Origin of the sequence: Actinoplanes sp. NPDC051343 (genome assembly GCF_044455125.1) — a bacterium.
GTDB lineage: Bacteria > Actinomycetota > Actinomycetes > Mycobacteriales > Micromonosporaceae > Actinoplanes.
Genome location: NZ_JBITEL010000004.1, coordinates 342050 through 398434, shown reverse-complemented (window position 1 = coordinate 398434; position 56385 = coordinate 342050). Strand labels below are relative to the sequence as shown.

The window sequence follows — 56385 nt, the reverse complement described above, 5'->3', positions numbered from 1 at the left end:
GGATGGCGACCGACGCCAGCACCACCGCGGCCTGGGCAAAGGTCACCAGGATGCCCCACAGGTAGAAGTTTTCCGCCTTGCCACTGCGCCAGGCCCAGATCGCACCGATCGCGATGCCGAACAGCCCGTTGACCGCGTGCCGGATGGGCTGCTTGCGGGTCAGGCGGTAGGCGCTGATGGCCAGCGCGGTGAGGACCGAGCCGGCGATGGCCCAGTACAGCGCGGGGCGCTTGTCGAGCCCGATCACGGCGTCGCCCAGCACGACGTTGAAGAGCACGAAGGCGAGGACCGGCAGGCTCGACTCGATCAGCCCGCGTACGCCGCCCAGCTGCTCGGCGATCTGCTCGCTGAGGGGAGGAAACTCTTCTTCCTCGTCCTCTTCGGCGTTCTTTTCCAGCTGGGCCTTCTCAAGCGGTCCCGGGCCGTCGTGGAGTTCCATCTCCTCGACGATCACCTCGGCCGCGAGCTCCTCGAGCTCCTCGACCTCCCCGGCAAGCCGTTCCTCGACGGTTTCGTGCGCGACGTGGCGCGGCTCGCTGCCGGGTGTCACCGGGGCGCCTCCAGCTCGTAGTACGGGTTGTAGATCACCTTGCGGTCGTCGCGAATCGCGATGCGGCCCTTTGCGGTGAGCTGACGTCCGGGTTCGATGCCGGCGATCGACCGGCGGCCCAGGAAGACCAGCGTGACCACGTCGCTACCGTCCCAGAGGTCGGCCTCCAGGGTCGGCAGGTTCGTCCGAGGAGTGTACGCCACGGTGCGCAGTCGCCCCGACACCGAAACGACCTGACCCCGCGTGCAGGCGGTGGCGGGCATGGCGCCGCACTTGGCGCTCTCGCGCTGGAGGTGCTGCGCGTCGAGCTCGGAGTCGGTCGCGGTCAGCCGGTCGAAGAATTTGCGCAGTCCGGTGCGTTCCTCGGTCGTCATGACCTCACGTAACCCTTCTCATCAACGCCCCGACGATGGACGGCACAGTTTGCGCAGATGCCGTCCATCCACGGTACGCCGGAGAGACCCGAGGTGACCTCCGTCACGCGAGCTTAGTTCAGGTTCTGCCCGTTGGTGGCCGTCGATCCGTCCGGCGGCCCGGCCTGCTGCTCGCCCTGCTCGACCTGCTCGGTCATCTCCTTGGGCAGCCGCAGCGGCAGCGCCTCGCGCACCGGGCGGGCCTCGTCGTCGCGCACCACCACCAGGCCGCTCAGCACCTCACCGAGCGCGCCCTCGCTGGACCGGTCGGCCGCGGCCCGGCCCTGGAACAGCGCCCGGACCATCCAGCGCGGCCCGTCCACGCCGACGAAGCGCAGGTCGGCCGGCCCGTCGGGGGTGTTGACGCGGGCGGTCAGCTCGATGCCGTACGGCCCCTGGCTCTCCTGCGCGGTGACCCCGTCGGCGACCATCGCCTCGGCGATCTCGTCGCGCACCTCGTTCCAGATGCCCTCGCTCCTGGGCGCCGCGAAGACGCCCAGCTGGAGTGCGCTCTCGCCGTCGACCAGCACGACCTGCTCGACCACTCCGTCCGGGTTGGCCTGCACGCGCACCTCGACGCCCTCGATCGCCGGGATCAGCAGGCTGCCCAGGTCGAGCCGCTGCACGTCGGAGGGGGCGTGGCGCTGATCGTAGGGGCCGTGCTCGGGCGCGGGCGGCTCGTCGTCGGCCGCGAGGCTGTGCCTCAGCGCCTCGGAGGGCGGCGCGTCGGTCGGACGCACATGCTTCGGGCCGCCGCGCTTACGGGAGAACATCGTTGCCCAACCTTTCGTTTCTCAGGACTGCGTGTGCGCGTGCGCCTGCGTGGGCAGGGCGTGGTGCCCGCCGGTCGACCCGTGGCCGCCGGCACCGCGGACGGTGTCGTCGAGCTCCTCGACCACCTGGAAGACCGCGCGCTCGACCCGCTGGACGACGAGCTGGGCGATGCGATCCCCCCGGGAAATCTTGACCGTGTTGACCCGATCGTGGTTGACCAGGATGACGAGGATCTCGCCGCGGTAGCCGGCGTCGACCGTACCGGGCGCGTTGAGCACCGTCACACCGAGCCGGGCGGCCAGGCCGGACCGCGGGTGCACCAGGCCGACGTAACCGTCCGGAATGGCCAGCGCGACCCCGGTGCGGACCGCCGCGCGAGCGCCCGGGGGCAGTTCGACGTCTTCGGCCGCGACCAGGTCGGCGCCGGCGTCGCCCGGGTGGGCGTAGGACGGCAGCGGCAGGTCGGGGTCGAGCCGGCGCAGCGGGATGCTGAGTTCGCTCATGCGGGGCGGGTCCTCACTCGTACGGCGAATGGGCGGCGGGCGGCCGGCGGGCAGGCCGGGCTTACCCTGCCATCCTGCCGCGCTCGGTCGCGGAGGCGCGCCGTACCCTTCCAGGGTGACACCCGCGCCCGCCGCCCGCACCACCGCGGCCCCGCCATATCGTGAACGGCTGCGGTTGTCCTGGTGGACATGGCTGCCCGCACTGCTGGTCGACGCCATCGTGGCGATCGAGTTCACATTGGGCTTCGAGAGCATTCCGACCTGGCTGCCGTTCGCCGTCGTGATCCCGCTGACCGTGGCCGGGCTGATCTGGGTGAGCCGCATCACCGTCACCGTGACGGGGGACGAACTGCTGGTCGACGACGCGCGGCTGCCCGTGTCAGTGATCGCCGACGTGGTCGCCCTCGATGCGGGCGGCAAGCGGGAGGCCCTGGGCATCGGGTCGCACCCGCTCGCGTTCGTGATCCAGCGCCCGTGGATCGGGCCCGCCGTGCAGGTGCTGCTCGACGACCCGGACGACCCGACGCCGTACTGGCTGATCAGCACCCGTCACCCGGTCGAGCTGGCGACCGCCCTGCTCGCGGCTAGTTCGGAAGAGCGCGACGCTTCGTCTTCGTGAGATCGTCGCGGATGTGCTCGCCCAGGTTGCGGGTGGCCCGCCGGTTGAGATAGCCGGCGACCGCGGCACCCGTGAGCAGTGGGCCCATCGTCGTCAGATTGCGCCCGAAACGACGCAGCAGCATGCCTTGGAGTTCCTTGCGGGCGGCCGTGCCGAGCACGGTGGCCACGCCGACCCCGGGCACCAGCGGGTTGACCCCACGCTGACCGGACCAGGCCTGGATGAGGGCGGCCGCGCGCTGGCCGGCGGTACCGGCCACCGGGCGCCCGTACACCTCGTGCAGTTCGCCGATCAGCTTCATCTCGACCGCGACCACCCCGATCGTCTCGGCGGCCAGCAGGATCGGCGCGGAGAGCAGGGTGGGTGTCGCGACCCACTCGACCGAGGCCACGCCGCCTCCGGCGGCGCCGATCCCGGCGGTGGTGCGGGTGGCGTTACGGATCAGGCGCTCGGCGAGCTCGTCGTCGTCGAGGCCGGGGAAATGCCGGAGCAGGGTCTCGCGGTCGCGCACCGGCACGTGCGGAGCGACGTCACCGACCACGTCGGCCATCCAGCGCATGGCGGCCCGGGGGCGGAACATCGGGGCGAAACCGCGACGGCGTACGTCGGTAACCAGGCGGGCGAGCAACTTGCGGCGACCGGCGGGCTCGATGTCGTCGGCGGTCAGCGCCGCAACGGTCCTGCCGAGCTCGTCGTCGGCTTCGTGCGGGTTCGGCGGTTCAGGGATGGCGGCGGTGAGCTCATCTCCGGCGGATGACTCGTCCGGCGGCATGGCGGTGCCGCTCGGTGTCGGTTGTTCCGGGTGGCTCATCGTCGTCCTCCCGTCGTCGCCCTTGCGGGTGGGTTGTCCAGTCCGGTCATCGCTCTGATGCCCGGTTCCGCCCCCCTGTCAAACACGGGGAACGGTTGGACGCCCGACCGTTATCGGCACGGCCGGGTGGTGACGCGTTGCCGCGATGCGCCGGTCAGGCGCACTCGCGGCAAATCAGGTCCCCGTTGCGTTCCGCGGCCAGCTGGCTGCGGTGATGCACCAGGAAACACCGGGCGCAGCGGAACTCGTCGGACTGCATGGGCAGCACCTTGACGGTCAGTTCCTCGTCGGCCAGATCGGCGCCGGGCAGCTCGAAGCTCTCCGCCACCTCGACCTCGTCGACGTCAACTGCACCCGACTGCGAGTCGGCTCGGCGGGCCTTGAGCTCCTCGAGGCTGTCCTCGCCGAGGTCGACCTCATCGCGACGCGGGGCGTCGTAGTCGGTGGCCATCGGTTTTCACTCTCCTGTATCGATGTGTCACTTGGCGTTAGTAACGCCGGTGACGAGGTTTCGGTTCCCGGTTCCGCTGGACGATTTCTGACAGTCAAGCTGCCCCCGGCGAGCGCGGAACCTTACCGCTGTTGTGGCAGGGTTGTACGCGATCAGGCCGCCCATTGTTCCCGATGTGACCGAGGCGACATCAAAGTAGGGGCCCAAGCCACTCGATCATCGTCGGCGCGCCGGAACTATTCCCTGTTTCCGCGTGCCTGGCGCACAGACGCTAACCTCTCGACAGGTCCCCGCCGGTGTTACCCGGCAAGTTCGTCGCACCCACCCCTGGAGCCAGCCCCATGAGTTTTGCCCGCGTCCGAGCACTCGTCGTCGTAGGCGTGCTCGTGGTGGCCGCGGTCGTCCTCGTCATCGTGGCACTGACCAAGGACACGCAAGGCGATCCCGTGGGAGACAGCTGCCCGGCCGGCGCGCCGCGGGTCGACGTCGAACTGCCCGACGACCCGGCCGAGGTCACCGTCAAGATCTACAACGGCACCTCGACCCAGGGCCTGGCCGACAGCGTGACCACCGAGTTCAAGAACCGGCGGTTCACGACCCAGAAGCCGGCCGAGAACAAGACCCGATACTCGGGCATCGCCGACATCAAGTACGGGCCTGACGCGGTCGGCAAGGCTCAGCTGCTCCGGGCATATTTCCTCGATCAGTCGAAGATGGAATTCGACGCGAAGCGCAAGGGCGCCACGATCGACATCGTGATCGGCAAGAACTTCCGCCAGCTCGCCACCAGCACCGAGGTCAACCAGTCGCTGGCCGCGGTGGGCGAGCCGACCGTGCCGCCGGGCGCCTGCGCCAAGCCGATCACCAAGAAGAAGGACGCCAACTCCTAGGGCCGTGCCCTAGGGGCCGCTGTCGGCGTCCAGGTCGACCAGCAGGTCGTGCAGGGGACCGAAGATCGCCGGCGGGGCGGCCACGACCATGTCGAGGCCGGGCGGCGCACCCCGCAGGCCGGAGACGACCGCCCCGGCCTCGGTGGCGATCAGCCCACCGGCCGCGTGGTCCCACGGATTGAGACCCTTCTCGAAATAGGCGTCGAGGGTGCCCTCGGCGACCGCACACAGGTCGAGGGCCGCCGCGCCGAACCGCCGGATGTCACGCACACGGGTGATCAACTCGGCCACGACCGCGCCCTGATGGGCCCGCCGCTTGGCGTCGTAGCCGAAGCCGGTGCCGACCAGCGACTGGTCGAGCCGGGTGCGGACGGACGGGTGCAGCCGCCGATCGCCGCGCCACGCGCCACCGCCCCGGGTGGCCGTCCACTCGTCGCCGGTGGCCGCGTTGATCACCACTCCGGCCACCGCCTCGCCGTCGACCTCGGCCGCCAGCGAGACGGCGTACTGCGGGAGCCCGTAGAGGTAGTTGACCGTGCCGTCGATCGGGTCGAGCACCCAGCGCACCGCGCCCTGATCGGACGGCGCCGAATCCCCGTACTCCTCGCCCAGCACGCCGTCGCCCGGCCGGACGGCCCGCAGCGCCTCGATGACCTGCCGCTCGACGGCCCGGTCGGCAGCTGTTACCACATCGGTATCCGTGCTCTTGGTCTCGACGTCGGTGATGGCCTCGGCCCGCATGCGCCGAGCGGTCGCCGCCGCCTCCCGGGACACCCGCACCGCGAGCGCCAGCAGGTCGCCGGGCGCCGATGCCGTCCGAATCTCGTTCACGTGTCAGCCCTTTCCGCCGCTACCATTCTTCCGCCAATCTCCCGCCAAGCGTCTCCGGTTCTCCCGCCAGGCGTCTTCGGCGAGGTCCGAGGCCCATCGCGGCGTGCTGCGGCGGGAGGATCTCGCTGGACGGCGCTACAATTCACCCCTGCCCACGCTTCACGGACACCAGCTACTCCGCCCGTCCGTGTCCCGCGGGTCCCCACACACACCGGCCAGCCTCCTCGCCGTGCGCTGCGCTGGGCTCATCGGCCGTGCACAAACCTCGCCTCCGGAAGGTCATTCGTGACAGAAGCCCACCACAACGGTGCCGACGTTCGCTCCCTCACCGAGGCCCTGATCGCCCATGCGCAGGGTGCGGGCGGGCAGCTGACATCCGCCGAGGTCGCGCACACGCTCGAGTCCGCCCAGGTGAACCCGGGTCAGGCCAAGAAGATCCTCCGCGGGCTCGTGGACGCCGGCGTCACCGTCGTCGTCGACGGTTCGGCGAGCACGCGGCGCAAGGTCGCCGCGGCCCGCGCCGCTACGCCCGCGTCCAAGGCCACGACCGCCAAGGCGGCGCCGGCCAAGAAGGCCGCGCCGGTCCAGAAACAGGCCGAGGCCGGACCGGCCAAGGCGGTGCCCGCCGCGGCCGACGCCGGTGATGCCGCCGGACCGGCCAAGAAGACCGCCGCCCGCAAGGTCACTCCCGCCAAGGCCGCCCCGGGCAAGAAGGCCGCCCCGGGCAAGGCCACGCCGGGCAAGGCCACCGCGCCCGGCGAAGAGGGCGCCGCCCAGGGCGAAGAGATCGATCCCGAGGAACTCGCTGCCGAGATCGAGGACGTGGTGGTCGAGGAGCCGCCCGCCATGGTCGCGGCGGCCGCCTCCGACGCCGCCAGCTCGGCCACCGAGGGCGACTTCGAGTGGGACGACGAGGAGTCCGAGGCGCTCAAGCAGGCCCGGCGCGACGCCGAGCTGACCGCCTCCGCCGACTCGGTCCGGGCCTACCTCAAGCAGATCGGCAAGGTTCCGCTGCTCAACGCGGAGCAGGAGGTCGAGCTCGCCAAGCGGATCGAGGCCGGGCTCTACGCCGCCGAGCGGCTGCGCGCCTGCGAAGAGGGCGAGGAGAAGCTCGAGCGCAACTTCGAGCGCGACCTCCGCTGGATCGGCCGCGACGGCGAGCGGGCCAAGAACCACCTGCTCGAGGCCAACCTGCGTCTGGTGGTGTCGCTGGCCAAGCGTTACACCGGCCGCGGCATGGCCTTCCTCGACCTCATCCAAGAGGGCAACCTCGGCCTCATCCGCGCGGTCGAGAAGTTCGACTACACCAAGGGCTACAAGTTCTCCACCTACGCCACCTGGTGGATCCGACAGGCCATCACCCGCGCCATGGCCGACCAGGCCCGCACCATCCGCATCCCGGTGCACATGGTCGAGGTCATCAACAAGCTCGGGCGCATACAGCGCGAGCTGCTCCAGGACCTGGGCCGCGAGCCCACCCCGGAGGAACTGGCCAAGGAAATGGACATCACCCCGGAAAAGGTGCTGGAGATCCAGCAGTACGCTCGCGAGCCGATCTCGCTCGACCAGACGATCGGCGACGAGGGCGACAGCCAGCTGGGCGACTTCATCGAGGACTCCGAGGCGGTCGTCGCGGTCGACGCGGTCTCCTTCTCGCTGCTCCAGGACCAGCTTCAGCAGGTACTGCAGACGCTGTCCGAGCGGGAGGCGGGCGTGGTGCGGCTGCGCTTCGGCCTCACCGACGGCCAGCCGCGCACGCTGGACGAGATCGGCCAGGTCTACGGGGTCACCCGTGAGCGGATCCGGCAGATCGAGTCCAAGACGATGTCGAAGCTGCGGCACCCGTCCCGCTCCCAGGTGCTGCGCGACTACCTGGACTAGGACGAACGGGCAACTTTGCGTGTCGGAATGGTCACCACCCGTACATCAACGGGTGGTGATCAGACCGTTGTGCATAAGTGATCGTTGACGTGGCACCCTTGGATCACGGCACACTGGTCCGACCACGTGTGACCTCGGTCCCCCCGGGGCACAGTGGGAAGGCTGCAACGATGCAGGGTGTTGCACGATGTGTGGTAGGTAGCCGAGGAACATGTTCATCGGTGACGAACAGAGGAGGAAGGCGATGACCCCGACCCTCACGCCGCCGGCGGGTAGTGTGGCCGGCCCAGCAGCCGATGAACGGTGCGACCGCTGCAATGCAGCCGGAAAGCTCCGTTTGACCCTGGCTGGTGGCAGTGAACTGGTGTTCTGCGGACACCACGCCAACCGGTACGCCGAAGACCTGGTCAAGATCACGGTGCAGTACGTGGCCGACCCGGAGTTCACGTGGCGCGGCGCGGACATGATGTCTAACTCCAACTAGCAACCCCGAAACACAAAGCTTGACCAGGGGCGCCCACGGTGTGGGGCGCCCCTTTTGCGTCTCACGGCACTGCCGGGCGGCCCGCCACGGTCGAGCTGAGCCGTACGGGCGGCGTCCCCCAGGGGTCGGGCCGCCGCGCCCCCTCTGACCCGCCAGCGGACCGCTCAGAGGGTCTGGATGGTGGCGATCCGCTCCTCGAGCTGTTCGATCGTCGCCTGGGCGCTCGGCGGGCCGCCGCAGAGCCGCCGCAACTCGGCGTGGATTTTGCCGTGCGGCAGGTTGGTGCGGTGGTGGTGGGCCGCAACCAGGGTGTTGAGCTGTCGGCGGAGGCTGTTGCGGCGCTCCCCCGCACTCATCGACACCGGCTCCGGGCGCGGGGCCGGAATGTCGGGCTCGGTGGCCTTGCGCCGCTTCTGGGCCGCCATCTGGTCGGCCTGCCGCTTGTTGAGCACGACCGCCACCTGGTCGGCGCTGAGCAGGCCCGGAATGCCGAGGTATTCCTCCTCCTCGGCGGTGCCGGTGAGGGCGCCGGTGCCGAACGAGGTGCCGTCGAAGATGACCTGGTCGAGCTCGGCGGTCGCGGAGAGCGCCTCGAACTGCTTCTCGAGCTCGCCCTCCGCCTTCTCCTCACGCTGCGCCCGCTCGAGCAGGTCGTCGTCGAGCCCGTCCTTGTCCTTCGGGGCGCCCAGCACGTGGTCGCGCTGGGCCTCCATCTCGCTGGCCAGCCCGAGCAGGTGCGGGACGCTGGGCAGGAAGACGGTCGCCGTCTCGCCGGGGCGCCGGGCCCGCACGAAACGGCCGATCGCCTGGGCGAAATAGAGCGGAGTCGAGGCGCTGGTCGCGTAGACGCCCACCGCGAGCCGCGGGATGTCGACACCCTCCGACACCATCCGCACCGCGACCATCCAGCGCTGCTGGGAGTTGGCGAACGACGCGATCCGGCCCGAGGCGCCCTCGTCGTCGGAGAGCACGATCACGGCCGGCTCGCCGGTGATTTCGTGGAGGAGCTTCGCGTACGCCCGGGCCGTCTGCTGGTCGCTGGCGATGACCAGGCCGCCGGCGTCGGTCATGCCGTGCTCGCGCAGCCGGGAGAGGCGTGCGTCGGCGGCCCGCATCACCTGGGGCATCCAGTCGCCACGATGGTCGAGGGCGGTGCGCCAGGCCTGGGCGACCAGATCCTTGGTCATCGGCTCGCCGAGGCGGGCGGCCAGTTCGTCGCCCGCGTTGGTGCGCCAGCGGGTCTCGCCCGAGTAGGCCATGAAGAGGACCGGGCGGACGACGCCGTCGCGCAGGGCTTCCGCATAGCCGTACGCGGAATCGGACCTCGAGCGCTGCAGGCCGTCGTCGCCGCGCTCGTAGAGAACGAACGGGATGGGGTTTTCGTCGGAGCGGAACGGCGTGCCGGTGAGCATCAGCCGCCGGGTCGCCGGTTCGAACGCCGATTTGACCCCGTCACCCCAGGTGCGGGAGTCGCCGGCGTGGTGGATCTCGTCGAGGATCACGAAGGTCGAGCGGGTCATCGTGCGCCGGCGGTGCACGGCCGGGGCCATGCCGACCTGCGCGTACGTCAGGACGGCGCCGTGGAAGTCGCGGGACGAGTGGACGTCGGAGTTGCGGAAGGTGTGGTCGAGCTCGATGCCGACCCGGGCGGCGGCCTGCGCCCACTGGGTCTTGAGGTGCTCGGTCGGGCAGACCACGGTGACCGCCTCGACCGTGCCGTCGGCCAGCAACTCGGCCGCGATGCGCAGGGCGAACGTGGTCTTGCCGGCGCCCGGCGTGGCGACCGCCATGAAGTCCTCGCTGCGGCGGCGCAGGTAGTGCACCAGAGCCTTGCGCTGCCAGTCCCGCAGGGGCGGGAAGGTCTCCAGATCGGGCTTTCGCGGGCTCAAGGTCGCGCAGTTCCTTCCCTCGGCTCCCGGACGTCTCGGCTCCCGGACGACGAACCAGCATAGCCAGGACGGCGACCGGCGAACCTCACGGCACAGCGACCGGGGCGGACCATCTGCGGTAGAGGGCGAGAAGGCGTACACCGGTCATGAGCAGGGCGGCAATGACCAGCGGGAACGGTCCGGACAGGCCGAGACCGTGAAAGATCGTGATAAGGATCGCGCCGCCGAGGGACACCATGGCATAGATGTCGCGCTGCAGAACGACAGGTATCTCGCCGGTCAGCAGGTCGCGCGCCAGACCCCCGCCGATCGCGGTCAGCATGCCGATCAGGCAGGCGCCGACCGGCGGCACCCCGGCCGCCAGTGCCTTGAGGGTGCCGGTGGCGGTGAACAGGCCCAGGCCGGCCGCGTCGAGCAGCAGGACGGTACGCCGGAGGCGGTTGAGCTGGGGGTGCAGCCAGAAGACGGCGATCGAGGCCAGGACCGCGGTCACGGGGTACCGCCAGTCGGCGAAGGCGAGCGGGGGAACCGCGCCGATCACGAGGTCACGGACTATTCCGCCGCCGAGCGCCGCGACGAAGCCGACGAAGGCGACGCCGAACAGGTCGAGGCGCTTGGCGATGGCGGCGGACGCGCCGGAGGCCGCGAACACGGCGACGCCGACGAGGTCGGCCGCGAGCAGGCCGTAACCGCTCGTCACGCGGGGCGTCCGGGTGAGGTCAGTTCTGGAAGGATTCGTAGATCTCTTTGCACTGCGGGCACACCGGCGAGCCCGGCTTGGGCGTCTTGGTCACGGGGAACTTCTCGCCGCACAACGCGATGACGTAGGTGCCCATGACCGCACTCTCGGCGATCTTGTCCTTACGCACGTAGTGGAACATCTCGGGCCCGGTGTCGGCGTCCTGGGTCTCCGGACGCTCGAGGATCTCCGTGCTCACGGTCATCTGCCCTTCATATGAATTCCGGCGTCATCTTCAACCGCCGGCCCCCGTTCCGTGCGGTGCAGAATCAATCTCCAACCACCGAGTCTGACACCTCACGCCTGGTCGGTCCAACGACAACGCGACCTTCGAGCGCCGTACGGTAGCTGGCGTGACTGACTTCGCTATTCGATCCGGCGAGCACGTGACCCGTGCCCGCCGCGACGCCCGACCGCTGGTCGCGCTGGAGAGCACGATCATCTCGCACGGACTGCCGCACCCGGACAACCTCCGGGTGGCCCGCGAGATCGAGCAGACCGTGCGCGACAACGGCGCGGTGCCGGCCACTATCGGCATGATCGGCGGCGAGCTGATCGTCGGGCTCGACGACGACCAGATCCAGCACCTCGCGCTGGCCGACGGCGTGGCCAAGCTGTCCGTACGGGATCTGGCCGTCGCCGCCGCAAGGCGGTCCGACGGCGCCACCACCGTGGCCGCGACCAGTTCGGTCGCCGCGGCGGCCGAGATCGGCGTCTTCGCCACCGGCGGCCTGGGCGGGGTGCACCGCGAGGCGAATGCCACGTTCGACGAGTCGGCCGACCTGACCACGCTGGCCCGCACCCCGATCGTCGTGGTGTGCGCCGGGGTGAAGTCGATCCTCGACGTCGGCGCGACCCTGGAGCGGCTGGAGACCCTGGGCGTCGCGGTCGCGGGCTACCGCACCACGAGGTTCCCCGGCTTCTTCATCACCGACGGCGGCTTCGACGTCGACTGGCAACTCGACTCGCCGGCCCAGGTCGCCGACGTCCTCCGGGCGCGCGCCGACCAGGGCGTGAGCACGGGCGCGCTGATCCTGGCCAACCCGCTGCCGGCCGACCAGCAGCTCGACCCCGCGCTGCACGACCGCACGCTCGCCGAGGGCTTCGAGCTCCTGGCCAAAAACAGGATCACCGGCAAGGCGGTCACCCCGTTCCTGCTCTCCCACTTCCACGAGAGCACCCACGGGCAGAGCCTCGAGGTCAACGTGCGCATCATTCTGCGCAACGCGGCACTCGCGGCCCAGATCGCGGCGTCCGGCTCCGCGGCCCCGGCGACGCTGGGCTTCGCCGCCCCCGCGTGAGCGTCATCGTCGTCGGTGACCTGGTCACCGACGTGCTGGTGGCCCACGACGGCCCGATCCAGCCCGGCTCGGACACCGACGCGGCGATCACGGTCGGCGGGGGCGGCCAGGCCGCCAACACGGCCGCCTGGCTGGCCCACGCCGGTCACCCGGTCACCCTGGTCGCGGCGGTCGGCGACGACACCGCGGGCCAGGAACGGGTCGCCGAGCTGACGGCAGCCGGGGTGCGCTGCGCGGTGCGGGCCCACCGGGGCACGGCAACGGGCAGCGTGGTGGTGCTGGCCGGCCCGCACGAACGCACGATGATCACCGATCGGGGCGCGGCGCTCCTGCTCGACCCGGTCGACGTCACCTCGGCGGTTTCTTCGGCCGGCGCCTCCCACCTGCACCTGTCCGGCTATCCGCTGCTGCACGAGGGCTCGCGGCCGGGCGGCGCGGCGGCCTTGGCGGCCGCCGCGGGCCACGGCCTGACGACCAGCGTCGACGCGGCCTCGGCGGCTCCGCTACGGCTGGTCGGTGGGGAGCGCTTCCTTGCTTGGGTACGCGACGCCGACGTGCTCCTGTGCAACGCCGACGAGGCCGACGTGCTGGCCGGCCCGGGTTCCCCGGCCGCGCAGGCGGCGCGTCTGACGGCGCACGTACGCAACGTCGTCGTCAAACAGGGTGCGGCCGGAGCCACGTGGGCAGCCCGGGACGGCTCGGTGTGGTCGTGGGCCGGTCACCGCGTACCCGTCCTGGATGCCACCGGCGCGGGTGACGCTTTCGCCGCCGGCCTGCTCAAAGCCTGGTCTTCCGGCGCCTCGCCGGAGGCCGCCCTGGCGGCCGGCTGTGCCCTCGGCGCCGAGGCGGTCGCAAAGATCGGCGCCCGGCCCTAGGCCTGCCGGTGTTCCGGTGCCGGTTCGGGCCGGGTGGGTGTCTCCCAGCGCTCGCCCTCGCCGACCACGTCGGAGTCGATCGTGAGGTATTCGACCTCCTCCGCCGAGTGTTCGGCCAGGGCCGGCTGGGGGCGCTCCGGCCGCTCGGAGGCGGCGCGTTCGGCCTTGGAGCGGGGCGGCCGGTCGTTAGCGATGAGCACGGCGGCCCAGGGCAGGAAAACCATGCCGGCGGCGCAGAGGACCAGCCAGACGGGCAGCAGTGGTGGGCGGATGCTGATCAGGATCGCGCCGATGATCAGGCAGACGGCGCGCATGCCCATCATCGTCACGTAACGGATCTGGCGGCTGCGGAACTGAGCGTCCTGGCTGCGGGCGGCGTCCGTGATGAGGACGGGCCGCTCCGGCTGCTTCTTCACGATGGGTCTCCGATCGATACCCCATCCTTGCACCGCCCGCGCCCCGACGACCACCGCACACGCCCCGACGACCGCCGAGGGCGCCCGGGGCGGTGAGGTCTACGGTCAGGCCTTTGCGGCGCGCGCCTCGGCCTTGACCTGCTTCTTGTAGGCGCGCACCTTGGTCAGCGACTCGTCGTCGACGATGTCGGCCACCGACTTGTAGGCATCGGCTTCCCCGTACCCTCCGGCCGCCTCCCGCCAGCCGGGCGGGGTCACGCCGCACTGCTTGCCGAGAAGCGCGACCAGGATCTGGGCCTTCTGCTGGCCGAAGCCGGGCAGCGCGTGGATGCGCCGGAACAGCTCGGCGCCGTCGGCCGCGTCCCGCCACAGAGCCGCGGCGTCACCGCCGTACTGGTCGACCAGCACGCGGCAGACCTCCTGGCACCGGGCGGCCATGGCCTTGGGAAATCGGTGCAGGGCCGGCGGCTGGGCGAAGATCGCGACCAGCGCCTCGGGGTCGAAGTCGGCCAGCTCGGCCGCGGTCGGCTCGTGCCCGAGCCGCTGCGCCAGCACCCACGGCGAGGTGAACGCCTTCTCCATGGTGATCTGCTGGTCGAGCGTGAGCCCCAGGAGCACCGCCAGCGGGTCGCGGTCGAGCAGCGCGTTGGCCTCGGCGTCGATGGGCAGCGAGAACGTCATGGCGACATCTTGCTACACGACGTCGCTCAAGTGGCGGTCGAGCAGCGACGACAGCTGCAGGTCGGCGCCCGCCATGGTGGAGCCGGCGGTCATCGGGTTGGGGACGGCAACGCAGTAGAGGCCGGCCCCCTTGGCCGCGGTGATGCCGTTCGGGGAGTCCTCGACCGCCAGGGCGTCGGCCGGATTCACGCCGAGGTCGTCCAGGGCGAGCCGGTAGAGCGCCGGATCGGGCTTGCTGCGGGCGACCCGCTCGCGGGTCGCCACGGCGGCGAAGCGGCCGGCCAGGCCCAGCTGGTCGAGGAACCGGAACACCCAGGTGGACGACGAGCTGGACGCCAGCCCGACCTTCAAGCCCAGGTCGCGGGCCTCGTCCAGCCACTCCAGTACGCCCGGGCGCGGCCTTTCGGCGGCGATCAGGCGGTCGAAGCGCTCGCGCTGGACGGCCTCCAGCGCGGCCCGGTCGAGGGGCCGGCCCACGAGTTCGGCGAGGTGCGCCGACGGGCTCCAAATCGCGTCGGTCGTGCCGATCACCTGCGAGTAGACGGCCCGGTCGAGCTCGGCGCCGTAGGTCGCGTAGACCTCCTGCCAGGCGACGAACTCGGGCGTCTCGGTGTCGAGGATGGTGCCGTCGAAGTCGAAGACGATCGCAGTCCGCACCCGACCATCATGCCGCCTCGTATTCGACGTCCGTCTGCTCCTGGACGACCTCGTCGTGGATGAAGATGCCGCCGCGGAACAGCGAGACCACCGCGCCGGCCAGGGCGAGCACGGTAGCCAGGGTGAAGACGACGGCGAGGCCACTGTGGAACGGCCCGGTCAGCAGCTGGGGCAGGAAGGTCTTGCCGGTCAGCGTGCCGACGGTGGCCGCCGGCAGGTGCACGCCGGCGGCGTTGAGCACGGAGGCGATCGGGTTGCTGCCGAGGAAGGCGGCGAACATCAGGCTGACCGGGGGCACCGCGGTCACCGCGGCGATCGCTTGATCCGGTACGTGCTGGGCCGCCAGACCACTGTGCAGCGCGCCAGGCAGTGAGCTGGATAGCCCGGCCACGAGCAGCGAGAAGAAGACGCCGATCGACAGCACCATGCCGCCGTTCTGGAACGTGGCCCGGATGCCCGAGGCGACGCCGCGCTGGTCGGCCGGCACCGCGTTCATGACCGCGGTCGTGTTGGGGGCCGAGAACAGGCCCGAGCCGACGCCGTTGACGAACAGCAGCACGGCGAAGACCGGGTAGCTGAAGTCGATCGGGATCAGCAGCAGGCCGACGAATGACGCCGCCATGATCACGAGGCCGCCGGTGGCGAACAGCTTGGCGCCGTACCGGTCGGAGAGGAAGCCGGAGACCGGGCCGGCGACCACGAAGCCGACGGTGAGCGGGAGCAGGTAGATGCCGGCCCAGAGCGGCGTCGACTCGAACGAGTAGCCGTGCAGTGGCAGCCAGATGCCCTGCAGCCAGATGATCAGCATGAACTGGAGGCCGCCGCGGGCGACCGCGTTGAGGAGGGCGGCCACGTTGCCGGCCCACACCGCCTGGATCTTGAACAGGCTGAGGCGGAACATCGGCTGCTCGACCCGGGTCTCGAGGACGGCGAAGGCGGCCAGGAGCACCGCGCCGCCGATCAGCCCGGCGAGAACCATCGGATTGGTCCAGCCTTCGGTGTGCCCGCCGTACGGCTGGATCCCGTACGTGATCGCCGCCAGGAGGGCGGTGAGCCCGACCGCCAAGGTCAGGTTGCCCCACCAGTCGACCTTGACCCCGGACCGCCGGGAGGCGGTCTCCTGCAGGTTCCGGTACGCCCAGAACGTGCCGATCGCGCCGACGATCACGCTGACCCAGAAGATGGCCCGCCAGTTCCAGGCCGACAGCACGCCGCCGAGCACCAGCCCGATGAAGCTTCCGGCCAGGCCGGCGACCTGGTTGACGCCGAGCGCGGTGCCGCGCTGCCGGGCCGGGAACGCGTCGGTGAGGATCGCTGTCGAGTTCGCCATGATCATCGCGCCGCCGACGCCCTGCGCGATCCGGAACGCGATCAGCCAGATCGCTCCCCCGGCGCCGCCGAACGGGACCAGGGCGAGCGCGATCGAGGCCACGGTGAAGACGGCGAACCCGGAGTTGTAGATCTTCACCCGGCCGAACATGTCGCCGAGCCGGCCCAGCGTCACCACCAGCACCGCGGTGACCAGCATGTAGCCCATCAGCATCCAGAGCAGGTAGCTGACGTTGCCGGGGGCGAGCGGGTCGAGCTCGAGCCCGTCGAAGATCGCCGGTAAGGAGATGATCAGGATGGAGGCGTTCACCGTCGCCATCAGCATGCCCAGGGTGGTGTTGGTGAGCACCGACCACTTGTAGGGGATCCGTCCGCCGCCGGCCATTACCGCGCTCCCTCCGAGTGTTTCATTAGCCATGCTAACTACTTTCGGATGCGGGCCGCACGTGTTCAGCGCCACCAGGCGGGGATAACGTCTGCAACGACCGTTGACGAGGATGAAGGTGGAGAGATGAGCGACTCCGAAGAGAGCATCGAGCGGGAGATCTTCGGCGACGACTACGGGCCGGGTGTCCTCGACGAGCCTTCGACGTACCGTCCGGAGAAGGGCGACGACGCGCCGGGCCTGTCGAGCACGCTGGAAGCGGGTTCCGACATCGACCAGTTGCAGGACGGCGGGCCGCACCCGGAGCACGGCGTGATGACGACCACCGGCGGGAACGCCGGGCCGAACAGCTTCCGCGCCCACCCGCGTACGGGCCCGGGCGTGGCCAACACGACGACCGGTGACGCCACCACGGGCGCCATGGACAGCCCGCCGGACGGCTCGCTGGAATAGTTACGGCGGCGGCCGTGGTGACGCCGTCGCCACGGCCGTCCGCTACCGTCGGCCCGATGATGCCCTTCGCCGCCGGCCGGGAAGCCGACGTGTTCGCGCTCGACGACGGGCGGGTCCTGCGCCGCTACCGGGACGGCAGCGACGCGACCCGCGAGGCCGCCGTGATGGCGTACGTGCACGACCGCGGCTATCCGGTGCCGGTGACCTACTCGGCCGAAGGTCCCGAGATCGTGATGGAGCGGCTCGACGGGCCGACCATGGCGCAGGCGCTGATCGCCCGCACGTTCTCGATCGACGAGGCCGCGACCACGCTGGCCGATCTGCTGCGCCGGCTGCACGAGATCCCCGGCCGGTCCGGCTCCGAGACGATCGGGCATTACGACCTGCACCCGGAAAACGTGCTGCTCACCTCCCGCGGCCCGGTCGTCATCGACTGGCGGAACGCCGGGGACGGGCCGCCCGATCTGGACACCGCTCTGTGCGCGCTCATCCTGGCCCAGGTCGCCATCGGGTCGATCGAACACGAGATGCGCGACCAAGCCGGTGAGATGCTCGACCTTTTCCTGGCCGCCGCGCCCGGTGACCCGTTGAGCAAGCTCGACCGCGCGGTCGAGATCCGCAGTGGACAGTGGACGATGTCGGCCGACGAGGTGGCCGCGCTCGGCACCGCGGCGGCCAGGGTGAGACTCGGCGCAGCCGCCGCGAGAAATAGCGGTGAGCACTGATGCGTGCACTGGTGCAGACAGTCAGCCGGGCCGCCGTCACCGTCGACGACGAGGTGGTCGGCAAGATTGAGGACGGGCTGCTGGTGCTGCTGGGCGTCACCCACGACGACACCCCGGCGAAGGCGGCCGAACTCGCGCGCAAGACGTACGAGCTGCGCATCCTCGACGGGGAGACGTCCGCCGCCGACCGCGGGGCGCCGCTGCTGGTGGTCAGCCAGTTCACGCTGTACGGCGACGCCCGCAAGGGGCGCCGGCCCAGTTGGAGCGCGGCCGCACCGGCCGAGGTGGCGGAACCGTTGGTCACCGCGTACGTCGAAAGCCTGCGCGCCCGCGGCGCGCACGTCGAGACCGGTCGCTTCCGAGCGCACATGCTGGTCGACAGCGTGAACGTCGGCCCGCAAACCCTGATGCTCGAGCTCTAATCAGCGGGCGCGCCGGAGCCAGCCGTCGAGCTCCGTCGGCCAGTCGACCTCGTCGATCGTCTTGTAGTCGACGTCGAAGCGGCCGAAACCCTCCGGCCGGCGACGGCTGCGGCGCTCGACCTCGAGCACCACCTGCAGGCGCTCCGGCGTGGGCACGAACGTCAGTTCGAGCTCGTTGATCGCGCTCGCGTAGGCGGCCGGCGGGTAGAACTCGATCTCTTGATAGAACGGCAACCGCTGCTCGACCCCGTAGACCCGGCCGCGCTCGACGTCGGCCCGGCTGAACCGGAAGCCCAGCCGCAGCAGCGCCTCGAGGATGCGTTCCTGCGCCGGCAGCGGATGCACCATCACGGTGTCCAGATCGGACTTGTCGACCGCGCGTGCCACCTCGAGCTCGGTCGTGAGACCCATCGACATGCCGTTGAGGCGTTGCCCGTAGAGCTCTGTGATCGGCGTCTCCCAGGGCACCTCGAAACGGAAGGGCACCTCGTGGTGACGGCCGGGGACCAATCGGAACGAACCGGTCAGGCGCTGGCGGTGGAACTCTTGATCGCCCTCGCTGTTCTCCTCGGACATCCGGGTGATCAGTCCGATCGCGACGTACTCCACGTCCACGGCGTGGTCACCCCCGGTGACCTGCACCGTTCCCTCCAGCACGCCACCGGGCCGGCAGTGCGGATCGGCCAGTTGCGTCTCGACGTCCGGACCACCCACGCCGAAGGCTCGCAACATTTTTCGGAAAACCACGAACCGAATCCCTCCGCCGCGACGTGTGGATGACATTACGGCACCCAGTTCTTGACAAACCGGGCACATGTCGGCTTGGCGACGTCAGGGTTCTCCCTGATTCATGCCACCTGGACGCTTGCCTCACTTCGGCTTAACGCGCTCCGGGCCAAGCTATCGATCACCGGCACGAAGCGGGCTGGGCGCACGAGACGGTTTATCAGCGGGGAGGGGACTGAAAGATGGTCCTGCAGATGAAGGCGACGGAGAGCATGACGGCGAGCAACCCCACCGAGGACAGCATCGCAGACGGTGTCGAGCTCCTGACCGATCTGGATGCCACAGACGAGCGCGGGGTCTCCGCCGACCTCGTCCGGGCCTACTTGAACGGCATTGGTCGCACTCGCCTGCTGACCGCTGTCGAGGAGGTCCAGCTCTCCAAGCGCATCGAGGCCGGCCTCTACGCGGAGGAAAAGCTGCCCGAGGCGGGTGACGATCTGGCCCCGCTCCTGCACATCATCATCGCGGAGGGGCGAGCCGCCAAAAACCACCTGCTCGAGGCCAACCTGCGGCTGGTCGTCAGCATCGCGAAGCGTTACACCGGCCGCGGCATGGCCTTCCTCGACCTCATCCAAGAGGGCAACCTCGGCCTCATCCGCGCGGTCGAGAAGTTCGACTACACCAAGGGCTACAAGTTCTCCACCTACGCCACCTGGTGGATCCGACAGGCCATCACCCGCGCCATGGCCGACCAGGCCCGCACCATCCGCATCCCGGTGCACATGGTCGAGCAGGTCAACCGCATGGTCCGCAGCCGGCGCGACCTGGCCACCTCGCTCGGACGCGAGCCCAGCATCGCCGAGATCGCCCAGGCCCTCGGGGTCCCCGAGTTCCAGGTCATCGAGCTCATCTCCTACGACCGCGAGCCGGTCAGCCTCGACCAGGCCGTCGGCGAAGACGGCGAGAGCGCGCTCGGCGACTTCGTGGCCGCGGCCGGCCCCAACCAGCCCGGCGGCGGAGCCTCCCAGGGCGAGCTGCGCAGCGAGGTCGAGATCGTGCTGTCGACCCTGTCCGAGCGGGAGTCGGCGGTCATCCGCCTCCGCTTCGGCCTCGACGACGGCCGCCAGCGCACCCTCGACGAGGTGGGTCGCGAGTTCGGTCTCAGCCGCGAGCGCATCCGCCAGATCGAAAAGGTGACGATGTCCAAGCTGCGCGACCCGCAGCGCTCCTCCCGGCTCGAGGCCTACGCCGGCTGACGTTTCGCTCTCACCGACCGCCCCGCCCACCGATCACGGTGGGCGGGGCGGTCGCGTTTCTTGCGCCTTCTCCCGTACGCCGGTGCATCTCACGTCGTTGACTCTGATCGTGCCGCCGGTCGCCGCCTACGGGCTGATGCACCAGGCGGCCGGCGAGAAGCGCTACCACTCGCCGGCCAGGGAACCGACGTTCCGGCAGGACACCACGGTCACGGCCAAGACGGTGAAGGCCGGCGACTATCGGGCGGCCGACGGGGACGTCGTGGTTCTACGGCCGCCGGCCGGCTGGGGGCCGGCTGACGTCGCCGCGCGAAACGCGATTGCGTCCACGGTGGACCGGGCCCCGAACATCGGCGACATGACGTCAAACCGGCCCGTCGCGCTGCTCACCGGAGTCGGGCGGACGGCCGGGATCGCTCGCGGCTCGGCACGCCGCAGGACACCGCTGACCTGGTCGAGTTCCTCGGCTCGCCGTAGGGAGGCTGGGTCAACGGACAGCTACTGCTCGGCGACGGCGGTTTTGCCCAGCCGGCGGGGACCCGAGTCGGGGCGGGGCTTCACGTCGCCGATCTCGGTTGCCGCGTGGAGCACCGAGATGCCGTCGGGGCGGGCCAGCACCGGGTTGAGCGAGAGTGACCGCAGACGCGGATGGTCGTCGGCGAGACGGCCCACGCGCAGCAGCAGGTCGGTCAGGGCGGCGCGGTCGACCGGGGCCGAGCCACGATAGCCGTGCAGCAGCGGGGCCGCGCGCGGCTCGTCGACCAGCATCTCGGCCGCCCGGTCGGTGAGCGGAGCGGCCCGCCAGGCCAGGTCGCCGAGCAGTTCGGACGCGACGCCGCCGAGCCCGAAGCCGACGATCGGGCCGAAGGCCGGGTCTTCCATCACCTCGATCGTGCAGGCCACACCGGGCGGCACCATCGTCTGCACCAGCACGTCGGGTCCGAAGGCGGTCGCCAGCTCGCGGTACGCCGCCCGCAGGTCGTCCTCGTCGGCGAGGGCCAGGCGGACGGCGCCCAGGTCGATGCGGTGGCGGAGGGCGCCGCCGGCCGCCTTCAGCGCGACCGGGTAGCCCAGGGTCCCGGCGGCCGCGATCGCCGACTCGACGGTGGTGGCCAGGGTCGACGGGACGACGTCGATGCCGTACGCGGCGAGCAGCTCCGAGGGCGGCCCGTCGAGGTCGACGGCCGACGGGTCCACATCGGGCAGTGCGGGCAGCACGCCGGGCGGTCGCCGCAGCCACTCCGCATAGGTCGCGACCCGGCCCAGTGCCCGCACCGCCTCCTCGACCGACGGGTAGGACGGGACGCCCGGCGGCAGGTTGCCGAGCAGGAACGTGGCGACCGTCGGCTTCTCGCCGGCCAGCGCGACGCTCGCCAGCGCGGTCGCGAAGTCGGCGTCCTCGTCGGGCAGCTGGCCGGGCAGGGGCGGGGCGAAGACGACGACGAGCGCGTCGGCCCGGGAGTCGACCGCGGCATCGGCCAGCGCGTCGGCGAAGTCGTGGGCGCCCGCCTGCGGGCTGATGTCGTGCGGATAGCCATCGGCCACGATCAGCCCGGCGGCCCGGCTCGCGGCCACCGCCAACTGCGACAACGCGGACGAGTTGCCGACCACGGCGACCCGCCGGCCGGGCGGCAGCGGCTGGTGGGCGAGCAACAGGCCGACGTCGAACATCTCGCGGACGGTGTCGACCCGGATGACGCCGGAGCGGGCGAACAGCGCGGTCACCGCGTGGGCGTCCGGGCCGGGCAGGTCGCCGGCGAGGCCGCGGGGGCGGGTCGCCGAAGCGACCGCGACCACCGGCTTGACCCGGCTCATGCGGCGGGCCAGCCGGGCGAACTTGCGCGGGTTGCCGAACGTCTCCAGATAGAGCATGACGACGTCGGTGCCCGGGTCGTCCTGCCAGTACTGCAGAAGGTCGTTGCCGGAGACGTCGGCCCGGTTGCCGGCCGAGACGAAACTCGACAGGCCCAGGCCGCGGCGGTCGGCCTCGGCCAGCAGGGCGACACCGAGCGCGCCGCTCTGGCTGAAGAACCCCACCCGTCCGGCGGCCGGCAGCCGCGGGGCGAGCGTGGCGTTCAGGCGTACGCCCGGATCGGCATTGGCCACCCCCATGCTGTTGGGACCCACCACGCGCAGGCCCGCGGCGTGCGCCGCGTCGATCAGCGAACGCTGATCGGCGGCGCCGTCCGCGCCGGTCTCGGCGAAACCGGCCGAGACCACCACGATGCCGCCGGCCCCGCTCGCCGCCGCGTCGCGGACGGCATCGCCGACTCCGCCCGGCGGCACGGCGATCACGGCCAGGTCGATCGCGACACCAGCGAGCGACGCTGAGGTGTACGCCGGGAGGCCCGCCACCCGCGACGCCCGCCGGTGCACGGGCACGATCGCGCCCTGGTAACCGCCGTCGCGCAGGTGACCGAGCATTGCCGCGCCGATGCCCTGACCGCTCGCGCTGGCGCCGTAGACCGCGACGCCGCGCGGAGCCAGCAGCCGGGCGATCGACCGGGCCTCGGTGCGCTGCTCGCGGGACTCCTGCACCTCACGCGACTTCTCGGTCGGCGCGATCGGGAAGCCCAGGTGGACCACGCCGTCGGCGTACTTGCGCTGGACCTGATAGCCGAAGTCGCTGAAGACGCGCAGCATGCCGCCGTTCTCGGGAAGCACCTCGGCGACGAACCGGGTGATGCCGTGGTCGCGGGCGGCGTCGGCCAGGTATTCGAGCAGCACCGAGCCGATGCCCCGGCCCTGGTGCGCGTCCTCGACGACGAAGGCGACCTCGGCCTCCGGGGAGTCGGGGCCGAGCCGCTCGTACCGTCCGACGGCCATGATGCGGTCGCCGCTGACGACGACGAAGGCCTCGCGGTCGCGGTGGTCGACGTTGACGAAGCGCTGCAGGTCGCGCTCGGGGATGCGCGGGTACGGCGAGAAGTAGCGCAGGTAGCGGGTGCGGTCGCTCATGCGGGAGTGGAACTCCACGATGGCGGCGGCGTCGTCCGGGCGGATCTGGCGCAGGTGAACGGCGGTGCCGTCGGAGAGCAGAACGTCGGCGTTTCGCTCCACTGTTTGCTCCTAGTCGCGCGGGTCGTGCGGGTCGAGGCCGTGCAACGGGAAGACGGCCAGGCGGGTGGCGAGGATCGCGCGGTCGACCGGGTCGGCAGCGGTGCCCGGCTCCCAGCGTTCCACGACCGGGTCGACGCCGTCGGTCATCGTGGCCGGAACCTCGGCCCGGGGCCGCAGGTCGGCGGCGAGCCGGCGCCATGCCTCCGGCGTCTCGGTGGCCGGGTCGAGCGGGTCGCCGGTGACCGCGGCCACCAGGTGGGTCCAGGCCCGGGGCACCACCTCGACGACCGCGTAGCCTCCGCCGCCGGTCGCCACCCACCGGCCCTCGCACAACTCGTCGGCCAGGTCACGCATGGCCAGGTAGGCGGCGCGCTGGCCGTCGACCGAGAGCCGCAGGTCGGCCAGCGGGTCGAGGCGGTGGCCGTCGGCACCGCACTGGCTGATCAGGATCTCGGGGCGGAACGCCCGCAGCACCGACGGGACCACCGCGTGGAACGCCTTCAGCCAGCCGGCGTCGGTCGTACCCGGCGGAAGCGGAATGTTGACCGCGGTGCCCTCGGCGCCCGGCCCGCCCACCTCGTCGGCGAAACCCGACACGTTGGGGAACAGCGCCAGCGGCGTCTCGTGCAGGCTGACCGTGAGCACCCGCGGATCGTGATAGAACGCGGCCTGTACGCCGTCGCCGTGGTGCACGTCGACGTCCACATAGGCAACGCGCTGGGCGCCCTGCTCGAGCAGCCGCGCGATGGCGACCGCCGGATCGTTGTAGACGCAGAAGCCGGCCGCCCGGGCGGGCATCGCGTGGTGGAGCCCGCCGGCCACGTTGACTGCGCGGGTCGCCCGGCCCTGCCAGACCGCGTCGGCCGCGGCGATGGTGGCGCCGCACACCCGCGCCGACGCCTCGTGCATGTCCTCGAAGACCGGGTTGTCGGGGGTGTTGAGGCCCCAGCCGGAGAAGAACGGGTCGCTCGGGGCGAGGCGTACGGCGTCGAGGTAGTCGGCCCGGTGCACGCGGAGCAGGTCGGCCTCGGTGGCGGGCTCGGGAACGATCGTCTGCACCCCGGGACGGTCGAGAAGGCCCAGGTCACGGACGAGCGCCATGGTCAACTCGATGCGTACCGGGTCCATCGGGTGGTCGCCCATGTCGTAGTCGAGCAGGGCCCTGTCCCAGACCACGGCGGTCGTCGGCTGCACCATGACCGCCATGCTGCCACGGTCGGGGGTGCACACCGTTGCTGCGGGCATGGGAAGACGCCGTCGGGTAAGGTCGTTGCACCACCTGTCGGGGCGGAAGTCAACCCCCGGTAACGAGGTAATATCGCTGCTGGGAGGGCCGCATTGTGAACGACCTGGTCGACACTACCGAAATGTATTTGAGGACCATCCTCGAGCTTGAAGAGGAAGGCGTCCCGCCGCTGCGTGCGCGCATCGCCGAGCGGCTTCACCAGAGCGGTCCCACGGTCAGCCAGACGGTCGCGCGCATGGAGCGCGACGGCTTGTTGAGCGTCGAGGGCGACCGGCACCTCGTGCTCACCGGGGAGGGCCGGGTCACCGCGGTCGCCGTGATGCGCAAGCACCGGCTGGCCGAGCTTCTGCTGGTCAACGTCATCGGCATGCCCTACGAGGAGGCCCACGAAGAGGCCTGCCGGTGGGAGCACGTGATGAGCGACCAGGTGGAGAAGAAGGTCTACGAGCTGCTCAACAAGCCGACGAGGTCGCCCTACGGCAACCCGATCCCGGGGCTGGACGTGCTCGACGAGACGGCCGACGAGCACTTGAACGGGGTGACCGGCGAGCGCAACCTGGCGTTCCCGGGCCTGTCCGGCAGCGTCGTGGTGCGCCGCATCTGCGAGAGCGTGCAGACCAACGCCGACGTGCTGCGCCAGCTGCACGCGGCCGGCATCGACCCGGGCACGACGGTGACGGTGGCCCAGGAGCGCGACGGCGTGACCATCGACCGCTCCGGCGACAAGATCCGCCTCCCCCGCGAGGTAGCGTCCAGGGTCTTCGTAGCCTACTGAGTTTGCTGGCTTCGCTTCGCTCCGCGGGCGATTGCCTGGGATCCGGTGTCATCGGAGATGATTTTCTGCCGCCCGCAAAAACCACGGGCGGCAGAAAATCAGCTGCGATAACACCGGCGGCAATCGCCAGACGGGGCAGTGAGCACTAATCAGTGGTATCCATGGCCTTCGCTAAGTCCAGCAGCTTGGCGTTCATGGTGGTTACGTCGTTGGCGGTCGCGGCCTTGGCGAAAGTGAATTTCAGGGTCTGCAGCTGGTTGGCCTCGCTCAACCAGCTGATCTCGACGCTCGGGCCGTGGACACCGGACGCGGCCGAGTCGAGCCGGTAGCCGGCCTTGCCCAGCCCCTTGAGGGTGGCGGCCTTGTTCGGCTTGAGGTCGGACAGGAACAGCTTGGAGTCGGCCGTCGTGCTCTCGACCACCGACAGCATCAGGTCGGGGTAGTCGCCTTCGATGGTCTGCACCACGCAGGTCGACGTGTCGTCGACCTGGTCGGCGGCGGCCACGTTGAAGGTGACGCCGATCTTCTCCTTGATGAACGCGTAGTCCCAGAGGATGCAGGCGCCGCCGGCCGAGGCGGCCGGCTGCTCGACCAGTTTGACCGGAGGCAGGGCCGCCGGTTCGGCCCCGGCGTCCCGCTTGCTGTTGCAGCCCGTGAGGGCAAGCAGGGCGGCGACGCCGACCGCGGCGGCGGAACGCGAACGCACTGTTGATCCCTCCCCGAGATATTCGGGGCACACCGTACTTTGTGCGGCGGGCAGCGCGAAAGGGCCACGTCCGGCACCAAAGGCGTACGCTGCGTGACCATCGCCACCAACTTGACGCCGCATGTCAAGTACCGGGAAGATGGCGGTCGTGGACGATGCCCTGGTCGAGCAGATCGCCCGGCTGCTCGACGTGCGACTGCTCGATCCGCTCGAAGTTCTCCTCGAGGGCGACGACGCGGTCGACGCGGTGCGCCAACTGGTGCGGCTGCGGGCCCGCCGGTGGGCCGACACGATGCGTACGGGCAGCGACACCGCCGCGGTCATGATGGCGGCCCGGCTGATCGCCACCCTCTACCCCGGCGACCGCGGGTTCGACCCGCCCGACGACTGGTGGGCGACCCCGCTCGGCCAGGTCGTCGCGCACCGGGCCGGGCATCCATGGGCCGAGTCGGTCACCTACGCGACCGCCGGGGCCATGCTCGGCATCACACGCCAGGGCGTACACGATCTGGTGCGGCGGGGCCGCCTGCCGCGACATCCGGACGGCGGCGTGCCGTCGTCCGCCATCCGGGACCGCCTGCGGTCCCGCCCGGATTCTCAGGAGCAGACGTGATCAACGACCGCCTGATCGACGCGGGCGAACTGCCGCTCGCGGTCCGTGACTTCGGCGGCGACCAGCCGCCCCTGCTGTTGCTGCACGGCGCCGGCGGCAACCTCGCACACATGACGACGCTGGCCCGCGCGCTCCGGGCCAAGCACCGGGTGATCACGGTCGACCTGCGCGGCCACGGACGCTCCGGCGACGGGCCCTGGACCTGGGACGCCGCGCTGGGCGACCTGGCCGCGGTCTGCGTACAGATGGAACTGGACCGCCCGGCCGTGGTCGGCCACTCGCTCGGCGGCATGCTGGCCGCCCTCTGGGGCCAGCGCCACCCCGAGGCCTCGGGCGTGGTGAGCCTCGACGGCAACCCGCCGCCGAGCCGGGTCGAGCACCTGCCGGGCATGCAACCGCCGGCCGCGGCGGCCGATCTGGCCCGCCTGCGGAAGGTCTTCGACGAGATGCAGGCCGGGATGGGCCGGCCGATCCCGGCCGACCATCTGGCCGACCTGGTCGAGGCCCAGCGGAAGGCGGCCCGCGACATGGGCGCGAACGAGAAGGTGTGGCTGGAGGGCTTCCGGCGCAACCTGGTGCACGAGAGCGGCGAGACCTCGACCCGCCCGTCGGCCGCGGCCGCGGCCCAGATGCGCGAGCTGATGAACGAACTCGACCTGAGCCCGGTCTACGCCGCCACGACCTGCCCCGAGCTGGTCGTGCTGCCGACCCGCGCCCTGCCCGAGCAGGAGCCGTTCGCCGACCTCTACGCGGCGCACCGGCGGTTCCTCGTCGAGCAGGCGGCCGCAATTGGACATCTGCGCTACATCTCGCTGGCCGACGCCTCGCACGCGATGGTGGTCGAACAGCCGGGGCTGCTCGCCGACCTGATCAGCGACTTCCTGACCACCTCAGCACGGTGACGGGCAGACCGCCGAAGACCTTCCTGGGCGTTCCACCGGTGGCCGGGAGCGCATAGAGAAACCGTCGGCCCGCTGCGCCAGCAGACGCTTGCCGTCCGGCGAGGCGAAACCGCCGGTGAACGGCCGGCCCGGCAACTTGCCCAGCGACCGGAACTGCGCCAGCTCCTGATTCGGCCGCCCGATCAGCACGCCGATCTCGGCCCGCTTGCCGTCGCGGACGCAGGCCAGCTCATCCCCGCCGAAGGGGCCGCCGCCGCAGACGAAGTGGTCAGCGCGGCTGAAGACGTCGGCGCTGGTCACCACCGCGCCGTTCGTCGTCGCCGTGGCGTCGATGGCGACATCCCAGTCGGCCGGAGAGTAGACGCGCAGCTCGGTGCGGTCGCCGACCTCGGCGGTGGCGACCAGCCCGGGCTGCTCCCAGGTCGGCTTGGCGGCGGCCGTCCGGTGGTCACAAGCGGAGATCAAGAGCAGCCCGGCGGGTGGCCAGGGCGGCGGTCAGCTTACGCATTCAGACGTACGCCGGGAGCCGGTCGAGGCAGCTCTGCCAGCCCTGGCGGTACATCTCAGCCGTCTCGGCGTCGAGCCGATCGTGAACGACGGTGAGGTCGGTGCCACCGTCCGTCGCGACAAGGTCGATCGTGACCCGGCTGTCGCGGTCGTCGCCCTGCCAGCGCCACGACTGCACGATGCGTCGGGGCGGCTCGAGTTCGGTGTAGACGCCCGCGAAACCCATGCCGTCGGCGTCGATCCCGAAGCGCCCGCCGACGACCGGGTCGGAGAACGCGCGGGGCGAGACGGTCGCCGGCCAGTACCAGGCTTGAAGGGCGTCGGCGTCGGTCAAAGCGGCGTAGACCCGCTCGGGCGGCGCGTCCAGATGGACGGTGATCTCGGCGGACCGGTCAAAGGTCATGGACATCAGCTCCAGGTGGGGACGCGGGCCGAAGACCCGCTTCGGAATGCCGTCGGTGAGCAGGCGGGCACTTTGCCGCCGTCGATCGAGGGCTCACGGTGGCGTCTCCGGCGTCCTGCCGCTTCGGGGCGGCGCGGGCGGGAACCGACGCCATGACCTCGGCCTTGTTCGGCGGCCATCAGGCGTGCGGAGAGCCGGTCACCAAGCACGCCTCAGCATGGCACGCGTCGATGAGTCGTGGGGGGAGGCGGAGGGCGATGCGTCAGTCGAGAGCGGTCGGCTTCAAGGGGCGGGCGGCGCCCGAGGCGAGCACGCCGATGAGCAGCGAGACCAGGGCGCAGAGGATTGCGTTGAGGACGCCGAGGTGCTGGGCCAGGACGCCGATCAGGGGCGGGCCGGCCAGGAACGACGCGTAGCCGATCGAGCCGGCTACCGAGACGCGGATCGCCGAGCGGACCGGATCGTCGGCGGCTGAGCTCATGCCGACCGGGAAGCCGAGCGAGGAGCCCACGCCCCACAGCAGGCCACCGAGGAGGGCCAGCGGGATCGCCGCGCCGCTGAAGACGAGCAGCAGGCCGGCCACGCCGGCGACCGCCGTGGCCCTCAGCACGGCCACGCGGCCCCAGCGCTCGATCGCGTAGCCGCCGAACAGCCGGGACAGCGTCATCGCGACGACGAACGCACCGTAGCCGATCGCGCCCACGGTCTCGGTGGCGTGGTAGCCGTCGACCAGGCTGATCGCCAGCCAGTCGTTGGCGGTGCCCTCGGCGAAGCCGAAACCGAGCAGGATCAGGCCGATCAGGATCGTGCGCGGCTCGAGCCAGGCCTGCCGGACGCTCATCGGGTGCGACTCACCCTCGGGGAGAGGCACGTGCGGGAGGAACCCGCGTACGGCGAAGACCATGACCGCGACCGTGAGGGCCGCGGTGAGATAGAGCTGCACCGAGACCGCGATGCCGGCGGCCGCGGCGGCCGCGCTGACCGCCGCGCCGAGCACCGTGCCGAGGCTGAAACCGGCGTGGAAACGCGGCATGATCGTGCGGCTGAGGCGGCGCTCGACGTCGGCGCCCTCGACGTTCATCGCGACGTCCCAGCTGCTGTTGCCCATGCCGGCCAGCACGAGGCCGAGGCCGGCGACCGGGACCGAGCCGAGGAGTGTGCCGGTCGCCAGCAGAGTCAGGCCGGCCGCCATCGAGAGGCTGGCCAGCAACACGGCGCGGGCCGGGCCGACGCGCTGCACGAGCGGGCCGGCGACCGGGATCGCGGCGATGCCGGCCACCGAGATGCAGAGCAGGAGGAGTCCGAACCCGGCCGCCGAAAGGTGCAGGTCGTGCCGCACGGCGGGGGCCCGGGCGAACCAGCCCGCGAACGCCAGGCCGTTGGTGCCGAACGTGATGCCGACCGCGAGTTTGGCCCGCTCGATCCGCGGGCGGTCGAGGTCGGCGAGCGTCATGCTCGGGAACTTACACGTTAAAGCTCGGCCGGTACCAGCGAATGAGTGCTTCCGCACGGCCGGTCGTCTGGTCCGCGGAGTCGGCCAGGGTCGCGAGGGTGGTTCGGCATGGCTGACATCGATGCGGCCGAGGACTGGCTCGACCACTGGACGGCCAGAGTCAGCGCCCGGGCCGAGCAGCGGCCACGCTCTCCCGTCGGGTCGCGGCCCTGGCCGGGCGTGGGCGGCGTGCCCCCATCGCGAGGTCGTAGCGTCAGTTCCGGACGAGCCCGCTCACCACATCGTCGAGCGTCCCGGCATCCAGTGGGACACCGTTGCGGGTCGCCTTTCCCCTACGGCTGATCGCGACGACTTCGGCGCGGTCCTGGCCACGCCGGAAGGCCATGATGACCCGGCCCTTGGCCTTCCGGGGCAGCGCCGGCCTGGTCCACTTCACGAGCACATCGGCGGCGATCGGTTTCGAGGCGAGGGTGTAACGGAAGAGCCAGCCGAGCGGCCCCATCCGCTGGACGTCCCGACGGCGGCCCGGCGCCGCGACGGGGCTCTCGATGACGACCGCCTCGCCGAAGCCGAACATCCGCAGGCCACGCCCGTCGCTCCCGTCGAACGCGGCCGTCAGGGCGAAGGCCGGGTCGGTCCGCGCGTCCCTCAGGATATTCAACTCGGGCGCGTGCTCGACCTTGCCGGTCTGCGGAACGATCCGCATCAGCCGGCGGAACACGAAACTGGCCGAGATCTCGCGCAGCGCCGAGTCACGAGCCCGATCGGGCAAGGAGCGCCAGGCCGCGGCGACGGCGGGGTCGAACAAAGCCTGCCGGTCGACGCCCGACGTGCAGAGCTCAAGTCCGGAAAGGACGATCAGCTCGACCTCGTCGAAAGCCGAGTCGTGCACCAGCCGCTGGACGGCCGCCGCGGGATCTTCACGAGGCGGGCCGAAGATGTCTCCCACTGTCGCACCCTACGACGGCCGCGCCGGGGTGCCGGGACAGCGCCTCGTGAATACAAAAGCGAGGGTGTCCCGGAACCGGGACACCCTCGCCTCAGTCAGGCGGCTGTGATCAGCTGCAGCCGGAGGTGGAGCCGCAGCCCTCGCAGACGTAGCAACTGCCGGCGCGGCGCATCTTGGTGCCGCAGGTGAAGCAGAGCGGCGCGTCGGCGGAGTGGCCGGTGACCACCTCGAGCAGCTCGGTGGAGGAGCCGGCCTGGACCGGAACCACCTTGTCGGGTTCGGCCGGGGCGACCGGGGCCGAGGCCTCGGCCGGGGCGGTGACGGCACCGACCGGGGCCGACACCGGGGCGGAGGCGGCCATGCCCGCGAGGTCGGCGTTGGCGGCCGCAACCTCGGCGGCTGCCTCGGCCTGCACCTGGGCGGCCCGCTCCTTGGCGGTGAAGATGCCCAGGTCGGCGCGGGTGTCGTAGGGCAGGAAGTCGAGCGCCAGGCGACGGAAGATGTAGTCCATCACCGAGGCCGCCATGCGTACGTCCGTGTCGTCGGTCATGCCGGCGGGCTCGAAGCGCATGTTGGTGAACTTGCTGACGTACGTCTCCAGCGGGACGCCGTACTGCAGCCCTATCGAGATCGCCACCGAGAAGGCGTCCATGACGCCGGCCAGCGTCGAACCCTGCTTCGACATCTTGAGGAAGACCTCGCCGAGACCGTCGTCCGGGTAGGACGACGCGGTGAGGTAGCCCTCGGCGCCGCCGACCGAGAAAGACACCGTCTCCGACGGGCGCTTCTTGGGCAGCCGCTTGCGGACCGGCCGGTACTCGACGACCTTCTCCACGATCTTTTCGGCCTCGACGAGCGGAGCCTCGATCTGGGCGGCCGGCTTCTCCTTCTTCGCCACCGAAAGCGGCTGGCCGACCTTGCAGTTGTCGCGGTAGATCGCGAGCGCCTTCAGGCCGAGCTTCCAGCCCTGGTAGTGGATCTCCTCGATCTCCTCGACGGTCGCCGTCTCGGGCATGTTGACCGTCTTGGAGATGGCGCCCGAGATGAACGGCTGCACCGCGGCCATCATGCGCACGTGGCCCATCGGTGCGATCGAGCGCTCGCCCATCGCGCAGTCGAAGACCGCGTAGTGCTCCGGCTTGAGACCGGGGGCGTCGACCACGTTGCCGTGCTCGGCAATGTGCTCCACGATCGCCTCGACCTGCTCCTCGGGGTAGCCGAGGCTGCGCAGCGCGCGGGGCACGGTCTGGTTGACGATCTGCATCGAGCCGCCGCCGACCAGCTTCTTGAACTTGACCAGCGCCAGGTCGGGCTCGATGCCGGTGGTGTCGCAGTCCATCATCAGGCCGATCGTGCCGGTCGGGGCCAGCACCGAGGCCTGCGCGTTGCGCCAGCCGTTCTTCTCGCCGATCTTGTTGCCGTGGGTCCACTGCTTGGTCGCCGCCCGCACGATCTCGGTCGCGACCGTGCCGGCCGGACGGATCTCGTCGTTGGCGGCGGCGTGCTTGCGCATGACCCGCTTGTGGGCCTCGGCGTTACGGGCGTAACCCTCGTACGCCCCGACGACACCGGCCAGTTCGGCCGAGCGGCGGTACGCCGTACCCGTCATCAGCGAGGTGATCGCCGCCGCGACGCTGCGGCCGCCCTCGGAGTCGTACGGCAGGCCGGATGCCATCAGCAGCGCGCCGATGTTGGCGTATCCGATGCCGAGCTGGCGGTACGCCCGCGTCGTTACCCCGATCTTCTCGGTCGGGAAGTCGGCGAAGCAGATCGAGATGTCCATCGCGGTGATGATGAACTCGACGCTCTTGACGAACTTCTCGACCTCGAACGAGCCGTCCGGCTTGAGGAACTTGAGCAGGTTGAGCGAGGCCAGGTTGCAGGACGAGTCGTCCAGCGACATGTATTCCGAGCACGGGTTGGACGCGGTGATCCGGCCGGTCTCGGGGTTGGTGTGCCAGTCGTTGATGACGTCGTCGTACTGCAGGCCCGGGTCGGCGCACTCCCACGCCGCCGTGGCGATGTCGCGGAACAGCTTCTTGGCGTCGATGGTCTCGATCACGTCGCCGTCGAGCCGGCCGCGGAGGGCGAACTGGCCGCCCTCCTCGTACGCCCGCATGAACTCGTCGGAGACCCGGACCGAGTTGTTGGCGTTCTGGTATTGCACGCTGACGATGTCGGCGCCGCCCAGGTCCATGTCGAAGCCGGCGTCCCGCAGGGCGCGGATCTTGTTTTCCTCGCGCGCCTTGGTCGAGACGAACTCCTCGATGTCGGGGTGGTCGACGTCGAGGATGACCATCTTGGCCGCCCGGCGGGTGGCGCCGCCCGACTTGATGGTGCCCGCGCTGGCGTCGGCACCACGCATGAAGCTCACCGGGCCACTGGCGGTCCCCCCGGACGACAGCAGTTCCTTGGACGAGCGGATGCGGGACAGGTTGACGCCGGAGCCGGACCCGCCCTTGAAGATCAGGCCCTCTTCCTTGTACCAGTCGAGGATCGAGTCCATCGAGTCGTCGACCGACAGGATGAAGCAGGCGCTGACCTGCTGCGGCGACTTGGTGCCGACGTTGAACCAGACCGGCGAGTTGAAGCTGAACACCTGGTGCAGCAGCATCCAGGTCAGCTCGTGGTCGAAGATCTCGGCGTCGGCCGGGGTGGCGAAGTAGCCGTACTCCTCGCCGGCCTTGCGATAGGTCGAGACGACCCGGTCGATCAGCTGCTTGAGCGACCACTCGCGCTCGGGCGTGCCCACGGCACCCCGGAAGTATTTGGTGGTCACGATGTTTGCCGCGTTGACGCTCCAGGACGCGGGGTACTCCACGCCGCGCTGCTCGAAGTTGATCGAGCCGTCACGCCAGTTCGTCATGACGACGTCGCGGCGCTCCCACTCGACCTCGTCGTACGGATGCACACCGTCGGTCGTCCAGACCCGCTCGACCCGCAGCCCCCCTGCGGCCGCGCGGTCGCCGTTCGCACGGCTGCGCTGCCGACCTGCTGTGATGCCGTCCCCGGCCATACTGCTCCCCCTCTTTGGTACTGCCACTCTTCTTTACTTCTGCGTCGTTGCCGGGCCGGCCACCGCCGGGCCGGCTACCGACTCACGCAGCGCCTGGATCTCCTTCTCGAACTCGTCGAGCGAGTCGAAGGACTTGTAGACGCTGGCGAACCGGAGGTAAGCCACCTGGTCGAGCTCCCGCAGCGGGACGAGGATCGCCAGGCCCACCTCGTGGCTGGGCACCTCGGCGGCGCCTTTAGCCCGGATGGACTCCTCGACCTTCTGCGCCAGCAGCGCGAGCGAGTCGTCGTCGACCGGCCGGCCCTGGCAGGCCTTGCGGACCCCGCTCATGATCTTGGTGCGGCTGAAGGGTTCGGTGACCCCGCTGCGCTTGACCACCGCGAGGACCGCCTCCTCGACCGTGGTGAACCGCTTGCCGCACTCGGGACACGAGCGACGGCGACGGATCAACTGACCGTCGTCGGCCTCACGCGAGTCGACCACACGCGAGTCGGCGTGGCGGCAATACGGGCAACGCACCGAGCCCCATCTCCTTTTCGGCCCTCCGGAGCTCCCTCACCGCTATCCGGGCACGCCGATAGGCAGCGTCGCGAAGATCGAATCGATCGCGTTGCTGTGGTCGGCCTGCGGATAACCGGAGAGGCAAAACCCCAACCAGTGGATGACTTACACCCTTGTAACTACTAGATGTTGGGGTAGACGCTATGCCGCGGCGGACGTGGGCGCAAGCCAAGCGACGTGCCGACGCGCCGTATTCTCCGACTCAACACGTGCGGTGTACCGGTAGTCACACGGTGCTGCCCGGAGGGACGATTTGGAGCGATTTGCAGGACAGAATCAGTGTCCGCGAGGTAACACCAGAACATCACCGGGCTGAATGTCATAACTCGGCAGCTTGTTCAGATCGCGCAACTCGGCGACGGCGGCCTGGTTGTCGCGCCGGGACATCGTGCGGGCGGCGATGCCCCACAGCGTGTCGCCCGGCTGCACGACGATCGTCGGGGCCGGAGCGGTCGACGACCCGCCGGCCTGCGAGGCGGTGGTGAAGAGCACGACGCTGGCCAGCGTGGCGGTCATAAAGAGGACGACGAGCACGACGGCGCGGCCGCGCCGGGTCAGCCGCAGCGGCGGCTCGATGCGCCGGAGATCGTGGCTCACCATGGCGATTCCCCCTCGCTCGATCGAAGATCAGCGTTCCAAGATCGTTGTTCGTACGGGCGTTCGATCGAACGCCCGTACGACGGTCTATCAGAACGGGCGTACGAAAGTCGAGCACTTCCGGGCGACACGCCGGGCCCGATGTCGTACAGATGTTTGAATATGTCGTACCCGCCGATTACGGTTTGCCGTCAAGAGGGGTCAGCCGGACAAACGCCATCCCCACGGCGTTTTTCCGGCTTCCGCGACGCACCACGTGCCGCACGACGGCACTGGCCGACAGGGAGGGCGTACGTGTCGACCGACGACCGGACAAGCCGGCAACAAACCAATGTCAAGCAGCCCGAGTCCGCGAACGCGTCTGCCGCGTTGCGCCGCCGCACACCGAGCCGATCCCGCACCGGCGAGGCGCCCCAGTTGCGAGCGGTCACACCCGTGGTCAGCCAGTTTCCCGATCTGGTCACGGCCGACCTGACGGCGCGGCAGCGGCGCATCCTGGAGTTCATCCGCGACTGGGTGGAGCGCTACGGCTACCCGCCCAGCGTGCGGGAGATCGGCGAGGCGGTCGGGCTGGTCTCGCCGTCCAGCGTGGCCTACCAGTTGAAGGCGCTGGAGACCAAGGGCTTCCTGCGCCGCGATCCCAACCGGCCGCGGGCGGTCGACGTGCGCTCCCCCAGCGAGCTGGTCGACGACGAGGCGTTGCGGTCGGCGCGCCCGCAGCCGGCGTACGTGCCTCTGCTCGGCCGCATCGCGGCCGGTGGCCCCATCCTGGCCGAGCAGGCGGTCGAGGAGTTCTTCCCGCTGCCGCGCGAGCTGGTCGGCGAGGGTGACGTCTTCATGCTCGAGGTCAAGGGCGATTCGATGATCGACGCCGCGATCTGCAACGGCGACTGGGTCGTGGTGCGCCAGCAGCCGACGGCCAACGCGGGCGACATCGTGGCCGCGATGATCGACGGCGAGGCGACGGTGAAGAGCTACCGCCAGCGCGACGGGCACGTCTGGCTGATGCCGGCCAACCCGGCCTTCGACCCGATCCCGGGCGATGACGCGACCATCATGGGCCGCGTCGTCGCCGTCCTCCGCCGCGTCTGATCCGACACAAGGAAGAGGCCGGTCCGCATCGGACCGGCCTCTTCACTGTCTCTGGCTAGCGGCGGTAGCCAGGGTTGTCGAAGCGGCCCTCGGGGCGGCCGCCGAACTCGGCCCGGCCGTCGCGGGGACGCTGGCCGCCATGGCCGTAGTCGCCGCCGCCCTGGGGCCGCTGGCCCTGGGCGGGTCCCTGGGGGCGCTGCGGACGGCCGCCGCCGGGCGGCATGCCCTGACCGCCGCCACCACCCTGGGGACGCTGACCCCCGCCACCCTGCTGGGGGCGCTGCCCCTGCGGGGCCGGACCACGGCCCTGACCGCTGCCACCGCCGTAGGTGCCGTTGCGGCCGGGCGGCGGCTGCTGACCACCCCGGGCCGGAGGCTGCTGACCACCACGAGCCGGAGGCTGCTGACCACCACGAGCCGGAGGCTGCTGACCGCTGCGGGCGGGACCGGGCTGACCACCACGCGCAGGAGCGGGCTGACCACCACGCGCAGGACCAGGCTGACCACCACGCGCTGGACCGGGCTGACCGCCCCCGGCGGGACCGGGCTGACCACCACGGGCCGGAGCGGGCTGGCCGCCCCGGGCCGGAGCGGGCTGACCACCACGGGCCGGAGCGGGCTGACCACCGCGGGGAGGAGCGGGCTGACCGCCCCGGGCCGGGGGCTGCTGGCCGCCGGCTGGGCGCGCGTACTGCGGAGCACCGCCGCCGCTGCCGTAAACCGGGCCGCGCTGGCCACCGCCGGGGGCGCCGCCGGCGCCGTAGACCGCGCCGCTGTTGGCGCCGCTGCCGCCGCCGGCCGCCGGCATGCCACCGGAACGGGCGCCGTAGGCCGCCGCGCGCTGCTGTGCACCACCGACGCCGATCAGTTCGGTCTCGGGGTCGCCGGTCGACGGGTCGTCACCGCCGTACGTCGAGGGGCCGAGCGCCGCCCGCTTGCGGCTGCGCACGATGCCCAGCACGCCCACGCCGACCAGGATCAGACCGACCAGCCCGACCCCGCCCACCATGAGCGTGATCTGGTTGAGCGTCAGGTTGGAGTACCAATGGGTGGTCGGGCCGGTCTGAGACGACTTCGCCGCCAACGCCACCGTGGTGGCCGGCGTGTACTGCATGATGTAGTTGGCGGTGTCGTGGTCGCCGTTCATGTCGGAGACCGTGTAGAAGAACTTGCCGTCGGGGCTGTAGGTGATCGCCTCGCCGAACGGCTCGTTGGGCAGCCCGGTCGTACGCGGCTTGCCGTTCTTCAGCGCACCGAGCACGTCGCCGTTGGTGACGTCCCACTCCAGCGCGTCGGTGTACGTGCGCAGCGCGACCTTGCCACCGCCCGGCGCGACCGCCCCGCCGTCGATGGTCTTGTTGCCGATCTGGGCGACCGTGTTGGACGGCGTGGTGGTGCCCGACACCTGAAGCTCGCCGACCTTCTTGAGCGGCGTCGAGGTCTCGTTGTTGGCCTTCAGTGGCGCGCTGGGCTCGTAGATCGAGGCCGGCTTGCCGAGTTCCTTGGTGACCAGCAGCGGGGTCGTGCCGTTCTGGAGCAGCAGCGCCTCGGCGTCGTGATTGTCGCCCTGGGGGTAGGCAATGCGGTAGATCTTCGGCTTGGCCGACCCGTCGGCCTTCATCGACCAGAGGGCGACGTGGTCGCGCGGCTGTGGGTTAGCCGCCCGGACACTGTCGTCGCCGGTGTCGGCGATCCAGAGAGTCTTTCCGTCCGGCGACAGGATCAGGTCTTCGGTGTCGATCGGGCTGCTGCTGTAGCTGACCTTGCTGACGACCTTGCACTTGTTGTCGAGGAAGAAGATCTTTTTGTGGCTGTCCTGAGTGCTGCTGTCGTCGATGACGATGAAGCCGGAACTGGTCGCCACAATGCCGGACAGCTCATCGAGCGTGGTGTCCGTGACCTTGCAGATCTTCTTGCCCGGTGTCGCCTTCACGCTGACCGTGGGGACCGGGTCGTCGGCGAGTGCCGGGGACGAACCGGCCACGAGCAGCCCGGAAGCTGCGATGACCGAAAAGACGAGACGCCGCATCCGATCAGTGTCGCATGCGACGTCTCGTGCCGGTGTTACGCGTAGATCAACGCAGGTCAGAGCGCCCGGCCCGCCCGGTTTGCCGGAATACCCTCGGTGCTTGATCGACTCCGTTCCGAAGGTGACGCGCCGACGACACGCCACCCACCAGGGGCAGATCACAGTTCCCTGGGAATCGGGGAACTACGCCGTGACGAACGGCTCCAGCTCGGCCGCCAACTGCTCGCCGACCCGGACCTTCAGCTCCATGCCCTCTTCGACGTGGCGGGTCTGCACCACCTGACCGGTCCGGTGGATCCGGGCCACCAGGTCGCCCCGGTCATAGGGCAGCAGGACCCGCAGGTCGACCGCCGGCCGCGGCAACCGCTCGGCGATCGCGGTCTGCAGCGCCTCGATGCCGGCCCCGGAACGGGCGGACACGAAGACCGCGTCGGGCCAGGCCCGCTTGAGTCGCAGGATCGTCTCCTCGTCGGCCGAGTCGACCTTGTTGATCACCAGAAGTTCGGTGATGCGGTCGGCACCCACCTCGCCGAGCACCTCGCGGACCGCGCTGACCTGACCCTCGGGATCGGGGTGTGCGCCGTCGACGACGTGCACGACCAGATCGGCGAAGGCCACCTCTTCCAGCGTCGAGCGGAACGCCTCGACGATCTGGTGGGGCAGGTGACGCACGAAGCCGACCGTGTCGGACAGCGTGTAGACCCGGCCGTCCTCCGCCGCGGCCCGCCGGATGGTCGGATCGAGGGTCGCGAACAGCGCGTCCTCGACCAGCACTCCGGCCTGGGTCAGGCGGTTGAGCAGACTCGACTTGCCGGCGTTGGTGTAACCGGCGATCGCCACCGCGGGCACCCCGCTGCTGGCGCGGCGGGAGCGCTTGGTGTTGCGTACGGTCCGCATGCCCTTGATCTCGCGCCGCAGCCTCGCGATGCGCTGGTTGATGCGCCGGCGGTCGGTCTCGAGCTTGGTCTCACCGGGACCACGCAGACCCACACCGCCGCCCGCGCCGCCACCGCGGCCGGAACCACCGCTCTGGCGGGACAGCGTCTCACCCCAGCCACGCAGGCGTGGCAGAAGGTACTGCAGCTGGGCCAGCTCGACCTGCGCCTTACCCTCTTTGCTCTTCGCGTGCTGGGCGAAGATGTCGAGGATCAGCGCGGTGCGGTCGACGACCTTGACCTTCGTCTGCTGCTCGAGGTTGCGCAGCTGGGACGGGGAAAGCTCACCGTCGCAGATGATCGTGTCGGCGCCGGAGGCGAGAACCACGTCGCGCAGCTCGTCGACCTTGCCCCGGCCGATGAAGGTAGCCGCATCGGGCCGCCCGCGCCGCTGGATGAGGCCCTCGAGCACCTCGGAACCCGCGGTCTTGGCGAGATCGGACAGCTCGGTCAACGAATTGTCCGCGTCATCCTGACTGCCCTCGGTCCAGACGCCGACCAGCACGACGCGCTCCAGGCGCAGCTGGCGGTACTCGACCTCGGTGATGTCGGTGAGCTCGGTGGAAAGGCCGGCCACCCGGCGCAGCGAGCGACGCTCTTCAAGGTCAAGTTCGCCGACGCTGGGATCGAACAGCTCTGTAGTCAAAAGGTGACCTCCTCAGCCCGATCGTGGCACGCCGCGCGCACGAACGCATCCACATAACCGGGCCGAGCGTTTTGTAGGAGTGTCTGGACCAGTAATAACCACCGGATTGGGAACCTGTATTCCGGAAGCGCAAGAATGCGGTGACGCACCCGCCAACGTCGGAGGGAACACCGTGGTGACGACCCGCCTGCCGAGCGCAGGATTTTCGATCACGATCCGTATTGCCGTTACCGCGGACGCCTCGTCCATCGGCCGGCTCACCACCTGCGTCGGCGAAGCCGGCGCCATCGTCACCGCGCTCGACGTGGTCGACTCGGACACCAGCCGGGTGCTCGTCGACCTCACCTGCGACACAGCCGATTCCAACCACGCTGACCAGGTGGTGAAGACGCTCGAGGAGCTGGACGGGGTCGACGTCCGCAAGGTCTCCGACCGGACGTTCCTGCTGCACCTGGGCGGCAAGATCGAGGTCTCGTCGAAGGTCGCGCTGCGCAACCGCGACGAACTGTCCCGGGCGTACACGCCGGGCGTGGCCCGGGTCTGCATGGCGATCGCCGAAAATCCGGCCGACGCACGCCGGCTGACCATCAAGCGCAACACGGTCGCCGTGGTCAGCGACGGCTCGGCGGTGCTCGGCCTGGGTAACATCGGCCCGGCCGCCGCGATGCCGGTCATGGAGGGCAAGGCGGCGCTGTTCAAGCGGTTCGGCGGGGTCGACGCGTGGCCGGTGGTGCTCGACACCCAGGACACCGACGAGATCGTCAACATCGTCCGGGCGATCGCCCCGGCGTACGGCGGCATCAACCTGGAGGACATCGCGGCGCCGCGCTGCTTCGAGATCGAGATGCGGCTGCGCGAACTGCTCGACATCCCGGTCTTCCACGACGACCAGCACGGCACCGCGATCTGCGTGCTGGCCGCGCTGACCAACGCGCTGCGGGTGGTCGGCAAGGACATGGCCCGGGTCAAGGTCGTCGTCTCGGGCGCCGGCGCGGCCGGCACCGCGATCATGAAGCTGCTGCTCCGGGAGGGCGTCGGCGACATCATCGCGTACGACCGGCAGGGCGCCCTGCACCGCGGCATGTCCGGGCTCAACGAAACCTGGCAGTGGCTGGCCGACAACACGAACAAGGACAACTACTCCGGCGACCTGCCCGGCGCGATCGTCGGCGCCGACGTGTTCATCGGGGTGAGCGCCCCCAACCTGCTCTCGGGCGACGACATCAGCAAGATGGCCGACAAGTCGATCGTCTTCGCGCTGGCCAACCCCGACCCGGAGGTCGACCCGCGGGAGGCCCGCCGGCACGCCGCGGTGGTCGCCACCGGCCGTTCCGACCAGCCCAACCAGATCAACAACGTGCTCGCCTTCCCGGGTGTCTTCCGCGGCATGCTGGACGTCAGCGCCGAGGGGTTCACCGAGGAGATGGCGCTGGCCGCGGCCCGGGCGATCGCCGACGTGGTGGGCGAGGACAAACTCAACCCGACCGTCATCGTTCCGAGCGTCTTCGACCCGCGGGTCACCCCGGCGGTCGCGGCCGCGATCCGGGCGGTCGTGCGGGGCGGGGCGGTGCCGCACAACGCGGCCGCCACGCCCGAGGTCGAGCTCCAGGAAGCGCCCCGGGAGACCTTCTAGCCTCAGAACGACCACCCGGTCAGCTCAGCGACCCGGTCGGTGATCAGCCCGGCCGCCCCAGCGGCGGCCAGGGCCGGCCACTGCGCCGGGTCGTTCGCCGTCCAGGGCATGATCTCGACCCCGGCCGTCAGCAGAGCGTCGACCGTGTCGGTGTCGCGGAGAAAGTCGGCGATGGGCGGGTTGCAGCAGACCACGCCCAGAGAGGCGGCCAACGACGGCGTGTCCGGTGTGAGGTGCAGGCGAAGCAGGCCCCGCCGCACGTCCGACGACGGGACCATCGCAACGACGGCCGGATCGAAGCTCTGCACGATCGTCCGGTCGAGCAGGCCGCGCGACGCGACCTGCTCCAGAATCACCTTGACCTGCTCCGGCGTGGCCGGCGGCTTGATCTCGAGCAGCAGTTCGACATCGGCCGGGGCGATCAGGTCGATCGTCTCGGCCAGCGTCGGCACCCGCACCCCGGCGTACGCGGGCGAGAACCACCCACCGGCATCCAGAAGGCGCACCTCGTCGAAGCCCGCCTCCCAGACCGGCCCGGTGCCGGTGGTGGTGCGCTCGAGTGTGCGGTCGTGGATCACCACCGGCACGCCGTCGGCGGTGGTCCGCACGTCGAACTCGACGATCGTCGCCCCGCCGCGCAGCGCCGCGGCGAACGCGGGCAGCGTGTTTTCCGGCGCCACGGCCGAGTAGCCGCGGTGCGCCACGCGATGCCGCATCAGCCCAGTTGCTCCGGGTCGACCTCGCCGGTGGCGACCAGCACCGCCGGGCCGGCCAGCCACCACCGGTCCTGTTCGTCGTGGGTCACGGTGACCCGGCCGCCGGGGACGTCGACCGCGACCGTGCCGGTCGACCGGCCCGCGTCACGCAGCGCGACCGCGCCGACCGCCAGGCAGCCGGTGCCGCAGGAGAGCGTCTCGCCCGACCCGCGCTCGAAGACGCGCATCGCCACGTGGAGATCGGCGTCCGCCAGCGGCGCGGCGGAGCGGACGAACTCGACGTTGACCCCAGCGCCGAACAGCGACGAGTCGTAGCCCGGCGCGGCGGAGAGGTCGAGGGAATCGAGGGAGACGCCGTCGTGCAACCCGCAGACCAGGTGCGGATTTCCGCAGTCGACGGCCACACCGGGGAAAATCAGGGGTCCGACGGTCGCGGTGCTCGCCGCGTACACCGAAGGGGAGCGCATGTGTACGCGGACCGTGGGTCCCTCGACCAGCGCAACCACCACCCCGGCCCGGGTGGCGATCGGCAGCCCCTGCGGGCCGGGCGACGCGAGTCCCCGCGCGACCAGATAGCGGGCGAAGACGCGGACGCCGTTGCCGCACATCTCGGCCGGCGAGCCGTCGCCGTTCCAGTAGTCCATGAACCACTCGGCCTCGGAGGCGTAGCCGGCCGCGTCGGGGTGCTTGGCGCTGCGCACCACCCGCAGGATCCCGTCGCCGCCGATGCCGAACCTGCGATCGCACAGGCGGGCGACCAGCGACGGGGTCAGCTCGAGCGCCCCATCGGGGTCGGGCAGGATCACGAAGTCGTTGCCGGTGCCGTGGCCCTTCGTGAACTTGATCAGGCGGGGTGGCTCGTTGAACAACACGGCTACATCATCCCGCAGCCGCCAGCGCGTCCGCCACGAGCGTGTCCGACGCCCCGTCCAGCCAGACGATCGCCGGGTCGCGGCGGAACCAGGACCGCTGCCGCCGCACGAACCGCCGGGTGCCGCGCACCGTCTCCTCCTTCGCCTCGTCCTCGCTGAGCAGCCCGTCGATCTGGGCCAGCGCCTGCTGGTAGCCGAGCGCCCGTCCCGCGGTCCGCCCCTCGCGGATCCCGTCGAGGCCGCGCACCTCGTCGACCAGCCCGGCCGCCCACATCAGGTCGACCCGCCTCGCGATGCGTGCGTCGAGCTCGTCGGCGTCGCGGTCGACCCCGATCTGCACCGACGCGTAGTGCGGGGTGGGCGCGGGCAGCGACGCTGTGAACGGGCGGCCGGTCAGCTCGATCACCTCGAGCGCGCGCACGATCCGCCGCCCGTTGGACGGCAGAATCTTCTCCGCCGCGACCGGGTCCCACCCGCGCAGGCGCTCGTAGAGGGGCGCCGGGCCGTCGGCCGCCAGCTCGGCCTCGAGCCGCGACCGCACCAGCGGATCGGTGCCCGGGAACTCGAACTCCTCCAGAACCGCCCGGATATAAAGCCCCGAACCGCCGACCAGCAGCGGCACCCGGCCCCGGGCCAGGATGCCGTCGATCGCCGCCCGGGCAAGTGTCTGATATTCGGCAACCGCGGCGGTCATCGTCACCGGCCAGATGTCCAGCAGATGGTGCGGCACGCCGGCCCGCTCGGCGACGGACAGCTTGGCTGTGCCGATGTCCATGCCCCGGTAGAGCTGCATCGAGTCGGCGTTTATCACCTCCGCGCCCAGCTCGTGGGCCAGCGCGAGGCTCAACGCCGACTTGCCGGCCGCGGTCGGCCCGACGACGGTGATCACACGCGGAGCAGTTGGGTGAGGCACTGAGCCACGGTAGGACACCGTTGGGTCACGGTCATCCCTGGGCGCTTCCCCCAAACCCGGTTGGACCTGTGACAATGCGCGAGAAAGAATGCCGATGAGAAGATTGGCGTTCGACTGCGCTGTGGCGGGTCGCCGGTTCCGACCGGCGACGCCGGGAGAACGAGGATGAGGTCATGAACGACTGGACGGCCTTCGGGCGCGTGGATGCCGACGGCACCGTGTACGTGAAGACCGCCGAGGGCGACCGCGTGGTCGGTTCCTGGCAGGCGGGCACGCCGGAAGAGGGCCTGGCCCACTTCGCCCGGCGGTTCGCCGACCTGGTCACCGAGGTCGACCTCGTGGAAGCGCGCCTGAAGTCCGGCGCCGCCGACGCGTCGCACTCGCTGAGCAGCCTCAAGCGCCTGCGCACCACGCTCGACGAGGCGCACGTGGTGGGCGACATCGACGGACTCACGACACGGCTCGACAAGCTCAACATCCTGGCCGAGGAGAAGGCCGGCGAGGCCCGCGCGGCCCGCGAGGTCGCCCGGGGTGAGGCGCTTGCCCGCAAGACCGCCCTGGTCGAAGAGGCGGAGACGATCGCCGCCGAGTCCACCGGCTGGAAGACGGCCGGCGACCGCCTCAAGGAGATCCTCGAGGAGTGGAAGACGGTCCGCGGCGTCGACAAGAAGACCGACGGCGAACTCTGGAAGCGCTTCGCGGCCGCCCGCGACGGCTTCACCCGCCGCCGCGGCGCTCACTTCGCCACCCTCGACGGCCAGCGCAAGCAGGCCCAGACGGCCAAGGAAGAGCTGGTCAAGGAGGCGGAGAGCCTGTCCGACTCGACCGAGTGGTCGAGCACGGCCAACCGGCTCAAGGAGCTCATGACCGAGTGGAAGGCCGCGCCGCGCGCGGCCAAGGAGGCCGAGCAGAAGCTGTGGGAGCGGTTCCGCGCCGCCCAGGACGCCTTCTTCACCCGCCGGAGTGAGGTCTTCTCCGCCCGCGACGCCGAATACCAGGGCAACCTCGACAAGAAGCAGGCGATCCTGGCCGAGGTCGAGGCGCTCGACATCGACGCCGACCCGCGCGCGGCGCAGAGCAAGCTGCGCGACGCGCAGGCCGCCTGGCACGACGCCGGCCGGGTGCCCCGCGAGGCCGCGGCCGGTCTCGACCGTCGCTGGCGGGCCGCGGAAGACCGCATCCGCGTCGCGATGGACTCGGCCTGGCGCAAGACCACCCCGCAGGACAACCCGCTGCTCCAGCAGATGCGCGAACAGGTCGCCGAGGCCGAGCAGCGCCTCGCCCGGGCCCAGGCGGCGGGCGACGCCCGGCGGATCAAGGAGGCCGAGCAGGCGCTGGCCTCCAAGAAGCAGTTCCTCGACCTGGCCGAAAAGGCCAACTAGCAGGGGTTTCTCAGGGCGCATCCGGTCACGCCGGGTGCGCCCTTTTTGTACGGCGTGCCATGGTCCCGCTTCCACAAGGCGAGGTCCGTGCCTCTCCGGGCCGTTGCGCCCCTTTCGCGTTGGTCGGTACGCAAGGCCGTCGGCTTCCGCCGACGGGACGATGATCTTCCGTCGCGGACGCGCCTACCGTCGGTTACCCGACGAGCGCGAGGGAGCAGCCGAATGTCCCCGACCGTGGTGCGACCGTGGCGTTGCAGTTGCAGCAAAATCCGCTACCAGACCGAGGAAGAGGCACGGGCGGCCGCCGAGCGGCACCCCGAGGTCTACGGCACCGGCTTTCATCTCTACAAGTGCCCGGGCGCGCGGCCCTGGCACATCGCCACCCGCGGCTTCCACCCGAGGGCCCTCAAGTCCCGCGGCCGCATCCTGGCCTACCACATGTCGGCCCGGCGCATCGTCGACGTCAACTGGGTGATCGAGCACGAGCTCGGCCTGGAACCCAACTCACCGCAGTGGCGGTCGGCGCACCGGGTGGTCGACGACTACGTGGCCTGGGGGCTGATCCGGCCGGTCGAGCGTCCCGGCACCCGCACCGTCGAGGTCACCGACGAGAACGGCCTGCTCCGCGTAATCCAGATCGGCTGGGAACAGTACCGAGCCGACCACCACCTGCTCAGCTCGTAGGTACTCCACAGGCGCCCTCCGCGATCCATGTTTCTCGCGAGAATCGAGATCGGGGCCCCGGCGCGTGCGGAAATCCATCAGCCTCGCGCCAGGGCCGCCAATTCTGCCGGGCTTGCGTTGCCGCCGGTGCAGACGATGGCGACGCGGCGGCCGGCGAAGAGGTCGGGGCGGGCAGTCACGGCGGCCAGGGCGGCCGCGCCGGCGCCCTCGGCCAGGGTGTGGGCGTGGGTGGCCAGGAGGCGCTGGGCGGCGGCGATCTGGTCGTCGGTGACCAGCACGAAATCCTTGAGGCCGCCGCGCATGATCCGCTGGGGCAGGTCGAAGCCGCGGCCGGTGGCCAGGCCGTCGACTCGGGTGCGGTTGGGGCGCTCGACCAGCCGGCCGGTGCTCCAGGAGTCGTAGGCGGCCCGGGACGCCGATGACTGCACGGCGATGATCTGGCAGTGCGGGGCCAGTTCGCGAGCGACGACGACCGCCGCGGCCGCGCCGGTGCCGCTGCCGACCGGGACGACGACCGCGTCCAGGTCCGACGCGGCCGCGAAGATCTCCTGGTAGAGGGTGCCCACGCCGGCCAGCAGTTCCGGGGTGTCGCCGGGGCTGACCAGCCGGGCGCCGGTTTCCCGGGCCGTCTGTTCGGCGTACTTCTGGGCCGCCGCGAGGTCGGGGCCGGTGAGGACGACTTCGGCGCCCCACGCGCGTACGGCATCGGCCTTGGCCGCATTGGCGTCCGCCGGCATGACGACGGTGCAGGGTACGGCGGCGAGGCTGCTCGCGTACGCCATCGAAAGCGCGTGGTTCCCGGTGGAGTAGGTGATCGTCCCGAGCGTGCGCTCGGCCGGCGGAAGCCGGTCGAGCAGCGTGAGTCCGCCGCGCACCTTGAACGCACCGACCGGCTGCGTGTTCTCGTGCTTGACCAGGAGGTTGGCCCCGATCTCCCGGTCGAGCACGGGATAGGACCACAGGGGCGTGGGCGGCAGATGGCGAGCGACGATCGGCTGGGCGGCCTGGACGTCGGCGTAGGTGAACTCCATGCCCTCATCGTCGGCCCGCATCGACTCATAGGTCTAATGGCGGTTTTCTGGCTGATCCATAGACTCAATTGATGCTTGACGTGACCCGGCTGGCCGTCCTGGTCGCCGTCGCCCGCACCGGGTCGGTAACCGCGGCCGCCCGCGAGCTGCATTACGCGCAGCCGTCGGTCAGCCACCACCTGGCCCGGCTGGAAGCCGAGACCGGCAGCCGGCTGATCCAGCGGGTGGGCCGGGGAATCCGGCTCACCGAGGCCGGCCGCCTGCTGGCCGAGCGGGCCGAAGAGATCCTGGGCCGGTTGGCCGCCGCCTCGGAGGAGCTCGCCGCCCACACCGGGTTGCGGGCCGGGCGGGTGCGGCTGGCGGCGTTCCCGTCGGCTCTGGGAACGTTCGTGCCCCGCGCCGCTGCCTCCTTCGCGGCGGCCCATCCCGAAGTCGACCTGCGCTTCACCGAGGCCGAGCCCCCGGAGGCGATCCAGTTGCTGCGCAGCGGCTCCGTCGAGGCGGCACTGGTGTTCGGCTACCCGTCGGTGGCCGACCTGAACGGGTTACGGCACGAGGTGCTGCTGGACGAGCCGACTTACCTGGTCGTGCCGGTCGATGTGGCCGGGGACCAGTTGCTTGATCATCGCGATCGGCCGTGGATCGCCGGGTGCGAGCGCTGCCGGAGCGAGCTGCTGCAGGCCTGCTCGGATGTGGGGTTCACGCCCGATATCCGATTCACGACGGACGACTACGTGGCCGTGCAGGCGCTGGTCGCGGCGGGGCTCGGCGTGACGACGCTGCCGGGGCTGGCGCTGTCCGCGCATGGCAACGAACGCGTGCGTGCGGTCCCCGTTCCCGGCCGGCTCCGGCGGATCATCGTCGTGGTGGCCGGCGACGCACCGGACCCGCCCGGCACGGCCGCCCTTCTCACACACCTGCGGACGGCATTCCCGCCGAACGTGGATCTCTCTCATCGGACGGTCCGAACCGGACGGGGCGACATCCAGCCGCAATAGAGATCGACTCCGGCCCACTGGACAAGATCGACAGTTACCCCGCCCGCATCCGGCGGACGATCCACCGATCAGCCATTCCGGACCGCGGAGCGGCTGTCGTCGTTACCATCTTTGGCGGATCCCGACGGCGCTCTTCAGCGAATCGACGCGGTGCGCCATGATTAAGGTCAGAACCGAACTTCGGCTGCCGCGTTGAGCTAGACGCGCTCGGTTTACGTATCCAGTGTCCCGGGGCCGGTCCGAACGTCGAGCGAATCGTCGGCCGTGGCCTGTGAGCGAAGATGGTGGTGCACACCGGTGAGGATCGAACCGCGACAGCAGTTGCTGGAGACGTGGCGGGCAACCGTGCAGTCATCGTGGCGGGACGGCGAGTGGCGCTGGGGCGGACGGGACGAGCCCAACTCGATCTCCGACGCCGAACAGCTGCTCTGCATCCTGCTCCCGGCCACCCAGATTCCGGCATTCGGATTGGACCGTCCGAACGTCACGGCGGACGCCATGCTGGCGGCTCTCAAGCCCCTCGGCAACGAGAAGACCATCCCGCTGAATCTGGTTCGCATCGCGACCGACTATTTCACTCGCTACTCCGAGGACGGACGTCCGGTCTTTTCCGGAGGGAGCTATTACAGCCTCCGGGCCGAGGACGCCGAGCAGGGTGCCAAACTGAGCGAGGACCAGCGCTCCCGAGACATCGTGGACTCCTTCGCGATCTCGGTCACGCTGTCGCTGGCGACAATCGGTTTTGTTCGGATCTTCCGACAGTCGGTGCGCCGCCTGGATGTCCGTCAGGAACTGCGGGCTCTGGAACGCATGGCGAGCGCGCGACTGACCGCCGCGATGGTGGGTCTGCTGAGAAGCTTCTCGACGCACGTCTTCGAGGCAAGCAGTGCTCCGGGCAAGGTGCTGGTGAGCACGATCAGCAAGAGCGGCGTGCCTCCCCGGCAGGTGGTCTCCGAACTGCGTACCGCACTTCAGCAGACGATCGCCTCATTCGGCGAGGTGCTGATCGGATCGGGCCAGACACAGGATCTTGACGGCGAAAACCAGCTGTTCGAGTGCGGATGGTCCTGGGGCGTCGTAGATGGCGCGCCAACCGTCACGCTGGAAAGCCCGGCGGGTGGCGACACGACCAAGGTTCAGCCGGCCGGGGAGTCCGTGACTTCGGATCATGTGGATGAGATCGGCGAGCAACTCGACGGGATCGCGGAAAACAAGCCCTATCTCTATTTCACGGTCGTCGCCGTGGACGCCATTGAGGACCTGTTCTCCGAACGAACCCGTGTTCTGGGCCTGCTCAACGAGGAACAGCAGCGTCTGGCCCGTGCGCTGCAGCTGCGCTGGGACCTGACCCTGTCGTACTGGTCGACTCTGGCGACCTTCGGCGACGGCGCGGTGTGGCCGCTCGAGGACCCGCCCTGGCAGACCACTGACGGCCAGCGCAGCGACTACTACACGCTTCTGGTGACGTCGATCGTGGTCAAGGACCTGGTGCGGCGACGTGGATCCGATGCCCGGCTGGCCCGGGTCGGCACCGTGCTCGCCGATCTGGCCAACGAGTCACGCGTGACACGCACATACCAGCCGGGCGACTCGGGCCTCCGCCTGCACTCGCCCGGGCTCTCGGTGACGTTGCTCGGCAGCGAGAAGGACTCACCGGACGGTGTCGAGACCTACTGGTCGGTCACCGAGATCGCATCACTGCTCCTCCAGCGCTGCGTCGTGATCGCCGGCCTGCTGAACGATGTGGAGCAGCGGGCACGGTTGCTGCGTCTCGCCGATCGCATCTGGGGGCACCTGGAAGTCCGACGACTGGTGGTCGGCGGGGGCGCCAAGTTGTGGGACCAACCGGCCGCGCTCTTTGATGGACTGGAGACGTTCGAGAACCCTTCCTGGTATTACACCGAACGGGTGGTCCAAGGACTGATCAGCACGGCTAATCTGCTCTCCGAAGAACCGATCGTCAACGAACGCCTGGTTGTGCGCACCTTCGACATGTTGTACGAGGCCGAGCACCTGTACGACATGGAGCGGATGCGCGGCTCGGCCGATGGCAGCCCTGGGGTGGAGAACGTCTTGACCGAGATTCGCATCAAGCTTGCGCGTGCGAGAGACATCGCCCGCAGCCGTCCGGCCGCCGCGGGAGCCCTTGTCACGTCGGCTCTCGCTTCCCTCGACGCGTTGGACGCGGTGCGCAGCGACGGAAGTCCGGCCCTCTGATGCTGATCTTCGCGACGTCCGACAAGGGCGGCACCGGCCGGTCCGTGACCAGCAGCAATCTGCTGTACCGGAGCGCGCTGCAGGGCAACGACGTGTGCTATGTGGACTTCGATTTCGGATCGCCGACGGCGGGAGCCATCTTCGGCGTGGAAAATGCCGAGAACGGCACGACGACGGGCCGCGGAACCCATCGTTATCTGGACCAGCACGTGCAGTCTCCGGAACACATCGACGTGTGGTCCCACACGGACCGCTCGGCGGTCCGGCATCGACCGTCCGGTGCCGGTCGCCTCGTTCTCATCCCGGGTGACTACGGCGGCAGCGATTTCACCGGGCGCAAGGATCTCAATCTGGAGCGCTGCGTCGACCTGTTCCTGACTCTGAACGCCGAGTTCGGCCTCAGCATCATCGATCTCAGCGCGGGCCGTAACCTGGCGGTCGAGATGGCGCTGAAGGCGACCGCTCGCCCGGAGTTGCGCAGCGTGCAGAGCCGCTGGCTGGTCTTCCACCGGTGGACCAGGCAGCACGTCGCCGCCGCCGGGGGCCTGGTGCACGGGACCAACGGGTTGCTGGCGACCGCCACCCGGTACGGCCACGACCCGGAGGCGTTCCTCCTCGACGGTCTACGTTTTGTCCGGACGGCCGTGATCGACCAGACATCGCCTTCGCACGGCGGACTCACCGCGCAACAAGCAATTTGGTTACGTCAATGTGACGAGCGCTTGCGTGGACTGGCGGACAAACACAGAGTGGGAAAAGATTTTCATCTGGGGTCCGTACCCCTTGATCCTATGTTGCAATGGCAGGAACAACTCATAACGGACGATGACGTCGCGAGCGGGGTCGCCAATCGAGAGACGCGGGACGCGTTCGACTCATTGGCGCGGCTCATCGCTGACGACCTGGCCTGGGAGACCCTATGACGGCCGCGCCTGTGATCGCCTATCAGGAGGATGCCAGCGCACCTCCCATGGAGTCGGACGGCCTCTCGCACGTGTCGCTCGAGTTGGGCCACCTCTACATGGAGGATTTCGCGCACGGCGTCGATCACCTCGTCGATTATTTCGAGATCATCGCCCCCTATGTCACGGCCAATATCCAAAGTCTGAAGAGGCGTCTCGGCGACACGAAGGCACCCCGGATCAGCACCTGTTTCCTGATCGACGACTACTTCAGCCAGCTCGAATCGCCACAAGAGGTCATCCCGATGATCCAGAAGGCGGCGGATCGCACCGGCCTGGTCATCGACTACATCGCCCGCGAGTCGGCATGCGCCGAGACCCGGGAGACCAAGCTGGCCGAACTCCTGAAGAGCCGCCTGGTCAAGGAACCGACACCGAACAGCACCGGCGGCCGTCCCCCGTTGAGCCGCACCGGATGGTTGTCGAACGGCGAGCCGTCGCCCAGTCTCGATGCCGCGCCGGCCATGGCCGAGGCGACGTGGCGGCCGCCCCAGCAGAGCGCACCCAACCGACACGCGATCTTCGTGGACGTCGAACTGTGGGACGATCGGCACTGGTCATGCGCGTACCTCGCCGCGGTGTGGCAATGCCTCCGGCTCGGTCTGCTCCGCGACAACGGAAAACGCGTCGTGATCCCGGAAAGGCTGAACGGGCCGATCCCCGCCCAATGGGGCGACGTGCCGCCGGTGCTTCAGCTGACCGAACGGCCGCAGCCGTTCAGCGCCTACCGCACGGTCTCCCTGCTCGGTAGCCGGTTCATGGAGATCGAGGTGGCGACCCGGGTCGTGCTCGGCCAGGTGCGCGTTCCGGATGAGATCACGAGGCAGATCCGGGAGCGGGCCGAACGCGACCACCTCCCGCTGCCGGCCGACATCCTCGACCGCATCAACTACACCTTCATCGGGGACATCTGATCGGAGACCCTAGATAGGGCGGAGTTTCAGCAGGCGCTCGGCTGCCTCCCGGACGGGTAGCTCATCGTCTTTCGCGCAACGTTCCACCGCCTCCTGGACGTCGCGGCGGCCGATCGCCGGTGCCAGCGTCTCGACCGCCGTCCGGCGCACGTCGGCCGTGGTGGCGGTCTGCGCCTGCTCGATAATCGCCGCCCGCGCGTCGGGGTCGGTGGTGATCCAGGGCTGGAGCGCCTGGATGACCGCCGACCGCAGGTCCGGGTCGGCCGCGGTGAGGCGTCCCATGAGCAGGTCGCGCGCACTCTCCGGAGCCAGCGCGGCAACGGCCGACGCCGCCGCGCTGATCACCGCCGGGTCCGGGTCGTGTCGCAGGCGCCCGGTGAGGACCGTGAGCGCCTCGCCGAACCCGGCCGCCTGACCGAGCAGAGCGACCGCGGCCGACCGGATCTCGGGGTTCTTGTCGTCGGCCGCCCTGGTCGCGATCACCTGCCACAGCTCAGCGACGCTCGCCACGTTCTCCATCGCGGCCGCCGCGGCGGCGGTGAAGACGTCGGTAACGGCGTCGTGCATCGCCCGGTTGCGGAGCACGGCCTCCAGGTCGACGCCGGGCGGCCGGGTGTTCTTGAGCACGTCGAGGGCCGCCAGCCTGATCTCCGGGTGGTTGGCACCGTCGATCAGCTCCACCAGTTGGGGCCCGATCGACGGATCCAGGTCACGACCGGCCAGTCCGAGCCCCCGGATGGCATGCACCCGGACGTCGAGATCCTGATCGCCGACCGCGATGGCGGCCAGAGCGGCGGTGGCCGGCACGTCCACATCCGAGCTCAGCGCCTGTACGGCCACGAGCCGGACATGCTGATCCGGGTCCTGGATGGCCACCTCGGTGAAAAGCGCCCGCCGCCGGTCGGCCGCCGGCTGGCCGGCCAGCGCGCCGAGTGCCGCGAGCCGGACCGAATTGCTGGGATCGTGCACCGCCGCGGCGGCCAGCGTTCCGTCCACCAGGTCACCGTGGCCGCAGACGTCGTGGAGCACCTCAACCACCATCGCCCGCATGCTCTCGTCGCCGTCAGCCCCCAGGCGGGCGATCAGCGCGTCGCGCACCCGCTCGACCGGCACGCCCTGCCGGGCCACGACCATCCGCGCCGACTCCCGGACGACTACCCGATCGCTGTCCTCGCCGATCCGCGCGATGAGGACGTCCTCCGATCCCGAACTGCCGATCAACCGGACCGCGGCGCGACGCACCCGCGGATTCACGTCGGAGGTCAGCCGATCGGCGACCACCGCCCGAACCTCCTCGACGGTGTTCGGGCGTACCAGCAGGGCCTGCGCCACGACTTCGACTACTTCCGCGTCCTCGTCCTGCCGGCAGACGTCGAGCAGGGCCCTCTCCACGTCACTGGAGAGCCGCCGGCTTCGGGTCACCGCCCGGGCTATGGCCCGGCGCACAGTCGCGGCCGGGTCGGAACGCAGCCGGCCGAGCAGGGTAGTGATTATCGCCGGGTCGTCCGGAAACGCCTCGACGACCGACTGCACGGCAGTCAGCCGTACCGGAGGAGCCGGATCCCTGACCGCCCGGTCCACGAGCACGTCACGGACCGCGTTGTCGCCACCGGGAAGAGTGCCCAGGGACTGGACCGCAGCGGTGCGGACGGCGACGCGATCGTTGACCTTCGCCAGCTCGACCAGCCGGTCCCGGGTAGCGCTGGTGTCCAGTCCCGGCTGACGCCGTGCCGCCTGGCGGATCACCTCGGCGAGGCCCGCGACCGCCGCGCACACCAGACGGACCGCGCCGAGCGAGGTGGCGGTGGCCGCGAACGCTCTCTCCACGAGATCTTCCGGCCGGGCCAGCATGGCCGCCAACCGCGCGGCGTGGGTGGCCACCGGAACGGTGAGCAGTTCGGCGGCGTGCCCTCGGTACCAGGAGAGGTAGGCGAGGCGGCCCGGCCAGTTGGGGGCGACACCGTCCACCGCGGGCAGCACCTCGTCGCCGATCAGTGCGGCGGTGGCCGGGTCGTGAACCGTAGCGCAGTATTCGATGAGGCGTTCGACGTGCTTGAGTGCCTGTTCCGCCACCGATCCCTCGGTGATCGGGCGCATCTCGGCGACGCATTGCACGGCCAGCGCGATGTTCCAGGGCGGGTCGCGGGGCGAGGTGTCCGGTCCGCCGGCGCCGGCCGTCGGCGGGAACCCGCGATCGACCTGGGTCAGCAGGACACCGGCAAGCTCTGCCGTCAGCGGGCCTTCGAGCCGGGCGGCGACCAGCCGGAGCACCTCGTGCCAGTCGGTGTCGGCCCAGTGCTGCAGGAAGATCTGCTTGACGTCGTCGAACGTGAGGCGGTGCGTTTCGAATTCGCGCACGATCGCCCACGCCGAGAAGAACTCCAGGAACGTGCGGTGCACGAAGCCCCATCCGTGCGGGCCGAAGAAGGTGAGGATGAAGTCCCGTTCCCGCAGTTGCGCGATCAGCGTCACGGCGGCCGCGGTGGCCGCCGCCGCCTCCATCGCGTAGCGGTGCTGCAGGTAATCGGCGAATATCTCCTTGAGCCGTTCGGAGTCGATGTAGTTGCCGCCGAGCCCGGAGTGTCCCGACTGCATGTACAGGGCCACCCGGCGCAGCAACTCCCGCTTGTCGTCGACATCCACGAACGAGGCCGGGTCGTGCGTCTCGTTCACCAGCCGGGTGGCGTTCCAGCGCTCGACCAGAACGGTGGCGGCGCGGTCGTAGAGGTTCCACCGCTGACGCGGCAGGGTCCAGCGTTTCCCGATGATCGCCAGGATGCTGAGCAGCATCGGGTTACCGGCCAACTCGGTCAGCTCGCGGGAACGGCCGATGTCTGAGGCCACCAGGTCGCGGAAATGCATCGCCTGCCTCTTGTCCGGCATGGTCTGGCGGAACCATCGGTCGAGGAACTCCGTGGTGCGGGCCGGAGTCAGATCTTGCAGTGTGTGGTGCGCGAACGAGGCGCCGGCGAACACGCTCCGCGGGTATTCCGGCCCGCGGGAGGTGACTACGACGCGCGCATTCGAAAATTCGGAAGCGAAGGCGGCGATGCGATCGGCCGTCTCCGTACGCAGCGCCTTGTCGATGATCTCGTCGAGTCCGTCGAAGATCACGACCGCCGGTTCACCACGCTCCAGATGGTCCTTCAGCGCCCGGGGTTCGGTGCGGTAGCCGTGTGCGTCGGCCTGGTGGACCAGATAGTCGACGAAACCGGGACCGTTGCCGGGAGTGGCCAGGAAGGCAGCGTACGAGCGCATCTCGACCACGATCGGCAGCGCATCGCCCAGGGCGACGACCCGCTCGTCGACGAACAGGCCGGCCAGCGCGAGAGCCAGGAGCCGCACCACTGTCGATTTGCCCGAGCCCGGATCGCCGAGCAGGACCAACCGACGTTGGTCGGCTGAACAGAGCACGTCGAGCACCGGCACGGCCGGCTTCTCGTGATAGTCGACCTGTTCCTGGACGTCGATCATTTCGAGGCCGTCGGGCAGATCCTCCACATTGATCCGTTCGCGCCGCCGGACCTCCCGCGGAATCTCGGCCGGCTGGACCTCCCGCACGAGCGGCTCGACGAAGACGGACGGCAGATCGACGCTGGGGTTGGCTCCCGTATTCAGTTGCTGGGTCGGTGCTTCAAGACCGACACCGCCGTACCGCTGGCTCAACCGTTCCAGATATTGCGCCCGGGTCTGAGCGCCCATGCGCGGCGTCTCGGTCGCTTCGGGCTCCGGTGTCGCGGGCTTCTCGTCCGCCGGATGACTGGCGATGTAGCGGGTCAACGACGAGATGACCTTCAGGGCCAGCTCTTCGGCGCTGACGAAGAAATTGCACACATGCCGGGCCGACAGCTGGCTGCGTAGTTTGTCCACACTGGCCGCCGTCGGGCCGCGGTCCACCTGGTCCACCGGCCACAGAGCCTTGTCGTGCAGCAGGAAGATCAGGCATTCTTTGCCGTTGTTCGCGGCGTGCTCGTATTCCAGGTGGGTGATGGACTTCGTCTGGCCGGCCGGGACATAGCCGTACCGGAAGGCGAAGATTCCTATGTAGATGTCGCAGGAGTCGACATCTTCGAGGCACCGGTCGACCGGACGGATGTCCTCGGCGACGTAGCCCTCCATCGTCCGGTGCCCGAGGTCCAGTCGCTCGAGGGCCGTCTTCACGGCCAGGCGGCACTCTTTCAGGTCCTCGTACGTCGCTGAGATGTACGCCTTCGTCAAACGCTGCCCCCTTCGGTGAGAGGCTCCTGGTTCAGGGTACGAGGTGCATGCAGCAGCCGCTGGACGATCGAGCGCACCTCCTCGGCGCAGCCCCAGGAAACGCTCACTCCACCGCCACCGTGGCCGTAGTTGTGAACGACGGGCCGACTGCCCACAGTGGCCTGCTCGAGCCGGATCCGGGGCCGGACCGGCCGCAGGCCACGACGGGAACCGATGACGCGGGCCCGGGCGACGGCCGGTTCGACGGCCGCGCACCGCCTCAGAATTCCTCTGGTGACGTCGGCAATCTCCGAG

The 56385-nt window shown here is 70.1% G+C and carries 54 protein-coding genes (2 of these 54 only partly in view); 21 read left to right on the top strand and 33 right to left on the bottom strand.

The window, feature by feature from the left end:
- The 4 genes from ACIA5C_RS15940 to dut all read right to left on the bottom strand — a co-directional run.
- A protein-coding gene (locus ACIA5C_RS15940) for a DUF3159 domain-containing protein (RefSeq protein WP_396055035.1) crosses the window boundary here: on the bottom strand, nucleotides 1-550 show its 5' portion. The gene continues 305 nt to the left of window position 1, outside the view; only the first 550 of its 855 coding nucleotides appear in the window; it begins with the start codon at nucleotides 548-550; the stop codon falls past the left edge of the window.
- A complete protein-coding gene (locus ACIA5C_RS15935; RefSeq protein WP_396055033.1) occupies nucleotides 547-924 on the bottom strand; it encodes an OB-fold nucleic acid binding domain-containing protein in 378 nt (125 codons plus the stop codon). Before ACIA5C_RS15935 ends, ACIA5C_RS15940 begins: the two co-directional genes overlap by 4 nt.
- 113 nt (nucleotides 925-1037) lie before the next feature.
- Nucleotides 1038-1736 carry a DUF3710 domain-containing protein gene (locus ACIA5C_RS15930; RefSeq protein WP_396055031.1) on the bottom strand — a complete coding sequence of 233 codons (699 nt, stop codon included), beginning with the start codon at nucleotides 1734-1736 and terminating at the stop codon, nucleotides 1038-1040.
- A 21-nt stretch (nucleotides 1737-1757) separates the two neighbouring features.
- Nucleotides 1758-2240, bottom strand: a complete 483-nt coding sequence (gene dut, locus ACIA5C_RS15925) for a dUTP diphosphatase (protein WP_396055029.1) — start codon at nucleotides 2238-2240, stop codon at nucleotides 1758-1760.
- A gap of 115 nt (nucleotides 2241-2355) precedes the next feature.
- On the opposite strand from dut, the gene ACIA5C_RS15920 reads away from it, so the two are divergent.
- Nucleotides 2356-2859 carry a DUF3093 domain-containing protein gene (locus ACIA5C_RS15920; RefSeq protein WP_396055027.1) on the top strand — a complete coding sequence of 168 codons (504 nt, stop codon included), beginning with the start codon at nucleotides 2356-2358 and terminating at the stop codon, nucleotides 2857-2859.
- Here the strand turns inward: ACIA5C_RS15920 and ACIA5C_RS15915 are convergent.
- The gene (locus tag ACIA5C_RS15915; protein WP_396055025.1) at nucleotides 2825-3670 is read right to left on the bottom strand and encodes a hypothetical protein; all 846 of its coding nucleotides are present in this window, start codon (nucleotides 3668-3670) and stop codon (nucleotides 2825-2827) included. The genes ACIA5C_RS15920 and ACIA5C_RS15915 overlap by 35 nt on opposite strands.
- A 154-nt stretch (nucleotides 3671-3824) precedes the next feature.
- On the bottom strand, nucleotides 3825-4121 hold the full coding sequence (locus ACIA5C_RS15910; RefSeq protein WP_396055023.1) for a DUF4193 domain-containing protein: 297 nt from the start codon (nucleotides 4119-4121) through the stop codon (nucleotides 3825-3827).
- Nucleotides 4122-4462: 341 nt separating this feature from the next.
- Here ACIA5C_RS15910 and ACIA5C_RS15905 point away from each other — a divergent pair, with 341 nt between their 5' ends.
- A complete protein-coding gene (locus ACIA5C_RS15905) occupies nucleotides 4463-5011 on the top strand; it encodes a LytR C-terminal domain-containing protein (protein ID WP_396055021.1) in 549 nt (182 codons plus the stop codon).
- Nucleotides 5012-5020: 9 nt separating this feature from the next.
- Here the strand turns inward: ACIA5C_RS15905 and ACIA5C_RS15900 are convergent, their stop codons facing one another.
- Nucleotides 5021-5842 carry an inositol monophosphatase family protein gene (locus tag ACIA5C_RS15900; protein ID WP_396055019.1) on the bottom strand — a complete coding sequence of 274 codons (822 nt, stop codon included), beginning with the start codon at nucleotides 5840-5842 and terminating at the stop codon, nucleotides 5021-5023.
- 285 nt (nucleotides 5843-6127) lie between these two features.
- Between ACIA5C_RS15900 and ACIA5C_RS15895 the strand changes: the two genes are divergently transcribed.
- Nucleotides 6128-7723, top strand: coding sequence for an RNA polymerase sigma factor (locus ACIA5C_RS15895; protein ID WP_396055017.1), 1596 nt, complete (start codon nucleotides 6128-6130; stop codon nucleotides 7721-7723).
- A 244-nt stretch (nucleotides 7724-7967) separates the two neighbouring features.
- Nucleotides 7968-8207: a hypothetical protein gene (locus ACIA5C_RS15890; RefSeq protein ID WP_364098877.1), complete on the top strand. Its 240-nt coding sequence runs from the start codon at nucleotides 7968-7970 to the stop codon at nucleotides 8205-8207.
- Nucleotides 8208-8371: 164 nt separating this feature from the next.
- Here the strand turns inward: ACIA5C_RS15890 and ACIA5C_RS15885 are convergent, their stop codons facing one another.
- The 3 genes from ACIA5C_RS15885 to ACIA5C_RS15875 all read right to left on the bottom strand — a co-directional run bounded on the left by ACIA5C_RS15885 (nucleotide 8372) and on the right by ACIA5C_RS15875 (nucleotide 11040).
- Nucleotides 8372-10096, bottom strand: a complete 1725-nt coding sequence (locus tag ACIA5C_RS15885) for a DEAD/DEAH box helicase (RefSeq protein WP_396055015.1) — start codon at nucleotides 10094-10096, stop codon at nucleotides 8372-8374.
- Between the two features lie 85 nt (nucleotides 10097-10181).
- Entirely contained in the window at nucleotides 10182-10796 is a 615-nt protein-coding gene (locus ACIA5C_RS15880; protein WP_396055013.1) for a trimeric intracellular cation channel family protein, read from the bottom strand.
- A gap of 19 nt (nucleotides 10797-10815) precedes the next feature.
- Entirely contained in the window at nucleotides 10816-11040 is a 225-nt protein-coding gene (locus ACIA5C_RS15875) for a DUF3039 domain-containing protein (RefSeq protein WP_396055011.1), read from the bottom strand.
- Nucleotides 11041-11188: 148 nt separating this feature from the next.
- Here ACIA5C_RS15875 and ACIA5C_RS15870 point away from each other — a divergent pair, with 148 nt between their 5' ends.
- Both ACIA5C_RS15870 and ACIA5C_RS15865 read left to right on the top strand, forming a co-directional pair.
- Complete coding sequence (locus ACIA5C_RS15870; protein WP_396055009.1) at nucleotides 11189-12136, top strand: pseudouridine-5'-phosphate glycosidase; 948 nt, start codon at nucleotides 11189-11191, stop codon at nucleotides 12134-12136.
- Nucleotides 12133-13011 carry a carbohydrate kinase family protein gene (locus ACIA5C_RS15865; RefSeq protein WP_396055007.1) on the top strand — a complete coding sequence of 293 codons (879 nt, stop codon included), beginning with the start codon at nucleotides 12133-12135 and terminating at the stop codon, nucleotides 13009-13011. The genes ACIA5C_RS15870 and ACIA5C_RS15865 overlap by 4 nt, the downstream gene beginning before the upstream one ends.
- Here ACIA5C_RS15865 and ACIA5C_RS15860 read toward each other — a convergent pair.
- The 4 genes from ACIA5C_RS15860 to ACIA5C_RS15845 form a co-directional block, all read right to left on the bottom strand.
- Nucleotides 13008-13430 carry a DUF3099 domain-containing protein gene (locus ACIA5C_RS15860; protein WP_396055625.1) on the bottom strand — a complete coding sequence of 141 codons (423 nt, stop codon included), beginning with the start codon at nucleotides 13428-13430 and terminating at the stop codon, nucleotides 13008-13010. The genes ACIA5C_RS15865 and ACIA5C_RS15860 overlap by 4 nt on opposite strands.
- A gap of 102 nt (nucleotides 13431-13532) precedes the next feature.
- On the bottom strand, nucleotides 13533-14108 hold the full coding sequence (locus ACIA5C_RS15855; protein ID WP_396055005.1) for an HhH-GPD-type base excision DNA repair protein: 576 nt from the start codon (nucleotides 14106-14108) through the stop codon (nucleotides 13533-13535).
- Between the two features lie 12 nt (nucleotides 14109-14120).
- Entirely contained in the window at nucleotides 14121-14765 is a 645-nt protein-coding gene (locus tag ACIA5C_RS15850; protein WP_396055003.1) for an HAD family hydrolase, read from the bottom strand.
- 7 nt (nucleotides 14766-14772) lie between these two features.
- Nucleotides 14773-16512 carry an MFS transporter gene (locus ACIA5C_RS15845; protein ID WP_396055001.1) on the bottom strand — a complete coding sequence of 580 codons (1740 nt, stop codon included), beginning with the start codon at nucleotides 16510-16512 and terminating at the stop codon, nucleotides 14773-14775.
- A 93-nt stretch (nucleotides 16513-16605) separates the two neighbouring features.
- On the opposite strand from ACIA5C_RS15845, the gene ACIA5C_RS15840 reads away from it, so the two are divergent.
- Genes ACIA5C_RS15840 through dtd form a run of 3 tightly spaced genes read left to right on the top strand, consistent with a single transcriptional unit; the run spans nucleotide 16606 to nucleotide 18079 of the window.
- Complete coding sequence (locus tag ACIA5C_RS15840; RefSeq protein ID WP_396054999.1) at nucleotides 16606-16932, top strand: hypothetical protein; 327 nt, start codon at nucleotides 16606-16608, stop codon at nucleotides 16930-16932.
- Nucleotides 16933-16988: 56 nt separating this feature from the next.
- Nucleotides 16989-17657 (top strand): phosphotransferase, encoded by a 669-nt coding sequence (locus tag ACIA5C_RS15835; RefSeq protein WP_396054997.1) that lies wholly within the window; start codon nucleotides 16989-16991, stop codon nucleotides 17655-17657.
- On the top strand, nucleotides 17657-18079 hold the full coding sequence (gene dtd / locus ACIA5C_RS15830) for a D-aminoacyl-tRNA deacylase (RefSeq protein ID WP_396054995.1): 423 nt from the start codon (nucleotides 17657-17659) through the stop codon (nucleotides 18077-18079). The genes ACIA5C_RS15835 and dtd overlap by 1 nt, the downstream gene beginning before the upstream one ends.
- Here the strand turns inward: dtd and ACIA5C_RS15825 are convergent, their stop codons facing one another.
- Nucleotides 18080-18826 carry a sporulation protein gene (locus tag ACIA5C_RS15825; RefSeq protein WP_396054993.1) on the bottom strand — a complete coding sequence of 249 codons (747 nt, stop codon included), beginning with the start codon at nucleotides 18824-18826 and terminating at the stop codon, nucleotides 18080-18082.
- Between the two features lie 251 nt (nucleotides 18827-19077).
- Here ACIA5C_RS15825 and sigB point away from each other — a divergent pair, with 251 nt between their 5' ends.
- On the top strand, nucleotides 19078-20061 hold the full coding sequence (gene sigB, locus ACIA5C_RS15820; protein ID WP_396055623.1) for an RNA polymerase sigma factor SigB: 984 nt from the start codon (nucleotides 19078-19080) through the stop codon (nucleotides 20059-20061).
- A 498-nt stretch (nucleotides 20062-20559) separates the two neighbouring features.
- On the opposite strand, the gene ACIA5C_RS15815 is transcribed toward sigB, so the two are convergent.
- Both ACIA5C_RS15815 and ACIA5C_RS15810 read right to left on the bottom strand, forming a co-directional pair.
- Nucleotides 20560-23121: a GNAT family N-acetyltransferase gene (locus tag ACIA5C_RS15815; RefSeq protein WP_396054991.1), complete on the bottom strand. Its 2562-nt coding sequence runs from the start codon at nucleotides 23119-23121 to the stop codon at nucleotides 20560-20562.
- 9 nt (nucleotides 23122-23130) lie between these two features.
- Entirely contained in the window at nucleotides 23131-24318 is a 1188-nt protein-coding gene (locus tag ACIA5C_RS15810) for an acetoin utilization protein AcuC (protein ID WP_396055621.1), read from the bottom strand.
- Nucleotides 24319-24458: 140 nt separating this feature from the next.
- Between ACIA5C_RS15810 and ACIA5C_RS15805 the strand changes: the two genes are divergently transcribed.
- A complete protein-coding gene (locus ACIA5C_RS15805; RefSeq protein ID WP_396055619.1) occupies nucleotides 24459-25142 on the top strand; it encodes a metal-dependent transcriptional regulator in 684 nt (227 codons plus the stop codon).
- Nucleotides 25143-25287: 145 nt separating this feature from the next.
- Here the strand turns inward: ACIA5C_RS15805 and ACIA5C_RS15800 are convergent, their stop codons facing one another.
- Entirely contained in the window at nucleotides 25288-25848 is a 561-nt protein-coding gene (locus ACIA5C_RS15800; RefSeq protein ID WP_396054989.1) for a hypothetical protein, read from the bottom strand.
- A 121-nt stretch (nucleotides 25849-25969) separates the two neighbouring features.
- Here ACIA5C_RS15800 and ACIA5C_RS15795 point away from each other — a divergent pair, with 121 nt between their 5' ends.
- Both ACIA5C_RS15795 and ACIA5C_RS15790 read left to right on the top strand, forming a co-directional pair.
- Nucleotides 25970-26461, top strand: a complete 492-nt coding sequence (locus ACIA5C_RS15795; RefSeq protein ID WP_396054987.1) for a hypothetical protein — start codon at nucleotides 25970-25972, stop codon at nucleotides 26459-26461.
- Nucleotides 26458-27363, top strand: a complete 906-nt coding sequence (locus tag ACIA5C_RS15790) for an alpha/beta fold hydrolase (protein WP_396054985.1) — start codon at nucleotides 26458-26460, stop codon at nucleotides 27361-27363. The genes ACIA5C_RS15795 and ACIA5C_RS15790 overlap by 4 nt, the downstream gene beginning before the upstream one ends.
- Here the strand turns inward: ACIA5C_RS15790 and ACIA5C_RS15785 are convergent.
- The 7 genes from ACIA5C_RS15785 to ACIA5C_RS15755 all read right to left on the bottom strand — a co-directional run bounded on the left by ACIA5C_RS15785 (nucleotide 27352) and on the right by ACIA5C_RS15755 (nucleotide 34852).
- Entirely contained in the window at nucleotides 27352-27828 is a 477-nt protein-coding gene (locus ACIA5C_RS15785) for a hypothetical protein (protein WP_396054983.1), read from the bottom strand. The two genes, ACIA5C_RS15790 and ACIA5C_RS15785, sit on opposite strands and share 12 nt — an antisense overlap.
- A 43-nt stretch (nucleotides 27829-27871) precedes the next feature.
- Nucleotides 27872-28273: an SRPBCC domain-containing protein gene (locus ACIA5C_RS15780; RefSeq protein ID WP_396054981.1), complete on the bottom strand. Its 402-nt coding sequence runs from the start codon at nucleotides 28271-28273 to the stop codon at nucleotides 27872-27874.
- 262 nt (nucleotides 28274-28535) lie between these two features.
- A complete protein-coding gene (locus ACIA5C_RS15775; protein WP_396054979.1) occupies nucleotides 28536-29726 on the bottom strand; it encodes an MFS transporter in 1191 nt (396 codons plus the stop codon).
- Nucleotides 29727-29979: 253 nt separating this feature from the next.
- Nucleotides 29980-30675: a hypothetical protein gene (locus ACIA5C_RS15770; protein WP_396054977.1), complete on the bottom strand. Its 696-nt coding sequence runs from the start codon at nucleotides 30673-30675 to the stop codon at nucleotides 29980-29982.
- A 109-nt stretch (nucleotides 30676-30784) separates the two neighbouring features.
- Nucleotides 30785-33691: a vitamin B12-dependent ribonucleotide reductase gene (locus ACIA5C_RS15765; protein WP_396054975.1), complete on the bottom strand. Its 2907-nt coding sequence runs from the start codon at nucleotides 33689-33691 to the stop codon at nucleotides 30785-30787.
- Nucleotides 33692-33724: 33 nt separating this feature from the next.
- Nucleotides 33725-34210 carry a transcriptional regulator NrdR gene (gene nrdR, locus ACIA5C_RS15760; RefSeq protein WP_396054973.1) on the bottom strand — a complete coding sequence of 162 codons (486 nt, stop codon included), beginning with the start codon at nucleotides 34208-34210 and terminating at the stop codon, nucleotides 33725-33727.
- Nucleotides 34211-34528: 318 nt separating this feature from the next.
- Entirely contained in the window at nucleotides 34529-34852 is a 324-nt protein-coding gene (locus ACIA5C_RS15755; protein ID WP_396054971.1) for a LysM peptidoglycan-binding domain-containing protein, read from the bottom strand.
- 291 nt (nucleotides 34853-35143) lie between these two features.
- On the opposite strand from ACIA5C_RS15755, the gene lexA reads away from it, so the two are divergent.
- A complete protein-coding gene (gene lexA / locus ACIA5C_RS15750) occupies nucleotides 35144-35941 on the top strand; it encodes a transcriptional repressor LexA (RefSeq protein ID WP_396054969.1) in 798 nt (265 codons plus the stop codon).
- Nucleotides 35942-35996: 55 nt separating this feature from the next.
- On the opposite strand, the gene ACIA5C_RS15745 is transcribed toward lexA, so the two are convergent.
- Complete coding sequence (locus tag ACIA5C_RS15745; RefSeq protein WP_396054967.1) at nucleotides 35997-37970, bottom strand: hypothetical protein; 1974 nt, start codon at nucleotides 37968-37970, stop codon at nucleotides 35997-35999.
- 183 nt (nucleotides 37971-38153) lie between these two features.
- Entirely contained in the window at nucleotides 38154-39551 is a 1398-nt protein-coding gene (gene hflX, locus ACIA5C_RS15740) for a GTPase HflX (RefSeq protein WP_396054965.1), read from the bottom strand.
- Nucleotides 39552-39723: 172 nt separating this feature from the next.
- Between hflX and ACIA5C_RS15735 the strand changes: the two genes are divergently transcribed.
- On the top strand, nucleotides 39724-41184 hold the full coding sequence (locus tag ACIA5C_RS15735) for an NAD-dependent malic enzyme (RefSeq protein ID WP_396054963.1): 1461 nt from the start codon (nucleotides 39724-39726) through the stop codon (nucleotides 41182-41184).
- Between the two features lie 2 nt (nucleotides 41185-41186).
- On the opposite strand, the gene ACIA5C_RS15730 is transcribed toward ACIA5C_RS15735, so the two are convergent.
- Genes ACIA5C_RS15730 through miaA form a run of 3 tightly spaced genes read right to left on the bottom strand, consistent with a single transcriptional unit; the run spans nucleotide 41187 to nucleotide 43703 of the window.
- Complete coding sequence (locus ACIA5C_RS15730; RefSeq protein WP_396054961.1) at nucleotides 41187-41900, bottom strand: glycerophosphodiester phosphodiesterase; 714 nt, start codon at nucleotides 41898-41900, stop codon at nucleotides 41187-41189.
- On the bottom strand, nucleotides 41900-42745 hold the full coding sequence (gene dapF / locus ACIA5C_RS15725; RefSeq protein ID WP_396055617.1) for a diaminopimelate epimerase: 846 nt from the start codon (nucleotides 42743-42745) through the stop codon (nucleotides 41900-41902). Before dapF ends, ACIA5C_RS15730 begins: the two co-directional genes overlap by 1 nt.
- Nucleotides 42746-42779: 34 nt before the next feature.
- Nucleotides 42780-43703, bottom strand: a complete 924-nt coding sequence (gene miaA, locus ACIA5C_RS15720) for a tRNA (adenosine(37)-N6)-dimethylallyltransferase MiaA (RefSeq protein ID WP_396054959.1) — start codon at nucleotides 43701-43703, stop codon at nucleotides 42780-42782.
- Nucleotides 43704-43858: 155 nt separating this feature from the next.
- On the opposite strand from miaA, the gene ACIA5C_RS15715 reads away from it, so the two are divergent.
- Nucleotides 43859-45067, top strand: coding sequence for a DUF349 domain-containing protein (locus ACIA5C_RS15715; RefSeq protein WP_396054957.1), 1209 nt, complete (start codon nucleotides 43859-43861; stop codon nucleotides 45065-45067).
- 222 nt (nucleotides 45068-45289) lie between these two features.
- Complete coding sequence (locus ACIA5C_RS15710; protein WP_396054955.1) at nucleotides 45290-45751, top strand: hypothetical protein; 462 nt, start codon at nucleotides 45290-45292, stop codon at nucleotides 45749-45751.
- A gap of 77 nt (nucleotides 45752-45828) precedes the next feature.
- On the opposite strand, the gene ACIA5C_RS15705 is transcribed toward ACIA5C_RS15710, so the two are convergent.
- The gene (locus ACIA5C_RS15705; protein ID WP_396054953.1) at nucleotides 45829-46782 is read right to left on the bottom strand and encodes a threonine/serine dehydratase; all 954 of its coding nucleotides are present in this window, start codon (nucleotides 46780-46782) and stop codon (nucleotides 45829-45831) included.
- A gap of 71 nt (nucleotides 46783-46853) precedes the next feature.
- Between ACIA5C_RS15705 and ACIA5C_RS15700 the strand changes: the two genes are divergently transcribed.
- From ACIA5C_RS15700 to ACIA5C_RS15685, 4 genes are all read left to right on the top strand, one after another.
- Nucleotides 46854-47780, top strand: coding sequence for a LysR family transcriptional regulator (locus ACIA5C_RS15700; protein ID WP_396054951.1), 927 nt, complete (start codon nucleotides 46854-46856; stop codon nucleotides 47778-47780).
- A gap of 264 nt (nucleotides 47781-48044) precedes the next feature.
- On the top strand, nucleotides 48045-49997 hold the full coding sequence (locus ACIA5C_RS15695; RefSeq protein ID WP_396054949.1) for an SCO2524 family protein: 1953 nt from the start codon (nucleotides 48045-48047) through the stop codon (nucleotides 49995-49997).
- Nucleotides 49997-50920 carry an SCO2523 family variant P-loop protein gene (locus tag ACIA5C_RS15690; protein ID WP_396054947.1) on the top strand — a complete coding sequence of 308 codons (924 nt, stop codon included), beginning with the start codon at nucleotides 49997-49999 and terminating at the stop codon, nucleotides 50918-50920. Before ACIA5C_RS15695 ends, ACIA5C_RS15690 begins: the two co-directional genes overlap by 1 nt.
- On the top strand, nucleotides 50917-51873 hold the full coding sequence (locus tag ACIA5C_RS15685) for an SCO2522 family protein (protein ID WP_396054945.1): 957 nt from the start codon (nucleotides 50917-50919) through the stop codon (nucleotides 51871-51873). Before ACIA5C_RS15690 ends, ACIA5C_RS15685 begins: the two co-directional genes overlap by 4 nt.
- A 9-nt stretch (nucleotides 51874-51882) precedes the next feature.
- Here ACIA5C_RS15685 and ACIA5C_RS15680 read toward each other — a convergent pair whose 3' ends face one another.
- Nucleotides 51883-56091 carry a HEAT repeat domain-containing protein gene (locus ACIA5C_RS15680; protein WP_396054943.1) on the bottom strand — a complete coding sequence of 1403 codons (4209 nt, stop codon included), beginning with the start codon at nucleotides 56089-56091 and terminating at the stop codon, nucleotides 51883-51885.
- Nucleotides 56088-56385, bottom strand: the 3' portion of a protein-coding gene (locus ACIA5C_RS15675) for an FAD-dependent oxidoreductase (RefSeq protein WP_396054941.1). 710 nt of this gene lie beyond the right edge of the window; the window shows 298 of its 1008 coding nt (coding positions 711-1008); its start codon lies off the right edge, out of view; its stop codon occupies nucleotides 56088-56090. Before ACIA5C_RS15675 ends, ACIA5C_RS15680 begins: the two co-directional genes overlap by 4 nt.

What these genes read in the sequence shown, in the direction of transcription:
- ACIA5C_RS15705 (WP_396054953.1), bottom strand. Translation starts at nt 46,782, where the DNA reads ATGGAGTTCACCTACGCCGACGTCCAGGCCGCCCAGCCGATCGTCGCT.
- ACIA5C_RS15700 (WP_396054951.1), top strand. Translation starts at nt 46,854, where the DNA reads ATGCTTGACGTGACCCGGCTGGCCGTCCTGGTCGCCGTCGCCCGCACC.
- ACIA5C_RS15690 (WP_396054947.1), top strand. Translation starts at nt 49,997, where the DNA reads ATGCTGATCTTCGCGACGTCCGACAAGGGCGGCACCGGCCGGTCCGTG.
- dut (WP_396055029.1), bottom strand. Translation starts at nt 2,240, where the DNA reads ATGAGCGAACTCAGCATCCCGCTGCGCCGGCTCGACCCCGACCTGCCG.
- ACIA5C_RS15780 (WP_396054981.1), bottom strand. Translation starts at nt 28,273, where the DNA reads ATGACCTTTGACCGGTCCGCCGAGATCACCGTCCATCTGGACGCGCCG.
- ACIA5C_RS15855 (WP_396055005.1), bottom strand. Translation starts at nt 14,108, where the DNA reads ATGACGTTCTCGCTGCCCATCGACGCCGAGGCCAACGCGCTGCTCGAC.
- ACIA5C_RS15875 (WP_396055011.1), bottom strand. Translation starts at nt 11,040, where the DNA reads ATGACCGTGAGCACGGAGATCCTCGAGCGTCCGGAGACCCAGGACGCC.
- ACIA5C_RS15915 (WP_396055025.1), bottom strand. Translation starts at nt 3,670, where the DNA reads ATGAGCCACCCGGAACAACCGACACCGAGCGGCACCGCCATGCCGCCG.
- ACIA5C_RS15835 (WP_396054997.1), top strand. Translation starts at nt 16,989, where the DNA reads ATGATGCCCTTCGCCGCCGGCCGGGAAGCCGACGTGTTCGCGCTCGAC.
- ACIA5C_RS15935 (WP_396055033.1), bottom strand. Translation starts at nt 924, where the DNA reads ATGACGACCGAGGAACGCACCGGACTGCGCAAATTCTTCGACCGGCTG.
- ACIA5C_RS15930 (WP_396055031.1), bottom strand. Translation starts at nt 1,736, where the DNA reads ATGTTCTCCCGTAAGCGCGGCGGCCCGAAGCATGTGCGTCCGACCGAC.
- ACIA5C_RS15910 (WP_396055023.1), bottom strand. Translation starts at nt 4,121, where the DNA reads ATGGCCACCGACTACGACGCCCCGCGTCGCGATGAGGTCGACCTCGGC.
- dtd (WP_396054995.1), top strand. Translation starts at nt 17,657, where the DNA reads ATGCGTGCACTGGTGCAGACAGTCAGCCGGGCCGCCGTCACCGTCGAC.
- ACIA5C_RS15745 (WP_396054967.1), bottom strand. Translation starts at nt 37,970, where the DNA reads ATGCGGCGTCTCGTCTTTTCGGTCATCGCAGCTTCCGGGCTGCTCGTG.
- sigB (WP_396055623.1), top strand. Translation starts at nt 19,078, where the DNA reads ATGACGGCGAGCAACCCCACCGAGGACAGCATCGCAGACGGTGTCGAG.
- ACIA5C_RS15890 (WP_364098877.1), top strand. Translation starts at nt 7,968, where the DNA reads ATGACCCCGACCCTCACGCCGCCGGCGGGTAGTGTGGCCGGCCCAGCA.
- ACIA5C_RS15845 (WP_396055001.1), bottom strand. Translation starts at nt 16,512, where the DNA reads ATGGCTAATGAAACACTCGGAGGGAGCGCGGTAATGGCCGGCGGCGGA.
- ACIA5C_RS15685 (WP_396054945.1), top strand. Translation starts at nt 50,917, where the DNA reads ATGACGGCCGCGCCTGTGATCGCCTATCAGGAGGATGCCAGCGCACCT.
- ACIA5C_RS15730 (WP_396054961.1), bottom strand. Translation starts at nt 41,900, where the DNA reads ATGCGGCATCGCGTGGCGCACCGCGGCTACTCGGCCGTGGCGCCGGAA.
- ACIA5C_RS15765 (WP_396054975.1), bottom strand. Translation starts at nt 33,691, where the DNA reads ATGGCCGGGGACGGCATCACAGCAGGTCGGCAGCGCAGCCGTGCGAAC.
- ACIA5C_RS15905 (WP_396055021.1), top strand. Translation starts at nt 4,463, where the DNA reads ATGAGTTTTGCCCGCGTCCGAGCACTCGTCGTCGTAGGCGTGCTCGTG.
- ACIA5C_RS15810 (WP_396055621.1), bottom strand. Translation starts at nt 24,318, where the DNA reads ATGGTGCAGCCGACGACCGCCGTGGTCTGGGACAGGGCCCTGCTCGAC.
- ACIA5C_RS15795 (WP_396054987.1), top strand. Translation starts at nt 25,970, where the DNA reads ATGTCAAGTACCGGGAAGATGGCGGTCGTGGACGATGCCCTGGTCGAG.
- ACIA5C_RS15710 (WP_396054955.1), top strand. Translation starts at nt 45,290, where the DNA reads ATGTCCCCGACCGTGGTGCGACCGTGGCGTTGCAGTTGCAGCAAAATC.
- ACIA5C_RS15755 (WP_396054971.1), bottom strand. Translation starts at nt 34,852, where the DNA reads ATGGTGAGCCACGATCTCCGGCGCATCGAGCCGCCGCTGCGGCTGACC.
- ACIA5C_RS15715 (WP_396054957.1), top strand. Translation starts at nt 43,859, where the DNA reads ATGAACGACTGGACGGCCTTCGGGCGCGTGGATGCCGACGGCACCGTG.
- ACIA5C_RS15840 (WP_396054999.1), top strand. Translation starts at nt 16,606, where the DNA reads ATGAGCGACTCCGAAGAGAGCATCGAGCGGGAGATCTTCGGCGACGAC.
- ACIA5C_RS15775 (WP_396054979.1), bottom strand. Translation starts at nt 29,726, where the DNA reads ATGACGCTCGCCGACCTCGACCGCCCGCGGATCGAGCGGGCCAAACTC.